The following is a 56452-nucleotide window of genomic DNA, read 5'->3' as shown; positions in this document are numbered from 1 at the left end:
GGCGCAAAATCTGGAAACTGACCCCCATGGATCTCAAGTCTTACAGCCGCTGGTATGACTATTCACGCGCGCGTGACGACATGTTCAAGGCCACCGACACCGATCATGCCCCATGGCTGGTGGCCAACTCCAACGACAAGCGGCGGGCGCGCCTTAACATCATCAGCGATTTGCTCAGTCGTATCCCGTACAAGGAAGTAGCGCGCGAGGAGGTGATATTGCCCAAACGGCAGAAGCCAGCCGGCTATCGCGACCCGGGTTATCCGCATCGGCGGGTTCCCGAAAAATTCTGACGGGCACATGTAAGCGAATCTGCGCTGTCTACCTATAGGGCACAGTTCTATGAGCGATTCGGACGCTTCGCCACCCGTCCCGGAACCGGGCCGGATTGCACGCCGCAATACCGGCGACGAAACCGGCTGGGACCGCTGGCTGCCTGGGCTTCGCACGTTGCGCGGGTACCAGATTGCCTGGTTGCGTCACGACATCATGGCCGGGCTGGTGCTCACCACGATGTTGGTGCCCGTCGGCATCGCCTACGCCGTGGCATCGGGCGTCCCCGGCATCTATGGCCTCTACGCGACCATCGTTCCGCTAATCGCTTACGCATTGTTCGGGCCTAGCCGGATTCTGGTGCTGGGCCCGGATTCCTCGCTGGCCGCCGTTATCCTGGCGGTCGTCCTGCCCCTGTCGGGCGGTGACCCGCAGCGCGCCATCGCCCTTGCGAGCATGATGGCGATCGTTTCAGGCGCCGTGTGCATCCTGGCGGGCATCATGCGTTTGGGTTTTATTACGGAGTTGCTGTCCAAACCGATCCGCTACGGGTACATGAACGGCATCGCGTTGACCGTATTGATTAGCCAATTGCCCAAGTTTTTCGGTTTTTCGATTGAGTCCCACGGCCCGCTGAGAAACATTTGGGCCATCGTCACCGGGGTGATGGAAGGAAAGACCAACTGGGCCGCGTTCACGATCGGCGCAGCCACCTTGGTTGTGATCCTGCTGCTCAAGCGCTTCAAGCGCGTGCCGGGCATCTTGATCGCCGTGGCAGGTGCGACCGTTGCCGTAGGTGTGCTGGACCTTGCCGCGCGTGCGGGGGTGTCGGTCCTCGGTGTTCTTCCACAAGGTTTACCTGCGTTCGCCATCCCCTGGATCACCCGCGCCGATATGGTCCCCGTGCTCATCGGCGGTTTCGCCGTCGCCCTGGTGTCATTCGCCGACACCAGCGTGCTCTCGCGTGTCTATGCGGCACGGACCCGTACCTATGTCGATCCTAACCAGGAGATGGCGGGGCTTGGTCTTGCCAATCTGGCGGCGGGATTTTTCCAGGGCTTTCCGATCAGCAGCAGTTCTTCACGTACCCCCGTGGCTGAAGCCGCAGGTTCCAAAACCCAGTTGACCGGGGTTGTCGGCGCGTTGGCAGTGGCCTTATTGCTGATGGTTGCGCCGAACCTGTTGCAGAGCTTGCCCAGCAGCGCACTGGCAGCGGTCGTGATCGCGGCGGCCATCGGCCTGATTGAAGTCACCGACCTGCGACGCATTTATCGCATCCAGCGCTGGGAGTTCTGGCTGTCGATCGTCTGTACCGTAGGCGTAGCTGTGTTCGGTGCGATCGAGGGCATCGGGCTGGCCATCGTGATCGCCGTCATCGAATTTCTGTGGGATGGCTGGCGGCCTTATTCCGCGGTGCTGGGGCAAGCCAAGGGGGTCAAGGGCTACCACGACATCCAGCGTTATCCCGACGCCAGCCTTATCCCCGGCCTGGTGCTGTTTCGCTGGGATGCGCCGTTGTTTTTCGCCAACGCCGAACTGTTCAATGCGCGAGTGCTCGACGCAGTGGCAACATCGCCAACGCCCGTGCGCTGGTTGATCGTTGCGGCCGAACCCGTCACCAGTGTGGACGTGACCTCTGCCGACGTGTTGGCTGAACTGGACGACACCTTGCACGCAGCGGGCATCAAGTTGTGCGTGGCCGAGATGAAAGACCCGGTCAAGGACAAACTGAAGCGATTCGGGCTGTTTGCACGGCTTGGCGAATCGGCGTTCTTTCCAACCATCGACGATGCCGTCGAGAGCTACCTCGTGATCCATCCGGTGGAGAGTGCGGGTCGGCAGGACGCGGCGCGCTGAGTGGTATTGGTGTCACTCAGCGACGGTCCTTTTCAACGTTATCCAGATCGACTGGATCGCCCGGTTTGACGCCGAGTTTGTCGCGAATATCCTCGAACATCGCGTCGTATTCCTTGTGCCCGCGCATGATGAGACTGGCACTGGTGGGCACGCCATGCCTGGCCGCAGCCTTGGCCACGTGGCTGGCAAAATTGAAGGCCGTGTCGCGGTGCATATCGAATTCTTCAGTAAAGCTTTTACCTGATACCGCTCCGTCCATCTTGAAGTGCATCAGCATGCCTTCCTTCGGGTCGCGGCGGACTTCATAGAAGACATCAATGTTGTATTCCGGGACTCCGGGCGTGCCAGGAGCATTAGTACGGTTCAGGTGACCGGGCTTGAACATGATCGGCTCCTTTTCGGATGGATGGCTAGCTTCTTGGCATCGGCTGGAGTCCAAATGACTTGGATTTCAGTCCGTGGAAATCACGTTAATGGAGCGTGTTCCATAGCGTGCTGCTATCAATTTGCAGCAGCGCAAAATCTCCCCTTAAAGCTTAGGTGATCGCTTGGCGTTTTCTACCTCCAAGGTGCACGAAAGGCGTATCCGTACCAGAATGCACGTACCCATTCCGATTCTGGAGAACCAAGATGATCAGCAAAAACACGATTTGTCTGTGGTACGACGGCACCGCGCTCGACGCTGCGACGTTCTACGCCGAAACCTTCCCGGACAGCGCTGTGGGAGCTGTCCTTCGCGCGCCCGGCGACTACCCGGCAGGCAAGCAGGGCGATGTCCTGACGGTCGAGTTCACGGTGATGGGCATCCCTTGTCTCGGACTGAACGGGGGCTCGGGGGTCAAGCACAACGAGGCTTTTTCGTTCCAGGTTGCGACCGACGACCAAGCCGAAACGGACCGCTTGTGGAGCGCGATTGTGGGAAATGGTGGCCACGAAAATGTATGCGGCTGGTGCCAGGACAAGTGGGGAGTGTCATGGCAGATCACACCACGCGTTCTGAGCGCCGCGATCACCCATCCTGATCAAGCAGCGGCCAAGCGCGCCTTCGACGCCATGATGGAGATGGGAAAGATCGACATCGCTGCGATTGAAGCGGCTGTTAAGGGTTAGCCAACGCTGCTGGCGGGCTACTGCGCTTTCCAGTGACCTCCACCCGACTCGCAATCAATTTTCGCCTGACTCAAATGCTCAGCGCCGTAGTAATACGTAGTGACCTGAGCATTGTTCGGAATACTCAGCGCTGTGCTGATCTTGTCCTTGTTTGATCAAAGATCAGCGCTGATAGGGTTTCGAAAACGCGATGAGGCACGGGGTTCCATTGGTTTTTCAGCTGTGGGAGGGGGCGCAAAAAGCGCAGGCCCGATGGTATGCTCGCCGCGCCACGCGCTGGCAATCCAGGGAACACTCTTTAAGGAAGGGGATGGCGGATGATCGATTTCAACAACAAAGGCTTTTTCAAACTCAAGCAAAACAACGAATACGCGGAGCGAGTCACCGCACTGCTGCTGGACGGCGAGCAGGTCATTGATGCCTATAAATCCATGCGCGACGGCGTGGTGTTTACCAATAAACGAATCATCGCGGTGAACGTGCAAGGCATCACCGGCAGCAAAAAAGACTTCACTTCGTTGCCTTACAAAAACATCGTCGCTTACTCCGTGGAAACCTCGGGCACCTTCGACCTGGATTCTGAGCTGGAAATCTACTTCTCGGCGCTGGGCAGAGTGAAGTTTGAATTTACCGGGAGGACGTCGATGGTCGAGATTTCCAAACTCATCTCACAGCATCTGTTGGGTTGAACCCGGATTTTCACGGTCATTGCGGCGAGCTCCAATGCGACCGCCGATTACCCAAGGGAGAACGACATGAGCCAGACACTGGAACGCGCCATTGCCATCGCCGCCGCTGCGCACGAAGGCCAGGTCGACAAGGGCGGAAGCCCTTACATCCTGCATCCGTTGAAAGTCATGTTGCGGGTCACGACGCTGGAAGAACGCATCGTCGCGGTGCTGCATGACGTGGTCGAAGACTGCGGCATCAGCCTTGATGACCTGCGCAAGGAAGGCTTCAGCGAAGCCGTTCTGACCGCCATCGAGTCGGTCACTAAAGTGGCGGGTGAGTCCTATGAAGCCTTCGTCGAACGCGCAGCACAGAACCCGATAGGCCGGGTGGTGAAACTGGCGGATCTGGAAGAGAACAGCGACTTGTCGCGGATCGCGCAGCCGTCGTGGGAAGACCTGGAGCGCGTTGAAAAATACCGGCGGGCGATTGGCGTGTTGCGCTCCTGACGAGCCGAACAAATAGACAATTGTGCCCCGGACTGTGTAGCAGCTGGCGAAGCCTGCGTTCGGCTGCGGAGCAGTCGTAAAACCTGTGCACACGGTTTTCCTGAATCATCGCGTTGCCTGACATCACGACTGCTCCGCAGCCGAACGCAGGCTTCGCCAGCTGCTACACAGGACGAGTTGCATTACTGCGCAATGAATTCGCGAATCGCTCGAATGGTCTGCGTTGGCGCTTCCTCCATCAACCAATGCCCCGCCCCTGGAATGACCACCTGCGTCACCGAGTCCGCTGCATTGCGCATCACGATCGCTTCATTCTCCGCAAAGGATTTTTCCCCACCGACGGCCAGCACCGGCATTGTCAGCCGCGTCGCCATCGACGCTTCGTTGTCCACCGCGTCCTGACGAATGCTGCGGAACTGGGCGAAGGCTGCGTGCATGGCGCCGGGGCGGGCATAGAGTTTGGCGTAATGCTGGCGGGTGGCTTCATCCACCTTGGTGGGGTCGCCCGCGAACTCGTTCCAGAACCGGTCCAGGTAGATGCGCTCACGACCGGCGACCAGGCGTTCGGCATCCGCTCCGCCGAAGTCGAAGTGCCACAGCATCGGTGAGCGGACAATGTCGTTCCAGGGCGGAATGCCCGGCACGGGCGCATCCATCACCACCAGGCGATCGGTCAGTTGCGGATAGCGCGTGGCATAGGCGAAGGCGACCATGGTGCCGATGTCGTGGCCAATGACCACCGAGTGTTCGATACCCAATGCGGCCAACAGCGCACGGATGTCACCCGCCTGGGTCTTCTTGTCGTAGCCGCTGTCCGGGATCGACGACAAGCCCATGCCGCGCAGGTCCGGCACGACGACGGTGTGATCCTTGGCCAGATCGGCGGCCAGTGGCGCCCACATGTCGCCGGTGTCGCCGAAACCATGCAGCAGCACCACGGCGGGCCCCTTGCCGCCGACGCGCACATGGAGCGTGACGCCTTCGACCGGGATGTCCTGAACACGAAAGGCAGCAGGAAATGGCGTCACCCCGGCCTGTGCCGGGACGCTGAGCGCAAGCAGGATAAAAGCGCTTAACAGGATGCGGATCATAACGGTGCCCCCTCGGTGCACGGGGAAGGAACCCCGAAGCCATCTGGATGAGCGTAGACCGTCTGATCGTCTCTGGATGGCCCTCTCCCATACGAGAGAGGGCGGCTGCCAGTCTTATTGGTGATGAATTTCCCGATCCTTGGTTTCCGGCAGGAAGAACGTGCCCAGAATGGCCGTCATCACAGCGATGACAATCGGGTACCACAGCCCGTAGTAGATATCACCCGTGGCCGCGACCATGGCAAACGCCACCGTGGGCAGAAAGCCGCCGAACCAGCCGTTGCCTATGTGGTAGGGCAGCGACATCGAGGTGTAGCGAATGCGCGCCGGGAACAGTTCCACCAGCCAGGCGGCGATCGGGCCGTAGACCATGGTCACGTAGATCACCAGGATGGTCAGGAGCAGCACCATCATCGGGTAGTTGGTCTTGGCCGGGTCGGCCTTCTCGGGGTAGCCGGCGTCCTTGAGCGCGGTGCCGAGGGTGGCGGCGAAGGCGTCGTTCTTGGGCTTGAAGTCGGCGGCCGGCATGCCGGTGCCTTCGAAGCTCGGGATCACCTTGTCGCCGATGCGCACTTGCGCAACGGTACCCGGCTCGGCCTTCACGTTTTTATAGGGGATGGCCCGCTTTGCCAACACGGTCTTGGCGAGGTCGCAGGAGCTGGTGAATTTGGCCTTGCCCACCGGGTCGAACTGGAACGAGCACTGGTCGGGATCGGCGACCACCGTGACCGGGTTCTTCTCCTGCGCGATAAATACGTCGGGGTTACCGTATTGGGTCAAGGCATGGAAGATCGGGAAGTAGGTCACTGCCGCCAGGATGCAGCCGGCCATGATGATCCCCTTGCGGCCGATACGGTCGGACAGACTGCCGAATATGACGAAGAACGGCGTGCCGATCAGCAGAGAGCCGGCAATCAGCAAGTTGGCGGTCTGCGCTTCGATCTTCAGCGTCTGCAGCAGGAAGAACAGCGCATAGAACTGCCCGGTGTACCAGACGACGGCCTGGCCGGCAGTGCCGCCGAGCAAAGCCATGATCACGATCTTGAGGTTTTCCCAGCGGGCGAAGGATTCGGTCAGCGGTGCCTTGGAGGACTTGCCTTCAGCCTTCATTTTCAGGAACACCGGCGACTCGCTGAGTTGCAGGCGGATGTACACCGAGACGATCAGCAGCAGGATCGACAGCAGGAACGGAATCCGCCAGCCCCAGGCCTCAAACGCTTCGGTACCGAGGACCGTGCGGCAGGCGAGGATCACCAGCAGCGAGAGGAACAGCCCAAGGGTTGCAGTGGTTTGAATCCACGAAGTGAAGTAGCCGCGTTTGCCTTTTGGCGCATGTTCCGCCACGTAGGTCGCCGCGCCGCCGTACTCACCGCCCAAGGCCAGGCCTTGCAGCAGGCGCAAGGTGATCAGGATGATCGGCGCCGCCACGCCGATGGTCGCGTAGCCGGGCAAAAAGCCCACGACGGCGGTGGATATACCCATGATCACGATGGTGATGAGAAAGGTGTGTTTGCGCCCGATCATGTCCCCCAGGCGGCCGAACACGATGGCGCCGAAGGGGCGTACCGCGAAGCCTGCGGCGAACGCGAGCAGCGCGAAGATGAAGGACGTTGTCTCATTGACGCCGGCGAAGAAGTGCTTGGCAATGATCGCGGCGAGAGACCCATAAAGGTAGAAGTCGTACCACTCGAACACGGTGCCCAGAGACGAGGCAAAAATAACCTTGCGCTCCTCCTTGGTGATCCCGTGGTGGGGCGCGCTGCCCGTGGAAGTGTTGTCGATTGCGGCCATGAGTCTTCTCCGTCGTTCTTGTTGTAGGCCGGAGTACCTCGTTACCTTTTTTGCCGCACCCAGGCCCTGGGGCTGATGTCGTCGGATTACGGATTGCGCGAAGCATGCACACAAGCTGACCGCCTCGCATCGCTGCAAGGTTTCCTGAAGCATAATCGGCTTCGCGCAGATATCCACTCGCCATCACGCTCAACCCCGGGCTGAAACGCCGCTGGAGGTGTGAAGACTCACGTCTTGATCACGTACCCATAGGCTCGAATGCGACCACCGTCCTGTTTCAAATACACGCCCTGGAGTTCCGGCGTGAAGCCGGGCAGTGAGTTGATACCTTCCTCCAGCGCCAGGAAGTATTTGAGTACCGCACCGCCCCATATTTCCCCGGGCACCACGCAGAGCACGCCGGGTGGATAGGGAAGCGCACCTTCGGCAGCGATGCGACCGTCCGCTTCCGCCAACGCCACCAGTTCGATGTTGCCACGGATGAATTCGAACTGTGCTGCCTGCGGATTCATCGCCTTTTTCGGGAAGTGTTCCTTGCGGAACATTGCCTTCTGCAATTGCTGGACATTGTGGGTGCGATAGAGGTCGTGCATCTCCTGGCAGAGTTGGCGAATGGTGTAGTTGCGATAGCGTTCCTGATGTTTTGCATAGATGGCCGGCAACACCCGGCTCATCGGCGCGTCATCACTGATGAAGCGTTCAAAGCGCGCGATCTGTGCGGCGAGATGAGTCATTTTCGCCCAGTCTTCGGCCGGGGTGAGCAGGAACAGAATCGAGTTCAGGTCGCACTTTTCCGGAACGATGCCATTCTCGCGCAAGAAGTTGGCGAGGATGCCGGCATGGATACCGAAGTCGGTGTAACTGCCATCGATCGGGTCGATGCCGGGCGTTGTGAACAGCAACTTGCAGGGGTCGATGAAGTATTGCTTGTCGGCGTATCCGCCAAAGGCATGCCAGCGATCCTTCGGATGGAATTCGAAAAACCGGATGTCGTTGGCGATGTCTTCGGTCGGATGGTCCTGCCAGGGGCGACCGTCAATGGTGTCGGGCACGAAGGGGCGAATCATGGTGCACGCTTCCAGAATCAACTTGCGTGCGTCGATGCCGAACTTCACACAGTCTTCCCAGAGGCGCAGGCCACTGCGCCCGGAATGGATGCGCGCGTTCACATCCAGTGAGGCGAACAGCGGGTAAAACGGGCTGGTAGAGGCTTGGGACATGAAAGCGTTGTTCAGCTGCGCATGGTTGCAATAACGGGCCTGGCCCTTGATATGGCGATCTTTCTTGTGGACCTGCGACGCCTGGGAAAACCCCGCCTGCTGTTTGTGCACCGATTGAGTGACAAAGATCCCGGGATCGTTTTCATGCAGATCCAGCAGCAGCGGCGAGCAATCCTTCATCATCGGGATGAACTGTTCGTAGCCCACCCACGCCGAGTCAAACAGGATGTAGTCGCACAGTTTGCCGATGCGATCGACGACTTGTCTGGCGTTGTAGATGGTGCCGTCATAGGTGCCCAACTGAATGATTGCCAGGCGAAACGGCCGTGGCAGTTGGGCCTTGTCCGGCGCCACTTCGCCGATGAGTTCGCGCAGGTAATCTTCTTCGAAACAATGGGCATCAATCCCGCCGATGAACCCGTATGGGTTGCGCGCGGTTTCCAGGTAAACCGGGGTAGCACCCGCCTGGATCAATGCACCCTGGTGATTGGATTTATGGTTGTTGCGGTCGAACAACACCAGATCGCCAGGCGTGAGCAACGCGTTGGTGACCACCTTGTTGGAAGCCGAAGTGCCATTGAGCACGAAGTAGGTCTTGTCGGCGTTGAACACCTGCGCCGCGTGTTTTTGCGCCAGAAGTGCCGGGCCTTCGTGGATCAGCAGATCGCCGAGCTTGACGTCGGCGTTGCACATGTCGGCGCGAAACAGGGTCTCGCCGAAGAAGTCGAAGAACTGACGGCCAGCCGGGTGTTTGCGGAAAAACTGGCCGCCTTGGTGGCCAGGGCAGGCGAACGTCGCGTTGGCCGATTCGGTGTAGTGCTTGAGCGCATCGAAGAACGGCGGCAGGAGACTTTCTTCATAGGCTTTTGCCGCGGTCTCCAATTGGTTGCCATGGTATTCGGCGTTGTTGCGCGAGGGGTCAAAAATGCCATTTACCTGAAGCAGAACATCTTGCAGGTGCTTGTAGACTTCCCGGGCGCGGTTGCCGGAACCGGGAGAGGTGACGAGGAAAATGGGGATATCGAAACCGGTACGCTGCAGGACGTCCAAAGCGCCCCCCATCACATCCTCCACAGAGAACACCGCAACCGCGACGTCGGTGTAGTCGGTTTGATTGAGCGGAATCACTTCTCGGGCGGTCTGGAAACAATTGAGCGCGGAATCACTGGCGGCGATTTTCAGGGTTTTCATGCGAGGAATCTCCTAGCGGACAGTCACTTGTCGGCTTTTTCAAGAGATCAATTTAGCGAAGGAGCCTTCAAGGTTCTGTGATCCAAATCATGTAGACATTGGTTATAGACCATGTTGGCAAGGGTTACGGCTTTTCTACCGGTTTTTCCCAAGGAATGCCGACAGGCGTTCGACCACTTCTGTTTCGGCTACCCCTTCGTTGGCGCCTTCATGAAAGACCGCGCAACTCGCCGCGTTTTCGCCATCAACGCAGCGATAGACCGCCACTACGCTGCCCGGACCGGCGCCGGTGTGCCCGCATAACGTCAGATCGCCCATGACCAAACCCTGCATCAGGCCGAGACCGTAGCCCGGGGACGTCCATGGGCGACCGGGAATCGGGCCGCCGAGGACGCGTGCCGTTTGCATCGCTTGCAGCAGCGGGTGTGGCAGAAGGTGCCCGGCCAGCAGGCCGTCCAGACAAAGCGTGGCTTCCTCTAGCGGGCCAACCAGTAAACCGTGATAGACCCAGCCGGGGTCGTAGGATGGCGCGCTCCCCATGTTCACGCCGTCCAGATCGGCTCGCGTTTTGGCGAGGCGTACGCGGGTTAAACCGAGGGGGGCGAACACATGCTCCGTGAGCGCTGCTTCAAGCGTGCGCCCCGTCACGCGTTCAATCAGTCGCACGACAAACAAATAGCCGACGTTTGAATAGCGCCAACCGTCTCCCGGTGCGTAGCGCAACCGGCTGGCATCAAGGCGTTGCAGCATGTCATCGGCCGACCAGGGCGTCTCATGACGGGCCACGGCGTTGTGGTAGTCGGCGAGCTCGCCATAATCCGCCAGCCCGGCCTCATGCCGCAGCAGCTGGCGCAGCGTAAAGGGGCCTTCAGCAACGGTGTCGTCCAGGTTGATCAACCCGTCACGCACCAATGACAGTGCGGCAGCCGCGAGCACGGTTTTGGTAAAGCTCCACCAGGGCACCGTTGTATCCGGCCTTTCAGGCGTGACGAGCGCGCCGTTCGATACAAGGGAACACAGCATGAGTTGACTCTGGAGGGAGGAGGGAGCGAATGGCCCTCGGTTTCTGCTGATCAGGCGTGACCCAACGCAATCGCGAACGAGACCACGATCATGCAAGCAAAGGCAAAATTTAGATTCATGAAGTTTCCATCCAAAACATGTGTGATGGCGCCATCTTGAATAGGTCACAAAGAAATAAAAAATTCGGCTTCATGATTTGAATCATCGAAAGAATTGATGTCTGGGTGGTTTGTGTTTATCCCGCGATGTGGCTAGTCTCGCACAAACACGCAATTACACGCAAAAGCGGGCAAAAACATGCACGATTCACACTCCGCTGCCGAACTCCCTCATCTGCGCCGGCAAAAAATCCTGTTGATTCTCGAACGTGACGGCAAGGTCATGGCGGGCGAGCTGAGCCAGCATTTCGCGGTGTCCGAAGACACCATCCGCCGTGATCTGGCGGAGCTGGCCACCGCCGGGCTGGTGCAGCGGGTGCACGGCGGGGCATTGCCGCGGCCCAAGGATACCGGCAAGGACTATTTCACCCGCGTCAACGAAACCGATGAGGTGAAAACACGCCTGGCGCAACTCGCTGCACGCCAGGTACACAACGGCCAGATTGTGATTTTCGATTCGGGGAGCACGACGCTGCAGATCGCCCGTTCTCTACCTTCGGACATTGCCATTACGGCCGTCACTGCCTCGCCGATGATCGCGATCACCCTGGCCGAATACAAAGGCATCACGGTGATTCTGGCTGGCGGACAACTCAACCCCGCGACCATGTCGGCCAGCGGCCATGAAACCCTGCGGCTGATCGAGGGCATCAAGGCTGATCTGCTGTTCACCGGGGTTTGCGCGATTCACCCGGAAGTCGGCATCAGCTCCCTGCATTTCGACGAGGTGCCGGTCAAACAGGCGATGCTCGCCAGCGCCTCCCATGTCGTTGCCGTCACCACCGCCGACAAACTGGGGGCGGTGGAACCGTTCGTGGTCGCGCCGTGTCAGCGCATTCATACCCTGATCACCGAGCGTCATGTGGCGTCGGGCAATGTCGAGGACTATCAAAAACTCGGGATCGAGGTGGTGCAGGTGGAGGCGTGAAGTGCGTTGGGTTTATTCCCTTCAGCGAACTGTTCTGAAACACGTAACGCAGGCTTCGCCAGCTGCTACAGGTGTGTGTTGAAGCCCATCAACTGAGCACAAAGTCCACCGGTTCCAGCTGCGGTGGCAGTTGCGTCACGCCCAGTGCTGCCAGCACATCCCGTTCGACGCTGCGCACCAGTGCATCGGTGGGCAGGTCGTTTTCATCGCGACCGAACGGGTCTTCCAACTCGTCGCCAATCGCATCCAGGCCGAAAAAGGTATAGCTGACAATGGCGGTGAAAATCGGTGTCAGCCAGCCCAATGGCTCGGCCATCGCGAAGGGCAGCAAAATGCAGAACAGGTAGATGGTCCTGTGCAGCAGCAAGGTGTAGGGGAAGGGCAGTGGCGTGTGTTTGATCCGTTCACAGACCGCTTGCACCTGGGTCAGGCGGGTCAAATGGTTGGCCATGAGCGTATAGCGCCATTCATTGATCGCGCCTGACTCGGCGAGCGCCGAACACTGTTGACCGACCTGCAGCAGAATCCCCCCGCTGATATCCGCCGCGTTGTCCTTGGGCATCGGGTTCAACCATTCACCACTGGCCGCCAGTTCGTTTTCCTTGCGCAGTTTTGCATTGAGCGCATGGGCGAAACCGCAGAGGTTGCTGAGGATATTGTGTCGCTCGTTCGCGTCCTGGATGACCTGGGTTTCGCGCACCATCGAGCGAATGTCCACCAGCATGTCGCCCCAGGCTTTGCGCGCTTCGTACCAGCGGTCGTAGCAGGCGTTGTTGCGAAAGCTCATGAAGATCGACAACGATAAACCCAGCAAGGTGAAGGGCGTTGCACTGACCTTGGAAAAATAGCTCGGGTGCAGTGTTTCGATGAGCACGATGGCCGAAGCGAGCAGCGTTACTAAAAGGCTGCGCCAGGCAATTCGTTTGGCGATCGAGCCCTTGAGTGACGTCAGGACGCCGATCAGATTGGGTTTGGGTCTAACGATCATGGTGTTCAGCCGCCCGTCATGTTCATGAAGCGAACCACCTGGACATCGTCGTTCACTTCGAAAGTGTGCCGATAGGGTTTGAGTTTCATCGCCTCGATGATGGCTTTTTCCAGGCGCTCGGGATGGCCGGGGTGGCTGCGCAACACGGCCTTGAGGTCGACGGCGTGCTCATTGCCCAGACACAGCAGCAGACGACCTTCCGCCGTCAACCGAACCCGATTGCAGGTGCCGCAAAAGTTGTGGCTGTGGGGGGAAATGAACCCCAGACGAATGTGCGGTGCCTCGGCCAGGCGCCAGTAGCGCGAAGGGCCTTGGGTCGACTCGGCGGACTCGATCAGAGTGTAGCGCTCGGCGATCCGTTCACGTACCTGGTGGCTTGCGTAAAACGACTCCGCGCGGCTGTGTTCACTGATGGTGCCCAGGGGCATTTCTTCGATGAAAGAAATGTCGAGATTTCGCTCGATGGCAAAACTCACGAGGTCGTTGATCTCGTGGTCGTTACGGCCCTTCATCACCACGCAGTTGAGTTTGGTGTGACGAAATCCCGCGGCGTTGGCCGCGTCGATGCCTTTGATGACCTGCGCCAGATCACCGGTGCGCGTCAGTTCACGAAAGCGTTGCGGGTCCAGGCTGTCGAGGCTGATGTTGAGCCGTTTGACCCCGGCCTCGAACAACGGCGCCGCGAGCTTGCCCAGTTGCGAACCATTGGTGGTCATGCACAGTTCGCGCAGGCCGGGCAGGGCGGCAATCTTTTCGCACAGCTGCACCACCCCCGGACGGATCAGCGGTTCGCCACCCGTGAGGCGGATCTTGCGAGTGCCCAACGCCACGAAGCTTTCGGCCAGTTGGTAGATCTCTTCCAGGGTCAGCACCCGTTGGCGGGGCAGAAACTGCATGTCTTCGGCCATGCAATACACGCAACGGAAGTCGCAGCGGTCGGTGACAGACATCCGCAGATAGTCCACGCGCCTGGAGAACCCATCGATCAAGACTCGCTCTGACATGACATTCTCGCCGTGAGTTAAAATTGCGCTATTAACGGACTTGTTGAGCGCAGACTAAGAGCAACACCAGAGGGCGTCCAATCACTATTAATGACCGGCTGATCGACAGGGTCGATGAAGAATTTATTCAGGCGATGAAAGTTATTTTTTTAATTATTAACTAGCTGATTTATAACGATAAAAACACGTTATGGATGTCCTCGATAATGTGCTCTTAAATAGCGATTAGACAATATTTAAACCCCGTTCATATTCTTTCTCCGTCAATCGAACAAAGACCTGAATCAGGGAAGCGAGCGGTCGGATGCGCCTGTTCAGCGGCCGGGATGAGTAGCCACTGACGATCGCTGCAAAAAGAAACCCGGAGCCCCATGACAGGGCTCCGGGTTTTTTGTATGGGTCGTCCCGAACTCACTGCGCCCCGAACATCGCCGTCCAGTAAATCCCCGGATCACTCTTCGGATCAACCGCATAGGCCGCGCCCAACTCCCGGTACTGTGGGTTCATCAGGTTCGCGCAGTGACCGGCGCTGGACACCCAGCCATCGACTACCTTGCGCACAGTGTCTTGGCCGGCAGCGATGTTCTCGCCGACCTGTCCGCCGCTGTAACCGGCCAATTCAGCCCGGTCACCCGGCATGCGGCCATCGCGGTCCTTATGATCGAAGTAATTGTTGTTGGCCATCGACCGGGCGTGCTCCTCGGCCGCCGTTGCCAGTGCGGCGTTCCAGGTCAGTGGCGTGGCGGCGGCAAAGGATTGCGTGCCGCACTGGCGCGCCTGGCTGCGTACGATATTGAGCTCGGCCAGCAGTTTTTGGCCTTCCGCCTGCCAGTCGCCCAGGCGAGCGCTCAACAGTGGACGCGCCAGCACGATGCGCCACTCGCGGTCCTGGTGGCTGACGCCGACATCGACGAATTGCGGGTCCAGCACGATCTGGCAAAAACTCTCCTGAATCGCTTTCATCGCCGACGGCGCATCGCGCGGCCCGGACAGGCTGATCGCCTGTACATTCTTCATCGGATAACCCGCGCTGGCCATTGCCTGCTGCAGATTGCCGACACTGTTGGCGTTCATCGCCAGCCGTGGGTCGCCGGCCAGCGGTGGCAGTTCCTGCGATACCTGACCCGCACAACGCTGCACCTGGCTGCGGTACAGGTTGATCGAATCAATCAGTTGTTTCTCGTCGGCCGCCAACGCATTCATGGCGAACAACATCCCCAGTGACACCGTGGCAAGACGCATAGCAGATGATTTGAAGCGCATGGAAATCCCCTTGAGCTGACTGCGCCCATCATGCGCGATTTCACCCCCGCGAGCGCAATGACTTTTCATGCCCGAAGACAGTTTTTTTGTCCGTCTGTTGGAATGAATTTTGGCAACTACAATCAAGCAAAGTCGCCAGTGCGGCGTGCTTCCGGTTCCGTCAGAAAGGTCGATCATGCGAGTTATCTGGATAGCCACCTGCTTGGCAATAACCCTTCTCGCCGGCTACGCCATGGCGTCTGAGCAAGAGCAAAAAAAGGAAGTGGCCGAGGACAAGGCCGAGGTCCTTGAGCAGAAAGCCGCGGAGAAGGGCGCCGATGTCCCGGTGCCCAAGTCCGAAACCATCACGACATCCGAGGCTCAGGCAGTCGACCCCGCCGGGCAGTCGCCCATGGACGATGCAATCACCTGTCTGGCCCGCTCCATCTATTGGGAATCCAAAGGCAAATCACCCGCAGACATGGAAGCCGTCGCCAGCGTCGTCATGAATCGCCTGGGCCATGAGGGCTTTCCGGACACGGTATGCGCCGTGGTCAAGCAGGGTTCTGAAACCAAAAATTGTCAGTTTTCGTGGTGGTGTGATGGACGCTCGGATCAGGTCCAGGAAGAAAGCCAATACGCGATTGCCAAGGAAATCGCGCGCAAGGCGCTCAACAAGCAACTGAACGACCGAACCCACGGTGCGATGTATTTCCACAACCGGAAGGTGAAACCCGCTTGGGCCAGGAAATACATCAAGACCACAGAGACTTCGATGTTTCTTTTTTATAAGCCGCATGAAGGGGCGGCGAAGTAGGGGCGTTCGCATGAGCGAGGTCTACCAGAAATGCAGCCAGATCTGGTGCAGTGACGATGCCAGGTTTCAACAGCGAGGTGCGCAAGTCACTGCAAAAGGCATTTACCGCATTGGCCGACCACTACGGTGTGCCCACTGAGCGACAACACTTCGTTGAAGGACCGCCCGGCAAAGCGCTGGCCGCCTTTGCCGCGCATCACCGGGCCGATGTGATCGTCATGGGAAATGCGCATCGCAAGGGACTGGGCAAATGGGTGGGCAGTACGACGGAGCATGTTCTGAATCGAGTGCCCTGTAACATTTTCGCCGTTACGGGGGCTGCGGATCAGTGAATGTATTGGCTGTTAAAAGACTCGTATCGCCATCGGTCGCGCTAACGCGTTATCCAGATGGTGCGCAAGCTTCGGTTCATTCCGGCGTTGTGGCCAGCAGGAGGGATCGGCGTGGTAGACGATTCCTCCTCCCGGAATCCATGACGATGATCAGGCTTGCGCCGCGCTCATCGCGCCAGTGGCCATGGATTTTTTGCGCACCGCTTGATAGAGCAGGCTGGACACCATGAAGCCCACAACGGCCAGTAGGCTCATCAGGGTGAAGACATAGTTGTAACCCTGTTGACCGGGGAAGTGGTCGAGGATCGCGCCGTAGATGACGTAGGCAAACATGCCGGGTGCATAGCCGATCAGGCAACCGATGCCAAAGGCCGAGCCGGTGATGTGCTGGGGAATGCCGACTTCACCCATGGGGGCCCAGAACACGCCGCGCATGGAGAATACGATCAGGGCGAAGGACAGCGTGGCGGCCATGCCCGCATAGATGAAGCCCGGGCTTTTCGGAATCAGCATGATCACGCCCATCAGCGGTAACAGCGCCAGGAATGCCCACTTCAGGTAGCGGCTGGTGCTCTTGAACTGCTTGTCGGCAATGAAACCGCCAGCAGGCCCGCCGAGGATCTTCAGGAAGTACTGGTTGATGATGCCGTAGGCGCCCACCAACGCCACAGGCAACCCGTACATTTCCTTGAGGTAGGGAATGAAGTAGGTCAGGCCGCAGTAAACGATGTAGACCATGAACACGTTGAGGCTGACCAGCCAGATGCCCGGTACCTTGATCGCTTCCATCAGGTTCACCAGGCCATTCTTCGGCTTGGCCACCGACTGCGCGTTGCCGCCCTTGAGCAGGAACCAGGTCAGGGTGCCGGCCAGAATGTCGATGACCGAGTAGAACAGGATCGCCGACTTCAGGCCGGTTTCGCCCGAACCCATGGCGACGAACACACCCAGAGCTGAAAAGGCTACCAGTGTATCAACCACGCCACGCCCGCCTTCGAGCAGGCCGAACAACCGGCCTTGCTCCTGATCGTCACCCAGGTTGCGGATGGCTTTGAGTAGCGATGGCCAGAACAGGCAGTCGGCACAGACGGCCAACAGACTGAACACGATCAGCAAATTGCTGAAGGGCGGAAAGGTCGCCAGGTACAGTCCCAGGCTACCGGTCCCGATCAGACCGAGGGGGATCAGTTTGCGCGTGTCGTAGCGATCGGCGAGCAGGCCGCCAATCACAAACAGTGCGGTCGCGATGATCGCGTTGGCACTCAGCAGCATACCGATTTCAGTGTGGCTCAAGCCCATGAATTCCTGCATGGGTATATAGAAGGCGTCCTTGAGGTTCGCCAGCTTGTAGATGGTGCCGCCACCGAGGATGAGGATCAGGAATCTGAGCCATTTGGCCTTGTTTTGAATTGTCATTATTGTTCTCCGGGCGTAATCGGGTCGTCAGGATCAGGCGTTGGAAGGGCTGGCCAGGGTCAGTTCGGCCAAGGTGCGCAATTCGGCCAGCAGGCTACGGACATAGGCGACCTGGTTGTTCGCCCAGCGGTGTTCATCGGCCAGCATTCGCTCAAGCGAGTAGCCGTTCGGGAGCGGCGTTTCGCTCATCTCCCGGTAAGCGATGAAGGGATCGGCCGCCTCAAGGCTCTGGCGGAAGGCCGGGGCCACGTAGTGGTTTTCCTGCTCGAGAATGAAGGCGATCACCTGTGGGGTTGTTTCGCCCAGCATCAACAGTTCGAACAGCATGCGGGGGCTGGGAAGATCGTCCTCGTCGCTGCCCTGCAATACGCCGTAATGGCCGAAGCCGTTTTGTTCGGGGACGATGCGCACACCCTTGAGGTGAGTCTGGCGGATGTGCGGCGCCAGGTTTCGCAGGGCCTGCAGGGGCTGTTCGCAGGCATTGATCATGTTGCCGAAGTCGAACAGGGCATGCAGGCGAGGGTGGTTGAGGCGGTTGAGCAGTTGCGCGATTTCGCCGCTCTTGAGCTCTTCATGCTGCTCGAAGTCAAAGTACAGATCGTGTGCGTCGGCCTGTTGCGCGAGGTAGTGCAGGTCGGTCTCGATCACGTCCATGACCCGCGACAGCGTGCCCTCGTAACGTGAGTAGACACGGATGTTGCGCACCCCCAGGGCCTTGGCGATGGCAATCACCTGGTCGACATCCTTTTTCAGCGTGCTGCTGATTTCCAGGTGCACATCCAGCCCCAGCGCTTTGGCCTTGGCGGCAAACGCCTGGAGCTGCGCGGGTGACATTTGGCTCAGGCTGTTTTCCTCGCCGTCGAGCAAGTGCAGGCTCAGGCCTTGCAGCTCGTGGCGGTAGGCGAAGTCCAGCATGTCGGCAGGGGTGACACGACCGTGGGTAAGGTTGGTCAGTAGCGGGTAGGCGTGGGCAAACAGGCGCAATTGCCCGAGACGTTCAAGTAACCGCCGGGCCAGTGCGTCCGTCAGCACGGGAACTGGCCCGTGTTCGACCACCTTATGGCTCAGCAAGGCGTTGAATCGTTCCTGGATCTTGTTGTTCATTAGAGTCGTTCCTGGTTCAGACACCGGGTCTACCGGCGCGCCCTTTATCGCGCCAGTCAGGAACTCTCGATAGATCCATTATCAGTTAATTGATAGGACCACTTGCCTCGCATCAAGTGTTCGGCGGCAGATAACCCAATGTGCGCAAGGCCCGGGCCAGCGCCTCGACACGCTCCCGGGCCTGGTTTTCAGGCGTGCCGGCAAAGCCGATCAACAGGGCCGGCGGCAGGGCATGCTTGATGCGGTAGTCGCTCAAGGCGTAAGTGTGGATGTTGTGCTGGGCCAGTTGTTGGGCGATGTCAGTGTCACTGAGTTCGGGGGGCAGCCAAGCGATCAGGTGCATGCCGGCATCCGTCGGAGTGATCCTGAAGAAGCTGCCAATTTGCTGTTCGAGTTGTTCGATCAATGCCTGCTGGCGCGCCTTGTACAGCGCACGCATGCGGCGGATGTGCCCCAGGAAGTGGCCTTCGCTCATGAAGTCCGCCGTTGTCGCCTGAAGCAGTGTGGGCGGACTGCGATCCATGACCGCGCGCAAGGTGCAAAAGGGTTCGACCAGGGCCTGCGGCAGAATCACGTAACCCAGTCTGAGTGACGGAAAGAGCACTTTGCTGAACGTGCCGACGTAGATCACCCGGGCCATCTGGTCCATGGCATACAGCGCCGGGAGGAGGCGGCCACTGTAGCGAAACTCACTGTCGCAATCGTCCTCGATGATCCAGCTCTGATGCTGCGCAGCCCAGTCGATGAGTGCCTGGCGCCGCGCATAACTCAGGGTGACACCCAAAGGATGCTGGCGCGAAGGCGTACAAAACACCAGGCGCGCATCAGGGCACTCGGTCAGGCCTTGCTGGACATCGATCCCCTGTTCATCGATACGCAACGCAACCACCTGAGCGCCCTGGGCCTGCAACGCAATGCGCGCGGCGATGTGCCCCGGGTCCTCCATCCAGACGCTGTCCTGCGGATTGAGCAACAGCATGCCCAGCAGGTTGAACGCTTGCTGCGCGCCGGAAACGATCACCACTTGCCCGGCATTGCAGTCGATGCCACGCGCATCGAAGACGTATTCGGCAATCGCTGTGCGCAACGCCTGCAAGCCTTGCAACTCGCCATAACCCAGAATGGCCTTGGTCGGCTTGAGCAGGTGACGGTTCATCAGGCGCCGCCAAATCGCCTGCGGGAATGCGTCATAGGTGCTGTGGCTGGGCAGGAAGGAGGTCGGGGTCGCGGGGTCCCAGTCGGCATAGGACACCCCGCGAAAATGATCGCTGCGCAGCGACAGCATCGACTGGCTCAGGTCAGACAGGCGCGGTGGCTGGCGCTGTTGCTCGTCCTTGATACCCCGGCTTTCCCACTCAGTGCCGACATACGTACCGGCGCCAGTGCGCGAGGCCAGGAAACCTTCGGCAATCAGCTGATCGAACGCATTGAGAATGGTAATCCGCGACAACCCCAACTCGTTGCTCAAGGTCCGGGTCGACGGCAGGCGCACGCCCCCCTGGATTCTGCCGTTGAGTATCTGTTTGCGAATCTGCAGATACAGTTGGCGGTACAGGGGAATGGCACTGGTACGGTCCAGCTCGATGGCCGACAGCAGCAAACCTGCGGGGGATTTCATGACATGCTCGACTGGATGAAATGGGATTTGACCTGCAAACCGTCAGGCGACGGCGAGGTAAGGGTAACGAGCGATACCCGATAAGTCATCTGTCTGGCGTTGATGTTCGGCGCAATCCGGTCGCTGGATCTCACTGAACAGGCCGATGATCACGGCACTGTCCAGTTCGATGAGAAAGCCAGTGTTGTAATGCCTGGCCTGTAGAGGCGGGTACTCCAAAAGCCGCTCCAGGCCGACGCTTTTACAGGGATTGGAGGCTGGTTTTGATGGTCGTGACCACACGGTTACGGCCTTCGTGTTTAGCGTGATACAGGCGTTGATCGGCTGTGCGCAGAATGGCCTCGATGGTGTCACCGTCGCGGCCGGATTGCGATACGCCGATGCTCACGGTGACCACGGTTAACCGCTGCAGGCCATGAAAAGAATTATTGGCAACGGTGCTTCGCAACCGCTCGGCGATTACGTGCGCGCCCTCAAGTGAAGTCTGAGGCAGCAGAATCATGAATTCTTCCCCGCCCACTCGGGCTACGCCGTCATACGGCCGGATCGAATCGAGGCATTTCTCCACGAAGTCCTTCAGGATGTCGTCGCCCACCTGATGCCCGAAGCGATCATTGATGGACTTGAAATTATCCAGATCGAGTGCCAACACCGAGAACGGCTCACCACCGCGCTTGGTCCGGCCCATTTCGACTTCGACGCGTTCCATGAACCGACGCCGATTATCAGCGCCAGTCAGTGGATCGGTCGACGCCAGGTGCCCGAGTTCTTGATTGGTGCGCTGGAGTTCCAGCAGGGCGCTCTCGGTATACGCCATCGCTTCGGCAAGACGCACCATCAGCTCTTCCTGGCTGTAGATCTTCGAGAACGAGCGCGTGGTGAGGAACGCTTGCACGACCCCATAGCTCAGCATGAAGAAACCACCGGCGAAGATCGCATGAGCGAGCCACCACATGTGGTTCCACGGACGTGCAAGGATGAAGGCAAGCGATGACAGCGCAAACGCGGTGACCGAGACGACAAAAATCATCATCAGCGGCGAACGGATACGGCGCAGCAGGAGTATTGCCACGGTCAATGTGGAAAGAATGAGGGCGCCACCTTCCATCGAGAGGCGTACCGCGAGATTGCCGGCGATCGGTGAATTCGCGACATACGCCACTGCCACGTCAACCAGCAGGAACAGTCCTATCCAGGTCAACCACGGGTGGGCCTTCATTCGTTGGTCCGCGGCATCGGGTGGGCGGTGGTACGACAGCATTCCGACTAACAGCAAACTCGACATGACCAGTCGAGAGGCCGGTCCATACAGCAGGAAGAGCCAGATATTGTGGTGCGCTTGCCCGGTGAACGCACCATGCAACGCGTAGATGACTACAAAACCGAGAAAACCCAGCGTCATCCATCGCAGCAGCGGATCTCCCGATGACTGATAGCAGCGCCACGTGACGTAAGTAACAAACAGGCCCGCCAAGGTGGCCGCCGTGATCGCAATGATATGGAACAGGTGGTTTTCGAAAATAAGGGTGGGGTCTTGGAAGACGTACAAGTAGCCAATCAGATAGGCCGGAACAAACGCAAATCCTGCGAGCAGCAAATAAGCGTAAACCTTGACCATGAGGCGCACGGCTTCAGGTGGCTCGCCGCTGGCGATGAGATTGCTCATGGTTCCCTCCAAGTTGAAATCTATTTAGCCAACACCGGTCCGGTGTCGGCTCCAAAGCCATCTGCATGCCAACGGTCCCTCGCATCATTACGCAGATAGGGGATGGACCGACCTATGGCATTTCAATATTAGACTTCTTCCCGATTTCTGCTGCACAAGCAGCTAAAAATGTTCACGCAAACGCCAGGGCGCGCTAATTGATCTGCACAATGACCGGACCTTCCGTGACGACTGGCGGATCTGCATGGATGTGCGAGGCGTTCTTCTGAATCCAGTCGCGAGCGACTTTCATGCTCTCATCGGTGCCGGCCTTGTCCGTGCAAACAGTCACCGACATACCGCCATCAGCGAGAGGCAGCAGTGTGTAGCTTGCCAGGCCTGTCACTTTCCGGAGGGCCGCTTCGACGTCGGCCTTTTTCTGCTCTAAAACATCGAAAAGCTGCTTTGCACCAGGACCTGAGTAGGTTCGTATGACCGCATACATAGTCCGTCTCCTGTGTGATTTACCGTCTTGATAACCATCCGGATCCGCTGATGGCCGCTGATGTGTTCAGCTTAGTCAAACGCCGGTGACAAGCGAAAAGCAACGACCACCGGCAGCCGCCATTCCTGATGTGGACGTAGATCCCAGCAGGGCGACTGAACCCATCAGAAACCGGGGCGATCCCGATCACTTAAATCCGACCCCTTCCTGCAATGTCGCTTTCACGTCACTACGCATTCGTGGTTAACCCTTGGGGGGAATAACGTGTCGCTCAACCGCGCTCCATACTCTGGCGAACCCCGGCGGGTTGGGCCCTTACTTAACGGTGCAAGGAACAGAGATGAAGATTGAATTGGTGCAACTGGCTGGCCGTGACGGCGATGTGGTTCACAACCTCGGGCGTACCATGGAGGCCATCGCTACCTGCGCGGCTGACACGGATTTGTTGATCTTCCCGGAAACCCACCTGACGGGATTTGTCGATGCCGATCAATTGGCGAGTGTTGCCGAGCCCTTGAATGGCCCCACCTTGCAGGCCGTCGAGCAGTTGGTGCGCAAGCGTAATGTCTCAGTCGTCGTCGGCATTGCGGAGAATGATGGCGGCATCTTTTACAACACCTCGGTGCTGGTAACGCCCGAAGGTATCGCCTTGCGCTACCGCAAGACCCACTTGTGGCCATCGGAGCGGGGTCTTTTCCAGCCGGGTGATCGCTATGTCACGGCACTGTGGAAGGGCGTGCGGGTAGGCCTCCTGATTTGCTACGACATTGAACTCCCGGAAAGCGCCCGCGCCCTCGGGCAGCTCGGCGCCGAGCTGATACTGGTCACTAACGGCAACATGGATCCCTACGGCCCGGTCCATCGCACGGCAATCATGGCTCGCGCCCAGGAAAATCAGGCGTTTGCGGTCATGGTGAATCGGGTGGGAAAAGGGGAGGACGGCCTGGTGTTCGCGGGGGGCAGCGCAGTGGTCAATCCGTTCGGGCAAATAGTGTTTGAGGCCGGTCGCGAGGAGTGTCGGCAGGTGGTCACGCTTGACCTTGACCAGCTCAAGGCGTCCCGGCGGGATTACGACTACCTCAACGACCGTCGCCTGCACCTGACAGGTGAACAACTTGAGCATACCGACGGTCGTCGCGAGCTGCTGATTCCTTGAGTTGTTTGAATTCTTCTCCCCAGTCATACGTCGTTGATCTTGCCGATGTCGGCCCTGCCCGGACGGGCAGGCGATCTACTACACCATCGCCGCCATCTTCATCGCGCAGGCCACGAACACACCGCTGACCCTGACGGATCAGTTGATCGTCCTGGCCGTGCTGATGTTTACCTCCAAGGGATCTGCCGGTGTCACCGGCTCGGGATTCATCATTCTGGCCGCGACGTTATCGTCCCTGGGCACCATTCCGGTGGCAGGCATGGTGCTGCTGTTGGGCGTCGACCGGTTCATGTCGGAAGCGCGTGCGATCACCAACACCATCGGCAATGGCGTCGGAACAATGGCCATTGCCAAATGGGTCGGGGCGCTGGACACCGTGAAAATGCACAAGGCGCTGAATGGTGAGGTCGAAGGGGAGAAACCCGTGACGGCTCAGACAGAGGTTATCGCTGCTCATTCAGCGCCTGGTTAACGGAGCGTGCTCAAAGTTTGTAGCCGATCTGCCGCAACAGGTTCTTGCGCCACAGGATGTCTTCCTCGCCTTCAATGTCACAGGCACAGAAGCCATCCACCACACCCAGAATCGCTCGCCCTTGGTCCGTCTCGGCGAGAATCACTTCAGTCGGATTGGCCGTTGCACAAAAAATGCGGCACACCTCCGGGACCATTTTGACGGCGTTCAACACGTTTACGGGATAGAAGCCATCGTCGAGGAAAATGATGAAGCTATGGCCTGCGCCGATGGCTTGGGCATTGCTGCGGGCCAGTTCGATCATGGCGGTATCGGTGCCGGACCAGCGCACCAGGCATTTACCGGAAGCTTCGCAAAACGCCACGCCAAAGCGGATGCCTGGCACGGCATTGACCAACGCTTCGTGGATGTCCTCGACGGACTTGATGAAGTGGGTCTGACCGAAAATGAAGTTTGTTGCTTCCGGCTTGTCGATTTTCAACGTGATGAGTTGCATCTCAAACGCCTCCATTCACGATGTCGTTATTCTTCAGCCTAGCGTGAGAACGAGCCGGGCGTTGAGCATCGATGCGTTTGATACTTGAACATACAAAGCACCCCGCTGCTGACACAGTGCAGATACATCAGTGCGCTTTCATGGGCCAGTCCCACACGCATAGAGAGAATTGCCATGTACCGCAAACTGCAGCATGTCGCGAAGTTCCTCAGCCAGAGCGCGCGTTTAATGGTTGGCGTACCCGATTACGATAACTACGTGGCGCAAATGGCGCTCAATCATCCCGGTGAGCCGGTCATGAGCTATTCGGCGTTTTTTCGTGAGCGTCAGGAGGCCCGTTTCGGCCGTGGGAAATGCAATACGCGTTGCTGCTAGAACTTCGCATAGTTCAACGCATCGACAATGGCCGAGCCACCAATACCGGTCAGCGACAGCAGCAATGCCCTGATCAGCGGGTCTTCTGAGTAGCGTGAGAAAGAGCCGGTATTGAACGTCGCGACCCGCTCGCGGATCATCTTGAACTTGGCGTAGCAAGGCGTCGTTTCGGGTGTTTGCAGCAGATAGGCGTCGAGTCGTTGCAGTGCAATGGTGCGGGCCTTTTCCGCTGCGCGTCGCAGCGACAGCGCGGAGACCAGCAGCACCAACGCTGTCAGCAGGTAGGAAATGATCAGGCTCGGCGGTGTCGGCCAGTTATCGAACAGGCTGCTGCGCGACGCCAACAGGATCAACAAGACCACGGTCGGCGCATAGATCAGACGGTTAACGGCCGAGGTGCGCTTGGCGATCAGCTGCAAATCCACCCACTCGTCGATGCACGGGTGCCGGAGCATGCCAAAGGTTTTCTTGTGCTCCATCTGCAAGGTGCCAGGCCAGATCGCATGATGTTCGCTGAGATGGCGGATAAATCGCGTCAGCAGCAAGTTGGCATCCACCACCCAGAACACCAGCACCTGGAACGTCAGGCTGGGGATCAGCCAACTCAGCATCCACCACATCGATGCGCCGCGAACGGGCATGCCCTCCATGGGCCAGATGACAAACAGCACGCTGGTGACCACGACGTAAACCCACGTGGCGAGCATGGCCCGCAGCATTCGGGCGCCGAAGGAGCCGCAGACGCAGTGCTCACCCCAGAAGCGTGCAATGACGATCATCTTGCGTCCGTCCGTGCAAGCGGCCTGTGCCGGTGCGCAGGACTTTGACCATTCGTCGCTGGCAGTCAGTAGCGGGAAGAAAATCTTCAGCAGGCAGTGCCCCAGTTCGTTGCACCAGCGACGCAATCTCCAGCCTTTGCCCCGGCGGATCAAGCGTCGAACCTGTCCCCACAAGGTCATCTCGTATTTGCGCATGTGCAGGCGCAAATGGTACGCGGCTTCGATCTCGGTCCGGTTGATGCGCAGGTTGCGCCAGCCCCAGGCCAGCGCCGAGAGCGAGATCAGCACGGCCAGCAGCCGCAGTGCCACGGAGGGCCAGGCACTGATGCCTTCAAACAGGAACATCGGCTCACCCAGTCCGTTGTCCGTCAATGTGCTGCGCATCTGGTACGCCAGCATCAGCGCGAGGATGAACATGACGAGAGGGACCACGATGTACCACGCCCGGGAGTCGTATAACCCCGTGTCCATGCTGGCTGTCGAGTCCTTGGCCATCGCCAGTTGCCGCGCGGAGCGCCGGGTCAGGTTCGACGAGATGATACCGAGCAATATCAGCACGAAGGTGAACCAGAGAAACTCCGCATGCCAGAACCGCGTGGCGATGAATGCGCAGGCCGCTGCCACCATAAACAGCGTCATCGGCACGCCGCGCACCCAGGACAGCCGAGTGTCATGGTCATCTTTCGGGCCCTCGATGCGCCACCAGACGATGAACCCGGCGAGTATCAGCAGGGTGATTGTCAGTGGCCCGGCCCAGAAGAAAGATTGGGCTTGCTTGAAGCGGTCGCGGATGGATTTTGAGGGTTCAGGGTAGGGCGGTGGCGAGGGGTCTTGAAGGCAGCGCAGCGCCATCAAATCGTGTGGACGTACGCCTCGTTCCGACTGCGATTGGGTCGGTGCCTCGCAGCTAGCCGGGCGTGACGCGGTCAGCCGACTCGCCAGCGGAATGAAGCCGCTGATGCCCACTTCATAGATGCCCGGAGATAGCAGCTCCGATTTGGAATAGTCGAACTTCGCGCGCTTGGCGTCGAAGGATTGCGGCGCCAGTGCCGCCAGCACCGAGATGAACACCGCACTTTGCAGGCTGTCGCGAAACGGCGGCACGTCCTGTTGCAGGGCGCGGGTCAGCGTGAGTCCGTAGGGGGCGGCGAGTATCAGGTTGCGCGTGGTTTGCGCCTGGCCCCGTTGCAACATGCGGGCATCGAGGTCGGTGGAAAAGTACAGTTTGTACGGCATCCGGCTCTTCAGCGCTTGCAGCACCAGGAGCTTGTCGTAGGCATCGACGCCCAGTACGCCAATCGCGCCGATGCCGCTTTCGCCATTGCGTCGATAAGCCGCGTCCTCGTTGGCGATATGGTCGGCGAGGCGCCGCAGGTAGTCGAGCTGGGAGTTGCCGTCGGATTTCTCCAACGGACTGAGATCAAGTTGGGTGGGGTCTTTGTTTTTACCGGGATCGGTACTGGGGCTTTTTTCGTTGCTCGCGGATTCTTCCGGGAGACGTCCGTCAAGGCCGCGCAGATAGCTGAAGCGCAAAATCCACTGATCGACCACATCCCTGTGGTTTTTTTCGTCGCTGCCCAGGCGGGCATCCTTGGCCACCTGTGTCTTGAAGCTTTCGATCAGCGCGCGGCTGTAGAAACTGTCCCACTCGGAAATCAACGCGATGCGATGACCGCTACGGCGAAGGTCACGAGTACACGGTGAGCCGATCCGTTGCAGCTTGTCTTCGCTGCAACTCACGCCCGTGGCCGGGTCCACGCGGCGTAATTTCAGCTCTTCAAGCATCAGTTGCGTCATGGTGCCGTCGTCGCTGACGGTGCGCAGCAACTTCATGGATTGTCTGCTCGCCAGCGGCGGCGACCGCTTCTGGTACCCGCGATCCAGCGTCTCGTTATCGGCCGTGGCCAGGGGTGAGTAGATTTCGACCTTCGGCGTGGCCTGGCCGATGTCCTGATCCTGGAACATGTCGCGCAGGACGGTTGAGGTAGAAGGGCCGATGACCTTCAGGACCGCCGTGTCGGGTGGCTCGGAACAGGGTTTTGGAGCGCACGCCACAGCGGTTTTATTTTTCAGGGTCTCGCGTAACGTTTCGAGCGATTGCAGTGGCGTTGAGCCAAGTGCGTCCTGCTTGAACCAGAACACGATCGTTCGGTCAGGCGGTGGTGGTGACCCTTCAAGGGCTGTCGGTGGATCGAAAGGATTGGAGACGAACACTTCATAGGGCGCGTCGACGAAACCGGTTTTCTGCGGAGTATCCAGCGACAGGTTGGCGGCGAGTCTCAAGCAGTGGATGTACTGTTCCTGATCCGGCACCCGGTGGGAATTCTTGAACCCTGCCAGCAGCGCATAACGAATGCGCCGGCGCCGTTCGACTTCGTCGGCGTAAGGCCCGCCTTCGACCAGCGCCACCATGATGTCGGGCGCCGGTTTGTCTCCGGACAGGGGAGAAAGATCCGGGCTGCACACATGCTCGGCATCCGGGTTCTTGCTGTCCGTGAGCTTCTTGCGATAACGCTCGACCGCGTCAAAAGGGTCTTGCCATAACCGGGCTTCGATGGGCAGTTGTGCCTGGAACTGTGCACCGATCGGCCGCGGTTCAAGGAACGGTTCGCGGTTGAGCGCGAACATCGATATCACCAGACTCAGGATGACCGCACTGCCCGGCAGCCAGAAGGCCAGGTTAGTGCCAGAACCCTTGCTGCCCATGGCCTGTGCCTCTTGTTCTCGGCCAACTGATTACAGTTATTTATAGACCCATTAAGAGGGTTCAGTGCAAAGTCAGTGGCGGTAAAATCCGTCATGCCACCTTTAAGGTCAAAAGAAGCCGCCACCATGCACACCATCGGACTCATCGTTTACCCCGGGTTTCAGGTGTTGGGCCTGGCGATGTGCGCCACGTTCGAGTTGGCCAACATGGCCACCGACGAACCGGCGTACAACATTGCCTTGCTGTCCGAGCGCGGCGGTACGGTGCAGACCTCCGCCGGGTTTGGTGTGGAAACCTCGGCGTTCGACCAGCGCTCGTTCGACACGCTGCTGGTGCTGGGCGACAACCTGATCCGTCCGGTATCACCGGGCATGGTGGCGTTTTTGCGCAACGCCAGCCGGACCACTCGGCGGCTGGGCTCGATCTGCACCGGCGCGATTGCACTGGCCGAGGCCGGTTTGCTGGACGGTCGACGGGCGACCACTCACTGGTGCCATGCACCGGCACTGCAGAAGGCGTACCCGAAGGTGAAGGTCGAGGAAGACCGGATCTTCATCAACGACGGCAACATCTGGACGGCTGCGGGCATGAGCGCCTGCGTCGATCTGGCGCTGGCGTTGGTGGAAAAGGATCTGGGTGCGGAAGTCGCGCGGCGGGTGGCCCGGCAATTGGTGGTGTACCACCGGCGCGCGGGAGGGCAGTCGCAGTTTTCGGTGATGCTCGAACTGGAGCCCAAGACCGATCGCATCCAGGCCGCGCTGGCCTATGCCAAGCAGAACCTGAAGTCCGCGCTGTCGGTCGAGGAACTGGCCGGCGCCGCCAACCTCAGCCCTCGGCAGTTCAGTCGCGTGTTCCATGCCGAAACCGGGCAATCACCGGCCAAGGCCATCGAAAACCTGCGCGTGGAAGCGGCGCGTCTGATGATGGAAACCGGTCGACACCCCATCGACGTGGTGGCGACCGATACCGGTTTTGGCGATCGGGAGCGAATGCGTCGGGCGTTTATCCGTGCATTTGGCCAGCCGCCGCAAGTGATTCAGCGCGCGAATCGCGGGTGATGTTCGGGATGTCCTAAAAGGTGGTGTATTCGACATTTCGGTCTAAATATTATTGGCGTAATTTTGATCTCGTTGAAGTCCACTCCCTCAATGAGATCACCGCCATGACCCTCGTAAAAGCCGCTGCCGTACAAATCAGTCCCGTTCTTTACAGCCGTGAAGGCACCGTCGACAAAGTGGTGCAGAAGATTCTCGAACTCGGTGAGCAGGGCGTGCAGTTCGCCGTGTTCCCGGAAACCATCGTGCCTTACTACCCGTACTTCTCCTTCGTTCAAACGCCTTTCGAAATGGCGGCTGAACACCTCAAACTGCTGGATCAGGCCGTCACGGTCCCTTCGGCTGCCACCGAGGCCATCGGCGCCGCCGCCAGACAGGCCGGCATGGTGGTCTCCATCGGCGTCAATGAACGTGACGGCGGTACGCTGTACAACACGCAGTTGTTGTTCGATGCCGACGGCACCCTGATCCAACATCGGCGCAAGATTTCCCCGACTTATCACGAACGCATGATCTGGGGCATGGGCGACGGCTCCGGCCTGCGCGCCACCGACAGCGCAGTAGGGCGCATCGGCCAACTGGCGTGCTGGGAACATTACAACCCGTTGGCCCGTTATGCCCTGATGGCCGACGGCGAACAGATCCATGCGGCGATGTACCCAGGATCGTTTGCGGGGCCGTTGTTTGCTTCACAAATGGAGGTCAGCATCCGCCAGCATGCCTTGGAGGCCGCGTGCTTCGTGGTCAACTCCACCGCGTGGCTGAACCCTGAACAACAGGCGCAAATCATGGCCGACACCGGTTGCCCCATCGGCCCGATTTCCGGTGGTTGCTTCACTGCGATCATCAGCCCGGACGGTTCGGTGTTGGGCTCGCTGACCGAAGGCGAAGGCGAGGTGATCGTCGACCTCGACATGGGTCTGATCGACAAACGCAAACGCATGATGGATTCGCGCGGTCACTACAGCCGTCCGGAACTGCTGAGCCTGCTGATCGACCGCACACCGACGAGCCATGTGCATGAACGCAGTGCGCATCCGAAATTGGCGGTGACCGAGGTGGTGGAAGAAATTACTCGTTAAACGGCAGGTACAAAAAAGGGGACTTTTAAAGTCCCCTTTTGCTCGTCCGGTCTTACAGTTCCTGACCCAAAAAGATCAACGTATTGCCATGGGCCTCAGCCGCTGCGCGTTGGTTGTAGCTGTCGCGGTGCGAGCAGTTGAAGCCATGTTCCGCTTCCGGATACACGACAATTTCGACGTAATCGCTGTTCTCGAAACGCTCGGCGATTTTCTCCACGGCTTCCAGTGGGATGTGGCTGTCCTGTTCACCGAAGTGCATCAGCAGCGGCACTTCGATTTCATCGGCCCGGTCGAGTTGGTTCTGGATTCCGCCGCCGTAATAGGCGATGGCCACGTCCACCAGCCCATTCGCGGCGGTGAGGTACGAGAGCAAACCACCGAAGCAGTAACCAAGCGAGGCGATCCCGCCGTCCAGGCCCGGCTGGGCTTTCAGGGCGTCGATGGCCAGTTCGATGTCGGTCTGTGCCTTGCCGACGTCGGTGGCGTTCATCAACTCGACGGCGCGTTTCCAGCCGGCCTCGTCGTAGGTCAGTTCAATGCGCTGGCCGCTGCGCCAGAACAGGTCCGGTGCAATCACCAGGTAACCGTCGGCAGCGTATTGTTCGGCAACCGCGCGGATGTGTTCATTCACGCCGAAGATTTCCTGGATCAACACGATCCCCGGGCCTTTGCGGGTGTGCGGAATCGCCAGGTAAGCGCCGAATTTACCTTCGGCGCTGTCGATCTCGATCCATTGGGTGGTCACGCTCATGGTGGCTCCTGTCTACACAAGTGAGGGGGGGTGAAGCTTATTTCGGCTGCGTGGCCTTGAAGCTTGGCAGAGACTGCATACGTTTCCACCATCCGTCGAAACCGTCCACCGAAAATACCAGCGGTGCATCCGGGGTCATGGCGATGTAGGCGCAGCCCGGCGCCAGGTAAAAGTCGCCGATGCTGGGTTCAAGACCTGCGATATAGGGATCGGTGCCTTTTATTTTCATCAGCTCGCGCAGCACCCGCTTCGAATTTTCGATGCCTTTGCGGCGCGAATCTTCATTCTGCCCGCCAATAAAGTCAGGAAAAAGATGGTAGCCGAACACTTGCACAAGGTTGGCGTAGCCATAGGCATCGTAAATGCTTTGGGCCATGTGGGTGCGAGCGCGGTCGTGGGCGTTATCAGGGGTGATGGACGGGCCTGGCAGGACTTCGTCCAGGTAGGCGACGATCGCGCCGGTTTCGATCACCCGGAACCCGTCATGATCGATAACCGGCACCTTGCCGAAGGGGTGACGCACCAAATGTTCTGGCAGCTGCGGCTCGCCTTTGATCACGTTGACCTGCACCTGGTCGAAGTCCGCGTCTTTTTCCACCAGCAGCATCTTCACGGTGCGCACATAACTACTGCCGTCAAAACCATAGAGGGTGAGACTCATGACGATTGCTCCACTATTGAACCGAGGGACTTTATCGAGTCCCTGGCGCTTTAGCGGTGATCGCGACGCCAGAAGACTCGAGCCAGCAGCGCATCGAGGCTGAGCTTGCCGGCACCCGAGAGCAACAGCGGCATAAAGGCCGCGAGGTAGATCAGCGGCAGTTTGAAATTGCCATGACCCTTGTTGCTGATGGCGTAACCCTGGGCAAGCTCACTCAATGTAGACCAATCGGCCGGCCAGTGAACGGCGGCGGTCGCGACGACCGTGACCACGATCAAAATGATTGCCGAGATCCGCGTTCCCAGGCCGACCAGTATGGCCAGGGCGCAGATCAGTTCGGCCCACATCGACAGTTCCCAGTTCAACGTGGTCGGCACGTGGTTGAAGGGGAACGGGAAGCTGTCCTGAATATCGGCGAACCAGTTTTCGCCATTGAATTTTTCCAGGCCTGATTCGAAGAATTCCCAGGCGAGGAACAGCCGCAGGGTCAGCGGCGCGATCCAGCTACCGGCACGGTCGAGGTTCAGGTGCAGGCCTTTCACGGCCGATGAGAGTGAGGTGGTCATGGGCTTGATCTCCATTCAGTCAGGGAGGAGGGGCACCGCGGTGCCCCACACAGTGGGTTACTCGCCGGCGCCGCACTTGCCTTCGCCACATTTACCTTCCGCCGGTTTTGATGCCGTGTCGGCCTGGACCTGGCTGTAGCCGTGGGCCAGTTGTTTCATGCTGAACGCCTCGGACTCGGAGGCCGAAGCCACGTTGGACAGGGCCAGGCCGCCAGCGATGATCAGGCCGAGGGTCAAGGAAGAAGTCGAGAGCTTGAACATGGTGATACTCCGTAGCATTGAGTGAGTTGAGCGCTTTGATCGGCGTGGCCAATCGACAGGCACAGTTCATCAAGCAGGTGTATCTGCGATGTGTCTTTGGTGTGGGGATTTAGAGGCGGGGTGTGTCGGGAGGGGCGCTGTACACAATGTGATACGTAACCCTGAAACTCCTCAGCCAACCCAATCCTGTAGCAGCTGTCGAGCCCCAGCGAGGCTGCGTTCGGCTGCGGAGCAGTCGTGAAATCGATCGACTCGGTAATCCAGGTAAATCACGTGCACAGGGATTACGACTGCTGCGCAGCCGAACGCAGCCTCGCCAGGGCTCGACAGCTGCTACAGATAGTGTGATCCGCTACCGGCCGCTGACGTCTAGCGTCTGTGTCCCCGCAATCCCATGGGGCGTGACTTCGGAACCCGGCATGCAAGCGCTGTTGAACGAGATCCTTGACGCAGTACGTCCTCTGATCGGCCAGGGCAAGGTGGCTGATTACATTCCCGCCCTCGGTACGGTGCCGGCCGATCAGTTGGGCATCGCGGTGTATGGCAATGACGGCGAGCTGTATTGCGCTGGCGATGCCCATACGCTGTTCTCGGTGCAGAGTATTTCCAAGGTGTTCAGCCTGGTGCAGGCCATCGAACATTCCGGCGAAGACATTTGGAAGCGCCTGGGTCACGAGCCTTCCGGCCAGCCGTTCAATTCGCTGGTGCAACTGGAGTTCGAGCGCGGACGCCCGCGCAATCCCTTCATCAATGCCGGTGCGCTGGTGATCTGCGACATCAACCAGTCACGCTTTGCCGCGCCGGCGCTGTCGATGCGCGACTTTGTCCGTCGGCTGTCCGGTAACCCGCAAGTCATGGTGGACGGCAAGGTCGCCGAGTCCGAATACCAGCATCGCGCGCGCAATGCTGCGATGGCTTATCTGATGCAGTCTTTTGGCAATTTCCATAACGACGTCGAAGCGGTGCTGCGCAGTTACTTCAGCCATTGCGCGCTGCGCATGAGCTGCGTGGATCTGGCGCGGGCGTTCTGTTTTCTGGCCAATGACGGTTTCTGCAAGCACAGCGGCGAACAGATCCTCACCGCCCGCCAGACCCAGCAGGTCAACTCGATCATGGCCACCAGCGGCCTCTACGATGAAGCCGGCAACTTTGCCTATCGCGTCGGTTTGCCCGGCAAAAGCGGTGTAGGCGGGGGGATTGTCGCGGTGGTGCCGGGACAATTCACGGTGTGCGTCTGGTCACCGGAGTTGAACACCGCTGGCAACTCCCTCGCGGGCATGGCCGCGCTGGAGTTGCTGAGTCAGCGGATTGGCTGGTCGGTGTTCTAGACACGTGGGTCAGATCGGTAACGCTTCGACCCGGCTGCGCAGACACGCCAGCGTTTCATCGTCCAGCACCGTGGTGATATTCAGGTGCTCTTTTGCCTGAAAGAGATTCATCGCATCCCGGGTCTGTTTGCCGACGATGCCGTCGACAGGGCCGGGATGCCAGCCCAGGTACGTCAAGTAGGTTTGCGCCATACGGATTCTCAGGTCCGGCGTCCCTCCATAGGAAAACTTCTGATACGCCGCGCTGAGTCGCACGTCGTAGTTGTTGATCGCGTAGTTGGGACCGTTGTAGCGGCGTGCAAAGTTTGCCCAGTCCTTGGCCCGCAATGCCGCCACCGAACCGCCTCCGATCAACTCGCCAATGGTGCAGAGCAATTGGTCGTTCTCCGAGGCGACCATGCGCTTGACCATCGCCTCGACATCCGCCGAGTTCGTTTGCGCGAAATTGAACCCCATCGTTTGGCCCAGTCCCCACGAGGTACTTTGCAGGGCCGCGTTCCTGTCCAGGCGCATGGCCAGATTCAACCGGTCGTATTGATGCGCCCCCGAAGCGCCATAGTTGCCGGGGGTTTTGCTGCTGATATCGGGATGTTGTGCGTCAAACTCGTGGTGGGTCAGCCGACTGAATACGTGACGCTCGTAAAGGATTTTCGGACGGCGATCGGAGAAGTATCCGTTGCCGGAAGTTTCTACTGCCAGAACAGCCCATAGTTGCGCGGCACTGACTTTGGCAAGATCCAGCGCCTGCGCCAGACCTTCCTCGTCAAGGGCCGCTCCATGGCTTTTGAATTCATCGCTCATGACGGCCTCCTTGGATAACAGGAAACACTGGTGTATCTCTTTTAGCGTAGGAGCGCCGGGTGCAGGGCCGCCGGGTTTTCGATCATCGGTCAGGCGTGCGGTTAATGACGCTCCAGGGATTTTCCTATACATTTTCCGGCCGCCCACTGCATGGTGAAACCGCTTCATGTCTCTTGCGCTCGAACGTCTAGTCGCTGGCACGCCTATCCCTTTCGCCGGGAATCGTGTCTCTGTGGTCAGCCCCGAATTGGCCGCGCGCTTTCAGCCCGGGGACCATTTGCTGGTGGAGCAGGTCAGCGGCGAGTTGTTGCTGATTCCAGTGGCTGACCAGCAAGCGGCAGCCATTGCAATCGAACGTGCCGAAGCGGCGTTCAGCGCAATGTCTGCAGTCTCGGATCAAGCCATTAGCGAGTTCTTTGATCGCTTCGCCCAGCGTCTGGAAGACCCTGCCTGCTGGGCGTTGATCGAAGCCGCCAACCTGGCCGACATCGAGCGGGCCAAGGCCCGTGGGCGTTCCACCACACGGCTTCTGGCGGATGAACGCATGCGCCGTGACATGATCGCCGGCCTCAGGGCCTGGCGTGACGCGTCGGCCACGCGCGGCAAAGTGGTCAGTTGCATCGAGCATGACGGCTGGAAAGTCGAGCAAGTGGTCTCACCGCTGGGCATCGTCGCGTTTGTCTTCGAAGGCCGACCGAACGTGTTCGCCGACGCCGCCGGTGTGTTGCGCACGGGTAACACGGCGGTGCTGCGCATTGGCAGCGATGCGTTGGGCACGGCGCAAGCCATCGTCACCCACGCGCTGAATCCGGCACTGAGCGACGCCGGGTTGCCGGCCGGCGCGGTGTCGCTGGTGGAAAGCGTCAATCACGCCGCCGGTTGGGCGATGTTTGCTGACCGGCGTCTGTCGCTGGCGGTGGCCCGTGGTTCGGGTCGTGCCGTCAGTCAATTGGGCAGCATCGCCCAACAGGCCGGCACCGCCGTCAGCCTGCACGGCACCGGGGGGGGCTGGCTGATCGCCGACAAGGACGCCGATGCCCAGCGCTTTGCCGCTGTCGTGCGCAATTCGCTGGATCGCAAAGTCTGCAACACGATGAACGTCTGTCTGATCCACCGTGACCGCGTCGCCGAACTGCTGCCGCTGTTCCTCGATGCGCTGCAACAGGCCGGCACCGCCCGCGGGCAGGGCTGCAAATTGCACATCGTCGAAGGCAGCGAGCCGTACTTGCCAACCGATTGGCAGACCGCCAGCGTTGAGGTGTACCGCGCCGAAGGCTATCAGACCGAAGCGTTGGCCGAACCGCTGCCCGAGGATCAGTTGGGCCGCGAGTGGGAATGGGAGGAAACCCCGGAAGTCAGCCTGAAGATCGTCGATGACCTGGACAGCGCCATTGCGTTGTTCAATCGCTATAGCCCGCAGTTCACCGTGTCGTTGATCAGTGAAGATGCCGCGGCTCAGGAACGCTTCTACAACGCGGTCAACGCACCTTTTGTCGGCAACGGGATTACCCGCTGGGTCGATGGACAGTACGCGCTGAACAAGCCGGAACTGGGGCTTTCGAACTGGGAGAGCGGTCGCCTGTTTGCTCGTAGCGCGATTCTGTCGGGCGATGGGGTGTTCACGATCCGCAGTCGCATGACCCAGACGGATCTGTCGGTCAAACGCTGATCCAGCACCACGACCCCGGTCAACGGCCGCACTATACTTAATGTGCGTCCGTATGGGCGTGGCGAGCACTCCAAAACGAATCAGATGTCGATAACGCTCGCCTGAGAGTCAAGGCTGCACAGCCAATGGACGGGCAGTGCATCTGATGACGGAGAGAGGGTCACACCATGAAACTTCATTCCTTTCAACAATACTCTCATGACCTGGAAAGGGGCGTTCACGACACGTGGATTACCGCGAGGGTGAAGTCAGCCCTGGCAATGGCCGAACCCAGCCTCGGCCTGCAAATCCATGTGAAAACCCTCGGGGGCACGGTGGCATTGAGCGGTCGCGTCAACACCCATAAACAGTGTGAACAGGCTGTTGCTCTGGCCCGTTCGGTTCAGGGGGTCGTCGAAGTCGATGCCAGAGACTTGCTGACTCACGTGTTCACGCCAGGCAGTTATCCAGAACCACCCAACGCGGAAGAGAGTCCTGAGAATCGGGACGATAAATAACCTTGCCGATTGTGTTAGTGCGGCGCTCCCGCGAGCCGGGAGCGCCACATCGATCGTCTCTGCCAGTGGATACCCACTTCAGGCGGCTGCTTCTATAGATCGGGCTTGAAGGGCGCAGGTGTCCGGATACTCGGCGAGCGCCACAAAACGGTGGCTGTTGGCATCCAGCGCGTCAACCGAACCGGTCTCGATGTCGTAAACCCAACCATGCAAATTCAGCAGGCCTTTCTCCTGAGCCAGGCGCACGCTCGGATGCGTCTGGATATTGGCCAGTTGCGCGATGACATTCTCCCGAACCATTGAACTCACCTTCGCCGCTTCATTAGCGTGAGGGCGGGATTCGTTGATGACTTTCGCTGACTCGGCGTGTTGCAACCAGCCGCTGACGGCGGGCAGGTGGTCCATGCAGGTGCACTTGGCGACAGCGGTCATGGCGCCGCAGTCCGAGTGCCCGCAGATCACAATATCGGTGACGCCGAGTACTGCAACCGCATATTCAACCGTGGCCGACACACCGCCGGGGTGAGGGCTGTAGGAGGGCACGATGTTGCCGGCATTGCGGATCACAAACAGTTCACCGGGTTCTTGTTGGGTCAGCAGTTCCGGCACGACACGGCTGTCGGAACAGGTGATGAACAACGTGCCCGGATGCTGGGTGGTGGCCAGGTGTTTGAACAGGTCGGTCCGTTGCGGAAACGCTTCTTTCTGGAACTTCAAAAAACCTTCGATGAGCGCTTTCATGGCGACTTCCTCATGTGTGAGTCGAATGATCATTTTGTAGCAGCTGCCGAGCCTGCGAGGCTGCGTCCGAGGACGAAGTCCTCGCAGGGCCAGGCGACTGCTGCGCAGCCGAACGCAGCCTCGCAAGCTCGACAGCTGCTACGGATATAGCGGTTTAAAGGTGATGCGGGCCGGCATCCGCTTAGAAAGGACGCAGCGGCAGGAACTTGCCGTCGAGGGTAATCACTGCGCGGGAGCCGCCTTCCGGGTCTTCGACTTTCTTCATGTCGAGCTTGAAGTTGATCGCACTGATGATGCCGTCGCCGAATTGCTCATGAACCAGGGCTTTCAAGGTCGTGCCGTAAATCTGGATCATTTCGTAGAAGCGGTAGATGGTCGGGTCGGTTGGGACACCCGAGAGGCTGCCGCGCAACGGGATGATCTGCAGGCGGGCGACAGAGTCCGCGTCCAGGTCGAGTTTTTCGCCAATCACTTTGGCGGCGCTTTCCGGCAGCGGGTGCTGACCGAGCAGGGCGGCAGTGACGTAGGCCAGACCGAGGCCGGTGCCGTCGGTCAGGTCCTGCCAGGACAGGTTTTTGCGCGCTTTTGCATCGAGGATCGACGTGGTCAGGGCCAGGCTTGGGTCGTTGTAAGCGTGGGACTGTTGCATGGTGTTTCTCCTGTCGGGAGTGATGTTGCTTGGGTGTGGAGCAATCTTCTGCTGATCGATCCATAGCGTCCAAGACCGATATACAATGCAGCGCATAAGCACAGCCTATAGAAGGTGATTCCCCATGCTGCTCCGACATTTGCGCTATTTGCTGGCGGTCGCCGATCACGGCGGTTTCACCCGCGCCGCCGAGGCGCTTCATGTTTCACAGCCGACCCTGTCCCAACAGATCCGGCAACTGGAAGAAACCCTGGGTGTCAGCCTGTTCGACCGAACCTCGCGCACGGTCAAACCCACCGATGCGGGCGAGGCCTACATCGAATGTGCTCGTCGGGTGCTGGTGGAACTGGAGGCGGGTAAACGTGCCCTGCATGACGTGAAGGACTTGTCCCGCGGCACCTTGCGACTGGCCATGACCCCAACGTTCATGGCGTACCTGGTGGGACCGCTGGTGCGTGATTACGTGGCGCGGTATCCGAACATCCATCTGCAAATTTTCGAGCTGTCGATGGATGACATCGAGGCCGGGCTGGTGGATGACTCACTGGACATCGCCATCGCCTTTACCCAGGTCAGAAATGCCGACATCGAGTCGATCCCGGCGTTTACCGAGACGTTGGGCGTCATGGTGGGGCGCGATCACCCGTTATACGAAAGCCAGGTCGCGTTGTCCGCGCAGGAGGTTGCGCAGCTGGAGTTTGCGCTGCTGGCCCCGGACTTCGTTACCCGCACCCGCATTGATGAGTACTTTGCCCAAGAGCAGATCACGCCGAAGGTGGTGATCGAGGTCAACTCGGTAAGCACCTTGCTGGAAGTCATTCGGCACACGGCCATCGCCACCATCCTTCCGGAGCCCATTGCCACCGAGGACCGCGCGTTGCGCAAAATCCCGTTGTCGGGGGAGTCGCCCAAACGAGGGGCCGCGCTGCTCCGACGTAAAAACAACTATCACAGCGCAGCGTCGGTGGCTTTTATGGAGCTGGTGTTGGGTGCGGCTGCAGGCGAGTCGACGGCATCAGTCTTCTATTAATTGGCACACACCATTAGGCGCCTTGCCCGTGGAGGACACCGTGACTGTGTCGTCATCGCTGAGGAGGATTGAGATGACCACGCCCGAACCCTTGGCTTCGAATCGACGGTCATCAATGGCTTTGGTCTCGGCTTCTTTGCTGTTGATCAATACCGGCCCGTCCTGATCCGCGTGGACGATGATTTTGCCGGGGCAGTCCGCATCGAACAACGGGACGCCGATGATGCTGTTTGCATGGGCAGCACTGGCCATTACGAGCAACAGCAAGCCTGTCAGTTGTATGTTCATCACAAACCTCCATTGATCCAGTGCACACGGTTAACAATAGCGTTGTTTGGTGCATGCGAGACAAACAAAAAGGCCCCGCTCGATGTGACGAGCGGGGCCTTTTTATGGATGGGGTGTGGAGGTATCAGTAGAACCGGTCAATCACCCGAACTTCGTTGTGGTTCTGCATCGAAGCCCACGCCTGTTTCAGCGTTTGCAGAACATTACCGATGAAGTCCTTGTCTGCCGCGGCTTTCTTGCCGACATAGCCTTGGCCGCGACGGTACATCTTCAGTCGGGCGAGCAGGTTCTGGTTGTTCTTGTCGAACTCCGCTTCATGGGCGTGAGGCGACAGGCAGTCGATATGCACTTGGCCCGACTTGCTGATCCACAGAATATGGCTGTCATGGCTGTCTTTTTGCGCAGCGAAGATACGAGCCAGTTCATCGATAGTAGGTTGATTGTTCAGATTCATAGTAAGCCCCTTGACCATTTGGTGATCTTTCAAAGTTGATTCGCTAATACAAGTAGCCCATCGGTTAGTTGATCCCTGGCACCGAAACCAGGACGTCAGCGGTCGGCCGCCAAATTGACGGGGTCCCGCGTCTGTTGCATGTAGTCGTGTTGAATAACTGCTACGCAATAGCGTCACAACGAGGAGAAGCAGCGAAAACCTTCAGGCCACTGCCGACGTTTTCAGGGTCGACCACAAGCTTCATGAGGATTGATCGCCAGCGCTTCTCGTCCTTGTACTGGACGTTCAGGCCAGGTCAGCTTCTTCAATCTGCCTTGTGGGCAGCGTGTATCCGGGAAAAACAGCTCGGCGGTCAGACGAGCTTGCTCAAACATGTTGCCTGTTCTCCCGATCGGGGAGACGTCTGCATCATGCAAGGGCAAATCGGAGGCGTCAACGGTTTTGTAGTGATTATTTTTGGTCACTACATATTGTCGGACAAAGTCGTTTGGAATTAAAAAGCGGAAGGGGAAAGCGCCAGTCAGGGCGATGGCAACGACGTTTGGAATCGGTAAACGGTGCAGGGATAACCGTCTACCGGCAGCTGATGCAGGGTGAACTCGCCATGGGTGAGGTCAGCCAAGACCCTGGCCCAGAACCGCCGCGCAGGCTGATTCGCGTCGAGGTGGAAAATTTGCCATTGACCGGGGAACCGGCTCAAGAGGGTGGAAACGACAAACGTCGCGACGCCTTGGCCACGAAAGCGTCGACTGACAAAAAAGTAACCGATGTTGTACTCGGCGCCGTGAACATGGGTTTCATCATCCACCGTCACGAAGCCGGCCAATTCACCGTCGACCTTGATCAGAAACGGCCTGGTTGCGGGTTTTCGCCAGTAACCCGGTTTGGGCTGAGCATTGAAGAAGCCATGCTCACCGAGCTTCAGCGGCAGCCACTCGCTGAAGTCATACATATAGAACTGCATCAGGTTTTCAATCGTTTCCAGTTCGTCGCGCTGGGCGGCGTGCAGTTCTATCAAGGGCATGCTCGTAGGCTCCTGAGGCGCACTCAGTGGGGGGCGAAATCGTATTTTCCGCCTTTTTTCAGTGCGGCTTGATAGGCCGGGCGAGCCTGAAAGCGTTCAATCCAGGCCGCTATATGAGGATAGTTGCCGAGCTTGCCTTGGGCTCTGGCGATCTCACCGATAAAACTCATCTGGATGTCGGCGGCGCTGAACTGATCGCCCAGCAGGTAATCGGACTGGCTCAGAGCCGTGTCGAGGTAATCCAGGTAGTTGGCCACCTCCGAATTAATCCGCGGATGCAACGGCGCGCCGGCTTCACCAAGACGCCCCACGTACAGGTTCAACATCAGCGGCAACATCGCCGAGCCTTCGGCGAAATGCAGCCACTGCACGTATTCGTCATAGGCAGGGGTGGACGGATCGGGTTGCAGGCGACCCTCTCCATGGCGGCGAATAAGGTAGTCGATGATCGCCGAGGACTCGATCAGCTTCTGCGCGCCGTCTTCGATGACCGGTGATTTACCCAGGGCATTGATCGCTTTCAATTCAGGCGGTGCCAGGTTGGTCTTCGGGTCGCGCTGATAGCATTTCAGCTCGTAAGGGATGGCCAGTTCTTCCAGCAACCAGAGAATCCGCTGGGAACGGGAGTTGTTCAGGTGATGCACGATAATCATGGTCGATGCCTTATCAGAAAATGGGGCTGTTGCCGGGCTTGAAGAACACTAGACCCTTTTGGCTTGCTCGAAGTGCCCTCAAGCCTTGCTCGCCGGTTTTGCCGCGCGTTTGGTGCCGGTCGAGGGCTTGCGTTTGGCAGGTTTGCGTTTGTTTTTCCACGGTGTGGCACCGCGCCCGGCGGGGCTTGCCGGTCCGCTGATGGTCAGGCTCAGGCCGGCGCAACGGGCGACCTGTTTGCTCATCCACGCGGCTTGCTTGGTGACGAATTCTTCGAGGCTCATCTCGCCGCTCTGCACCATGTCCAGCGCCTGCTCCCAAATCGCCGTGGTCCCGGGGTCGGCGATGGCACGCGGCACGGCATCGATCAGGCTGAACGCCGCCGGGGTGGCGGCCAGGGCCTTGCCGTTCTTGATCAGGTAACCACGGTCAAGCAGGCCCTGGATGATCGAGGCGCGGGTCGCTTCAGTGCCGATGCCGGTGGTGTCCTTGAGTTTCTGCTTGAGCAGCGGATCTTCCACCAGTTTGGCGACGTTCTTCATCGCCTTGATCAGATCGCCTTCGGTGAACGGTTTGGGCGGTTGCGTCCAGAGGTCCTTGAGCTTCACGTCGGCCACCGCGCAGTCACGTCCTTCGGCCAATGCCGGCAGCGTTTGCGGCGCCGGTGCTTCGCGGCCCTTGGCCGGGGCAAGGGCCTCGGGCAGGGCGCGCTTCCAGCCGGGTTCGACGATCTGCTTGCCGACGGCACGCAAGGCTTCACCGGCGCAGTCGAAATCAGCCTGGGTCCGGTCGTATTCATGGTTGGGCAGAAACTGCGCCAGGTAACGCGCGCGGATCAGGGTGTAGACCGCTCGCTGCTTGCCCACCAGTCGCTCGAGGTTTTTCGCCGCGGCCGTGGGGATGATGCCGTGGTGCGCGCTGACCTTGGCGTCGTTCCAGGCCCGTGAGCGGCGCTGAGGCTCCAGGAAATCGTTCAAGGCGTTCAGTGCCGGATCAGCCTGCCTCAGCGCGGCCAGAATGCCCGGCGCTTCGCTGTGCTGACTCACGGGCAGATATCCGCAGTCGCTGCGGGGATAGGTGATGACCTTGTGGGTTTCGTACAGGGCCTGGGCAATATCGAGGGTTTCCTGAGCGCCGAGCCCGAGCTTCTTCGAGCAGACTTCCTGCAAGGTGCCCAGATCGAAGGGCAGGGGTGCGACTTCGCGCATTCGCTCGGTGCGCAGTTTGATCACCCTTGCACTCGCCGCACTGCCAATGGCTGCCGCTGCCTTTTGCGCCAACGCCTGATTCAGGCAGCGATCCTGATCGTCGCAAACCTCGGAGGCTGCACGCCACTGGGCGGTGAACGTGGTGCCGTCGTGCAGCAGTTGCACATCGATGGCCCAATAGGCGACCGGCACGAAATCGGCGATGCTGCGGTCGCGATCCACCACCAGGCGCAGGGTTGGCGTTTGCACCCGACCGACCGGCAATACGCCCTGATAACCCGACTGACGCCCCAGCAGCGTGAACAGCCGACTCATGTTCATCCCGATCAACCAGTCCGCCCGCGAGCGACCGAGTGCCGAATGGTAAAGGCTGAAGGTCTCGGCCCCCGACTTCAGGGCTGCCAGCGCCTTGCGGATCGACGCATCGTCCAGCGCCGACAGCCATAGCCGCTGGATCGGCCCGCGATAACGGCAATGCTCCACCAGTTCCCGGGCGATCATCTCGCCTTCACGGTCGGCGTCGGTGGCGATCACCAGTTCCGTGGCCTCGCCGAGCAGCCGCTTGACCGCTTTGTACTGGCTGGCCGTACGCGGTTTGACGGTCATCTTCCACTTCTCTGGAATGATCGGCAGGTCCGCCAGCACCCATCGCTTGTAGCGCGCGTCATAGGCGTCGGGCGGCGCGGTTTCCAGCAGATGGCCGATGCACCAGGTCACCGTGACGTCCGTTCCCAGCCAGCAGCCGTCGCCACGACGCCGGGCGCCGAGGACGGCCGCAATGTCTTTGGCCTGGGAAGGTTTTTCACAGAGGTACAGCCGCATAACCACCATCGCTCATCAACTGTCGAGAGGTGCACAGAATGGCGGCTGATGAGCGATGGGGCAATCTTTATCTGTATGGATGTACAGTCGATGCGTTGCGATTCATTGCACAGGCTCCTCAGTAGTTCAGGTTAATCACCGGCTGGTCCAGCTTCCCGTCGGGCTCTCGCCTGAGAATGGTCAGCAACGCTGCGGTAATCACGTTCACATCATTATCGAAGCCTCCGTGGGAGGTGTCTTTTTTGGTGCCCCCGCCATAGTTCATTTTCGGATCGTTGAAGATATGCAGGGTTTGCGCGAACGCTTCGGGAAGCCCGCGACCCGTTGCGGCAAACCCGGCCGGAATGGTTTTCCCAAAGTAAAACTGGTTCCACTGCTCGGTCATGTTCTTGGCGGCAATGTTCCACTCCGCCAGATCGGGATTGCTGAAGTCCTGGAAGTCCTTGTCCAGACTTTTGGCCATGCCCAGCAGCGGCATGCGTTGCAGTTCTTCATAGGCCCGGGAAACGAGGTACAGCAGTGACTTGTGGTACACGCCGATGACGTTGTCATCCTGTTCGCGGCTGTCGGACATGATGTAGATATGGAAATCCTTGCGCTTGAGGCCTCCACCTTCGATGACTTTGCGGTAGGTCTGGTTGGCGAAATCGAGGGTGCAGGCCGGGGCCATCAGCGTTGACGTTTCGATGGCCAAGCTTCTGGCTGACAGCAGTTGAGCCAAGTGGCCATTGATCAAGGACCCGGCGGAATGACCGATCAGATGAAGCTCGACGTTTTTCTTGCCCATGTCGGCGATCAGTTTTTTCAGGTTCTCGGCCATTTCCACCAGCCCGCGCGGGGTAAAGCCTGCGACTGCGGCCGCTTCGGCGTTCTGCTTCATCTGGCTCCACTGGTCTCCGCCGAGTTTTTTGGTCGCCAGTTCCACCGTGCGATCAAAACCTTCCAGGGCCTTGTCCTTGAGCGTCTTCAACACATCGCTGATGCCACCCGCCCCGGGAAACAGACCTGGGAGGGCGTCCTGGACGATGTCGGCAAACGTCTCCAGCGCCCCGGTGCGCCAGGTGACAAACAGGGGATAGACGCCGTTTTCAAGAAAGTAGGGCGCCATCGCACAGATTCGGTTGATGGAATCCTGCTCGGAGTTGAGCCCGCCGTGGGCAATGATGGCGATGCGCAGCACGGCGGGTTTGCTGGCCGCCGGGAGCTTGTCGTACCAGGCACGAGGCGCCTCGTAGACGATTCGCTTGACGCCTGCGCGGACGTTTTCCACGTCGGTGAGACGGGGGCCAATGCTGCCGTTGTTTTCCATCACGATGGTCAGGCCATACGCCTGATCCATGGTCAACAGGGGAAGCCCCTTGCGACCGGTATCGCGGGCACCGGCGGTGAACAGCGAGAAACCTTCACGCTTGGCGTTGGAGCTCGACAGGGCGCTGCGAAACGCTGATTGAACATCGGCCCGGGAACGTGAAGGCCGCGCGTTGTGCGATAACCCGCCGTGTTCGATCGGCACACCGAGGGCCACGGTCCAGGCGTCGGTGCCATTGGCCAGCCAGTCCTCGAACGTCAGGATGGCGAAGCCCGAAAATCCCCAGTCGGTGGACCAGGAATTCTGCACGATGAACCCCTGACTGGTGTACCCGATCAAGGCAAAGGCGTGACCGCCCTGAGGGGTTGCCGGCCACTTGATGACGGGTAGCTCAGACATGCTCTGGAACACCGTCGGCGAACGTCTTTTGCCTTTGGGCTGCATCAGTGCCCAGCCCTGATGCACATTGGCGGAAACGTAAAGTGCACCCGCTTCGTACAGCGCCGCCATCATGGCAGTGATGTCGTCTTTCTCGACGCGGTAGTAAACCCCCAGCGGCCGGGTCACGGCGTCCATGGCCCAATTCTCGGCGGGTGCTTCAAACGCCGGAACCGATCCGTCGGGCTTGACGGTATAGGGCCACAGTTCCTCCGCGCAGACTCCGTGCTTATGCCATCCTTTCAAGGCGCCGCGACAACTGGAACCGGTGTAGTCCTCGCCTGGCCATTCGTCATAGAGTTTGGCCAGATGATACAGCTGACGCGGGCTCGTCTTGATGGACGCCCGATCCCGCAGCCACAACAGATAGTTGACCACTGCCGCCAGCCCGAACCCGGTGCATGCACCTTCGTTGCCTTGGTACAGCGCCAGGCCTTTACCCAGGTACGCCGAGAGTTCGGTGGCGATGTCTTTGTCGGCGGGCCAGGAGGGCGGCAGCGACTGGACCCGTGGGGTGAAGATCCGATCGCGCAGGTCGAGGCGATCGGGACGGGCGTCGAGGGTGATGATTTTCTGATCGAGAGAAAACTTCGTGGCGGGCATGGGGAGACCCTCAAGTTTCTGAGACTCGAACCCCCACGCCACGACTGCCTGACTGCGCAGTAGGGGTGACAACGGTGCTATTGATCGTAGACGATGTTTCGCCGACTTCGAATATTCAATTCGGGGGAAGGAAAGGACCTCACGGTGCAGGGCTTGGCATTATCCAGGTCGTCGAGGAAGCTCATCGGAACGCCGCACCGTCCCGTTCGGCTGCGAAGCCGTCATAAGTGCAAAATCTGGGTTATACCTGAAAGTCGTGGTCTCAGGTTTTGGGGCTGCAGCGCAGCCCATCAGCCTCATGAGGAACGTATTTCATGAAAAGCACCGGTCCTAGTCCTGTCATCACCATCGCAGAGCAGCCGGGCTGCCTGCTTGTAAAGTTTCACGGTTTCCAGGTGGCCGCGTCCGCACGGGCGCTGGTGTTGCTCGAGGCCAACTATCCTCCGGTGTATTACGTACCGCGGGAGGACATCGACGAAAAGTACTTTGCCCGCACCGACCACACGAGTTATTGCCCCTACAAGGGCGATGCCAGCTATTTCAGCCTGCAAGTCCCGGGGCATGAGGGCGCTAACGCGGTGTGGAGCTATGAAGACCCCAAAGTGTCGGTAGAGCAGATTCGCGGTTACTTGGCGTTTTATCCCGATCAAGTGACCTTTGAGCTTCTCGAAGACGTCGAGTGATGGCCGCTTTCGTCAACGAAAACGCCGCGTATTGGCGCGGCGTTTTAAGGTCAGCTGTTCAGCTCATCGAACAGCATCCACCAGTGTGGATTCATCAATCTGACTGATCGAAGTCACCCCGGTCAGAGTCATGGCGACGCGCATTTCCTTGGCGAAGATATCCAGCATGTTTTCCACTCCTCGTTGACCATCGGCGGCCAGTGCATAGGCCATGGAACGCCCCAGCAATACGCCTTTTGCGCCCAGCGCCAACATCCGTACCACATCAAGCCCCGAGCGGATTCCCGAGTCGACCAGCACCGTCAGATCATTGCCGATGGCTTGCATGATGGGCGGCAATGCCTTGGTGGTGGAGAGCACGCCATCCAGCTGTCGCCCGCCGTGATTCGACACGACAATGCCGTCCGCGCCAAAACTGACCGCATCCCTGGCATCTTGAGGATCGAGAATGCCTTTGATGATCATCGGGCCTTTCCAGAACTCACGAATCCACTCCAGATCGCTCCAGCTGATCGAAGGGTCGAAGTTGTTGGCCAACCAGCCCATGTAGTCTTCGAGCGTGACGGCTTTGCCCAGGTACTTCGAGATATTGCCCAGGTCGTGTGGACGCCCCATGAGGCCAACGTTGAATGCCCAGTCGGGTTTGGTCATGGCCTGAAGCATTCGCCGCGATGATGCAAAAGGACCTGACATGCCCGAATGTGCGTCCCGGTATCGGGCGCCGGGTGTGGGCATGTCCACGGTAAACACCAGGTTTTTCACACCGGCGGCCTTCGCCCGCTCCAGTGCATTTTTCATGAAGCCTCTGTCCTTCAACACATACAGCTGAAACCAGATGGACTGTTGGCTTTGTGCCGAGACTTCCTCGATCGAGCACACCGAAACCGTTGAAAGGCACAGCGGGATGCCTTTGTTTTCCGCCGCTTTTACCGCCTGCACTTCACCACGACGGGCAAACATGCCTGTCAGGCCGACCGGCGCCAAGATGATCGGCATTGAAAGTGGTTGATCGAAGAGGGTGGTTTCAAGGCTCAGGGTTTCGACGTTTTTCAGAATGCGCTGACGCAGGCTGATGCCGGTCAGATCAGCGCTATTGGCCCTAAGGGTGTGCTCTGCATAAGCCCCGCCATCAATGTAATCAAACAAAAAACGCGGGAGTTTGCGACGTGCTGCCTCGCGATAGTCAGATGCGGATGAAATGATCATGGTGCCTCTGTCTGTGAGTGGCGGGGCTGCCGATTTCGTCGAGCTTACCCTGTGGCGAGGGAGCTTGCTCCCGCTGGGTGGCGAAGCCACCCAAATCCAGCCAACTCGATGGTTCTGACACGCCGAGGCGGCTGGATTAGGCCTGCTGCGCAGGCCAACGGGAGCAAGCGCCCTCGCCACATGGGATTGTAGTGAACTCAGTTGGTATCCAGATCCACGTTCTTGGTCTCACGCAAACAGATCATCCCGACAACCAGGCTCACCCCGGTAATCAGCACCGGGTACCAGAGCCCGTAGAAGATGTCCCCGGTGTACACCACCAAGGCAAACGACACCGTTGGCAGGAAACCGCCGAACCAGCCATTACCGATGTGGTACGGCAGGGACATCGAGGTGTAGCGGATGCGGGTCGGGAACAGTTCGACCATCAGCGCTGCCAGCGGGCCGTAGCACATGGCGGAAATAATGATCAGCGCCACCATCAGCGCCACGATCATCGGTTTGTTGACCTGTTGTGTATCGGCTTTTGACGGATACCCGGCCAGGGTCACGGCGCCACGCAGGGCCGCTTCATCGTAACCATCGAGCTTCACTTCACCGACGCTCACCTGCACGGCGCTGCCGGCCGGGGCCGCTTCGCTGTTGTAGGGCAGGCCCTGTTTCACCAGGAAGGTTTTGACCTTGTCGCACGGGCTATCAAATTTCGCCTTGCCCACCGGGTCGAACTGGAAGGTGCAGGTGGCCGGGTCCGCCAGCACGGTGATCGGTGCCTGACGGCTGGCCTGGTCGATGGCCGGGTTGGCGTAGTGGGCGATGGACTTGAAGATCGGGAAGTACAGTGCAGTCGCCAGCAGCAGGCCGATCATCAGCACCGGTTTGCGCCCGACTTTATCCGACAGCCAGCCGAAGAAAATAAAGAACGGTGCGCCGATGATCACGCTGACAATCAGCAAGCTGTTGGCCAGCGCCGGGTCCATTTTCAAGAACTGGGTGAGGAAGAACAGCACGTAGAATTGCGCAGCGTAGAAGGTCACGGCTTGCCCGGCATTGATGCTGAACAGGGCGATCAGCACGACTTTCAGGTTTTCCCATTTGCCGAAGGAATCGCGCAGCGGCGACTTGCAGAGCTTGCCTTCCTCTTTCATTTTCACGAACGCCGGCGACTCGTGCAGGCTCATGCGAATCCAGGTCGAGATCCCCAGCAGAATGATCGAAAACAGGAACGGAATCCGCCAGCCCCAGACTTCGAACTGGTCACCGGTGAAGTAGCGGCAACCGAGCACCACCAGCAGCGACAGCAGTAAACCGAGGGTCGCGGTGGACTGAATCCAGCTGGTGTGGAAACCGCGTTTTCCCATCGGCGCGTGTTCTGCCACGTAAGTGGCAGCGCCGCCGTATTCACCACCCAGAGCCAGGCCCTGAAGCATGCGCAGCACCACGAGGATGATCGGCGCGGCAATGCCGATGCTCGAGTAGGTCGGCAGCAACCCGACGCAGAAGGTCGCCAGGCCCATGAGGATGATGGTTGCAAGGAACGTGTATTTACGCCCGATCATGTCCCCCAACCGGCCGAACACCAAGGCGCCGAATGGCCTCACGATGAAGCCGGCAGCGAAGGCCATTAGCGCAAAGATAAACGCCGTGGTGTCGTTGACCCCGGCGAAGAACTGTTTGCTGATCACCGCCGCGAGGGCGCCATAGAGGAAAAAGTCGTACCACTCGAAGACCGTCCCGAGTGACGAGGCGAAGATGACTTTCTGGGTTTCCCGGCTGGTGCCCGCGCTGCGCACGGCTTCCAGAGGCTGAACATGTTCTGACATATCGGTATCCCTCACAGTGATTGTTTTTTTTGTTCCACTGGTGTTGCGTGTTCCTTGCAGCGGGTAATTTTCAACGTCCGTAAATTCAGTGCGATCCCCTGTAGGAGTGAGCCTGCTCGCGATAGCGGTGTGTCAGTCAACACTGATGTTGGATGTCACACCGTCATCGCGAGCAAGCTCGCTCCCACAGGGGGAGTGTCAACATTAGCGGTAAGCATCAGTTGTGCTGCCTTTTCGGCAATCATCAGCGTAGGCGAACAAGTGTTGCCCGAGGTGATGCGCGGCATGATCGAGGCGTCGGCGATGCGCAGGCCGGGGATGCCGTGGACTTTGAGTTGCGCATCGACCACGGCATCCGCGTCGTTACCCATGCGGCAGGTGCCGACCGGATGGAAGATGGTGGTGCCGATGCGGGCGGCGGCTTCGTGCAATTGTTCTTCGCTCTGCAAGCTGTCGCCGGGCAAGTACTCGACCGGTTTGAATGCTTGCAGCGCCGGTGCGGCGACGATGCGGCGGGTCAGGCGAATGGCATCCGCTGCCACCCGCAAGTCCTCCGGATGGCTCAAGTAATTGGGCTGAATCAGTGGTGCTTCCTGCGGATCGGTGGAGCGGATCTCGATGCGACCACGGCTTTGCGGGCGCAGATCGCACACCGACGCGGTGAAGGCGGGGAAGGCATGCAACGGTTCGCCGAAACGCTCCAGCGACAGCGGCTGAACGTGGTATTCGAGATTCGCCGACGTCTGCTCCGGCCCCGAACGGGCGAAGGCTCCAAGTTGGCTCGGCGCCATGGACAACGGACCGCTGCGGTCATACAGGTAACGCAGGCCCATGCCCATCTTGCCCCACAGGCTGCCGGCGATCTGGTTAAGGGTGCGGGCGTTTTCCAGTTTGTAGATCAGGCGCAGTTGCAGGTGATCCTGCAGATTGCCACCCACGCCGGGCAGTTCATGGGCAACGCCGATCCCCAGTTTTTGCAGCAGCTGGCGAGGGCCGATCCCGGAACGTTGCAGGATGCTTGGTGAGCCGACGGAACCGGCGCACAGCACGATTTCCTTGCGCGCCTTGAAGGTTTTCGCCTGACCCTGCCAACGCGCGCTGACCGCTGACGCGCGGCCGTTTTCCAGCAGCACTCGATCCACTTCGACGTCGGTCAGCACGGTGAGATTGGGGCGGTTGCGGATCGGTTTGAGAAACGCCTTGGCCGCGTTCCAGCGAATACCGGATTTCTGGTTGACCTGGAAGTAGCCGCAGCCTTCGTTGTCGCCCTGGTTGAAGTCATCGATGCTGGCGATGCCGCTTTGCTCGGCGGCGCTGCGGAAGGCATCGAGAATCGGCCATGACAGTCGCTGACGTTCGATCCGCCATTCCCCGGCGGCACCGTGAAACTCCGAGTCGCCGGCAAAATGGTTTTCGCTCTTTTTGAACAACGGCAGCACATCGTTCCAGCTCCAGCCGGGATTGCCCTGAGCCGCCCAGCCGTCGTAGTCGCCGGCCTGGCCGCGCATGTAGATCATGCCGTTAATCGAGGAACAGCCGCCGAGCACCTTGCCACGCGGGTAACTCAGGGCGCGACCTTGCAGGCCGGGTTGCGCTTCGGTCTTGAAGCACCAGTCGGTGCGCGGGTTGCCGATGCAGAACAGGTAACCCACGGGGATGTGAATCCACGCATAGTTATCGCGGCCGCCGGCTTCGAGCAGCAAGACGCGATTCTGCGGGTCGGCCGACAATCGATTGGCCAGTAAACAACCGGCCGGGCCGGCACCGACCACGATGTAGTCGTATTCATCCAGGGAAGTCTGCATCCGTGACCTCATCTTGTTGTTCTTGTTGTCGGTCATCCTAGTTGTTAGCTTTCGTCAAAAGAATGTTAGTTTTTGCGCAGCCGCTGTGCGTTTTTAAACAGCCCCACCTCAAGGACGGTTCATGTTCGACTGGAATGACCTGCGGTTTTTTCTCGAATTGCAGCGCAGCGGGCGTTTGCTCACCGCTGCCCGCCGTTTGAACACCACCCACGCCACTGTAGCCCGGCACATCGAGGCCATCGAAAAGAGCCTCGGCACCGCGTTGTTTGTTCAGCATGCCCAGGGTTATGAGCTGACCCCGGCGGGCGAAGCGTTGCTCAAACATGCCGAAGCGATGGAAAACGTCGCGCTGCTGGCGCAGGAAGAAATCACTCAGTCCACGGCGCCGCTGGGCAAGATCCGCGTCGGCGTGACCGAAGGCTTGGGCATCATGTTCCTCGCCAGCCGCATGAACGGCTTGTTCGAACGTTATCCGGGGCTGGAAGTGGAACTGGTGGCGGTGCCGCGGTTCGTCAGCATCCTCAATCGCGAGGCCGAAATCAGCATCCACCTCGAACGCCCGGCCGCCGACATGCTGGTCACGCGCAAACTGACTGACTATCGATTGGCGCTGTATGCAAGCCAAGAGTATCTGGATCGTTCGCCACCGCTGCGCAGCCGCGAAGACCTCGCTCGCCACGCCTGGATCGGCTATGTCGATGACTTGCTGTTCAGCCAGGAACTGATGTTCCTCAACAGCTTTTGCCGCAATCCGCAGGTGGTGTTTCACAGCACCAGCGTCATCGCCCAGCAACAGGCTGCGCGCTCAGGCCTGGGGATTGCCGTGCTGCCGTGCTACATGGCCAGCGCCGATCCCGGCCTGGTGCCGTTGTTGCCGGATGAAAGCATCCAGCGCAGCTACTGGATCAGTACTCGACGTGAGCTGCACAAGTCGGTGCGGTTGCGGGTGTTGTGGGATTACGTGGTGGGGCTGTGTGAGGCGGAGCAGGGGCTGTTGATGGGATAACGTTTGTCGTCCAGTCTATTGGATGACGACAAGGAGCGTTATCCGACACTCCGTCGCGATAAAGGGAGCTTGCAGCATGAGCGAAGATACAAAAGTGAAAGGCCCAGCGTCGTACTTCCCGTCAATCGAGAAAAAGTACGGACAGCCCATCAGCCACTGGCTGGATCTGCTCGGAACAGTGAGCGGTAAGAAACATATGGAAATGGTGGCGTGGCTGAAGACTGAGCATGGTATGGGGCATGGTCATGCGAATGCTTTGGTTGCGCACCATTTAGCGAGTGCAAAAAAGTGATCGGCCAGCCGTTCAAAAAGGGATGAGGGTGATGTGCACCAGCGTCATCGCCCAGGATTTATTGTTGGGGCAAGAATCAACGACGCGGAAATCGATGTAGCAGCTGCCGAGCCTGCGAGGCTGCGTTCGGCTGCGAAGCAGTCGTAAACCCTGAATACCCGGTTTATTTGATAGACCTCTGCGCCTGATTTTACGACTGCTTCGCAGCCGAACGCAGCCTCGCAGGCTCGGCAGCTGCTACAGGTTGCGAGAGAATTTCGAATGCGGTGCTGGCCAGGCGCTCTCCATTCACCAGCACGTGCACGGCGTGTTTGCCCACGTAGTGTTTGCGGGTAGTGAGTTCCTTGATCTGCTGGCTGCGAGCAATGGTCTCGGTCATCTTGCCGGGAAGCGTCAGCGCCTTGAGCTTGAACACCTTCGCCGATGTGCTGCCGTTGGCTTTTACGTAATCGATCGCGTAGTCGATCACCAGTCGCTGACTGTCCTGGACCGTGGATTTCACGGCGAAGGACAGGGTGATTTTTTCACCCAGGCGAATCACCGCCGGTTCCACCTTCACATCGATGATCTCGACCTCAGGCTTGCCGCTTGCGCCAATGATCGCCAATGCGCGTTGGTTGCCCTGTTTGATCAGGCTGCGCAGGGCGTGTTTGGCGATCCATGCGGTGTGTTTGTTGTCCAGCGACCAGCCTTCAATCAGGTCCAGCACCCATTCAGGATGATCCTTGGTGATGTCGTTGAGGTGGTTGGCCACGGACTTGCGCACGTAAAGGCTGTCGTCGGCCTTGAGGTTGTCGAGGATCGCGGCCGCCAATGTCGGGTCAGCCTGAATCTGTTCCAGTCGAAACGACCACGGCAGGCGTGGTCGGCTGCCTTCGCTGGCCAGGCGGCGGACGTGCTCGTTTTCGTCCAGTGACCAATCGTGCATGACCGCCAGGGAGCGTTCGATGTCGCTGCGCAGGAAATGGCGGATCGCGAACTCCGAGGAGCCGAAGGTGGTGAAGTACTTGAGGGCGTTCATGGATTGTTCGAAGGCATGTGCGCCGTACGTCGCGACGTAATGCGGTAATGAAATGCTGACGAAGCCGCTGTTCAAGCGCGGAGCGAGGGCGCGCAGCACCTCAAGCGTCTCTTCATAACTCAACGGCAGCACCGCGTGCAGGCACTCGCTGACCCGGGCCATGCGCTGCATGATCGATAACTCGGCAAGCCCGTCGTTGGCCAGTTTCAGGAAGGCCTTGGCATTGAATTCGGGGTAGACCGCGGTCATCTCGGTGGCGATGTGTTGGAGGCGGTCGGCGTTGAAGATTTCCTTCAGGGCGGGGGCGGGTTGGTGGGTGGTGGTCATGGGATGGGTTTGCTCGAATGATTGTGTGTCAGTTAGATCCATCCCCTCACCCCAGCCCTCCCGAAACGTCGGACCGCCCCACAGGGGAGAGGGGGAAAGGGAGCCGATCTCCATTGCTTTCAAATCCTGAGTTCGACTCGATATCTCAGGTCGCAGTATTTCAACCAAACTCCTCGGTCAGTCCCCTCGCCCCGTGGGGAGAGGGTTAGGGTGAGGGGCTGGATCTCAAACCTTACCCGATTCCTGCTCCCCCAACTGATCCGACTCAAACAACCTCGCCAGTTCCGCCCGGGCTTCCTGTGCCGTCTGCAATACCTTCGCCGCATCGTCATAAATCGCATGCTGGGCCTCCAGCACCTGCTCGTCGTGATGCTTGAAACGCTTGATCCGCGCATCGGCCTGCGCCTGGGTCAAACCCAGACCGACCAGGGTGCGCCGGCTCATTTCCAGACTCGAATAATAGGTTTCCCGAATGGCCTCGGCGCCAAGGTCCACAAGCCGATGCACATGCTGACGGTTACGCGCCCGGGCGATGATTTTGATGTGCGGGTAGAGTTTGTGCACCAGTTCGGCGGTCTTGATGTTGGTGTCCGGGTCGTCGGTGGCGATGACAAAGTATTCCGCCTGCTCGACCTTGGCCGCACTGAGGATTTCCGGGCGCATCGGATCGCCGTAGAACACCGGCACACCGCCGAAGCTGCGCGACAGTTCGATGGTTTCCACCGAGGTGTCGAGGGCGACGAACTTGATGTTTTGCGCGCGCAAAATCCGCGCAACGATCTGCCCCATACGGCCCATGCCGGCGATCACCACGCGCGGCGTGTCGGTATGGATCTCGCGGAATTTCTCGGGTACCACCACCGGCTGGACCTTGGGGCTGACCAGTCGTGCGCACACCAGCAACAGCAGTGGCGTCACCGCCATGGACAAGGTGATGGTCAGCACCAGCAAGTCGTACAGGCGCGGCTCGAACAATCCCTGGTCGCGGCCAATCTTGAACACCACAAACGCAAATTCACCACCGGCCGCGAGCACGATGCCGAGGCGAATCGCACTGACCTTGCCCAAGCCACCGGCCAGCCGACCGACAACAAACAGCAGCGGCAATTTGATTGCGATCAGCAACAAGGTCAGGCCCAGCACCGTGATCGGCGCGCTCAGTAGCAGACTCAGATTGGCGCCCATGCCGACACTGATGAAAAACAGCCCCAGCAGCAATCCCTTGAACGGTTCGATTTGCGCTTCCAGTTCGTGACGGTATTCGGAGTCCGCCAGCAGCAACCCGGCGAGGAACGCCCCCAGCGCCATGGACACGCCGGCCAGGTCCATCAGCCACGCCGTGCCGATCACCACCAGCAATGCAGTGGCGGTCGAGACTTCCGGCAAACCGGTCTTGGCCACCACCCGGAACACTGGGCGCAGCAGATACCGCCCACCGATCACCACCACCGCGATGCTGCCCAGTACGCGCAAGCCGTGATTGAGACCTTCGCCAGCGCTGCTGGTGTGATCGCCGCCCGCCAGCAACGGCACCATGGCGATCAACGGGATGGCGGCGATGTCCTGGAACAACAGAATCGCGAACGCCAACCGCCCGTGGGGGCTGGTCAGTTCCTTGCGCTCGGCCAGGCTTTGCAAACCGAACGCGGTGGAGGATAGCGCCAGGCCCAAGCCCAACACGATCGCGCTGTTCAACGGTTGGCCGAACACGAACAACGCCAGCACACCAATCACCGAGCCCGTCAGCAGCACTTGCGCCAAGCCGACGCCGAACACCGATCTGCGCATCACCCATAAACGTCGCGGCGACAGTTCAAGACCAATGATGAACAGCAGCAACACCACCCCGAGTTCGGAAATGTGGGCGACGCTTTGCGGATTGCCGATCAAGCCCAGCACCGACGGGCCGATGATCACGCCGGCAAACA

The 56452-nt window shown here is 59.3% G+C and carries 53 protein-coding genes and 2 pseudogenes (2 of these 55 running past the window's edge); 20 read left to right on the top strand and 35 right to left on the bottom strand.

Going from position 1 to position 56452, the window contains the following annotated elements; all coding sequences use genetic code 11:
• Positions 1-293, top strand: partial view of a polyphosphate kinase 2 gene (gene ppk2 / locus QF010_RS21600; RefSeq protein ID WP_033054407.1) — the end only. It extends 529 nt beyond the left edge of the window; only the last 293 of its 822 coding nucleotides appear in the window; its start codon lies off the left edge, out of view; it ends in the stop codon at positions 291-293.
• Between the two features lie 49 nt (positions 294-342).
• Entirely contained in the window at positions 343-2130 is a 1788-nt protein-coding gene (locus QF010_RS21595) for a SulP family inorganic anion transporter (RefSeq protein WP_429533915.1), read from the top strand.
• 16 nt (positions 2131-2146) lie between these two features.
• Here the strand turns inward: QF010_RS21595 and QF010_RS21590 are convergent, their stop codons facing one another.
• A complete protein-coding gene (locus QF010_RS21590) occupies positions 2147-2515 on the bottom strand; it encodes a DUF5064 family protein (protein WP_033054409.1) in 369 nt (122 codons plus the stop codon).
• A gap of 245 nt (positions 2516-2760) precedes the next feature.
• On the opposite strand from QF010_RS21590, the gene QF010_RS21585 reads away from it, so the two are divergent.
• The 3 genes from QF010_RS21585 to QF010_RS21575 all read left to right on the top strand — a co-directional run bounded on the left by QF010_RS21585 (position 2761) and on the right by QF010_RS21575 (position 4418).
• Positions 2761-3240 carry a VOC family protein gene (locus QF010_RS21585; protein ID WP_429533914.1) on the top strand — a complete coding sequence of 160 codons (480 nt, stop codon included), beginning with the start codon at positions 2761-2763 and terminating at the stop codon, positions 3238-3240.
• 317 nt (positions 3241-3557) lie between these two features.
• Entirely contained in the window at positions 3558-3929 is a 372-nt protein-coding gene (locus QF010_RS21580; protein WP_046049313.1) for a PH domain-containing protein, read from the top strand.
• Between the two features lie 66 nt (positions 3930-3995).
• Positions 3996-4418, top strand: a complete 423-nt coding sequence (locus tag QF010_RS21575) for an HD domain-containing protein (protein ID WP_033054411.1) — start codon at positions 3996-3998, stop codon at positions 4416-4418.
• Between the two features lie 182 nt (positions 4419-4600).
• On the opposite strand, the gene QF010_RS21570 is transcribed toward QF010_RS21575, so the two are convergent.
• The 4 genes from QF010_RS21570 to QF010_RS21555 form a co-directional block, all read right to left on the bottom strand.
• Positions 4601-5509: an alpha/beta fold hydrolase gene (locus QF010_RS21570; RefSeq protein WP_429533913.1), complete on the bottom strand. Its 909-nt coding sequence runs from the start codon at positions 5507-5509 to the stop codon at positions 4601-4603.
• Between the two features lie 114 nt (positions 5510-5623).
• The gene (locus QF010_RS21565; protein WP_033054413.1) at positions 5624-7300 is read right to left on the bottom strand and encodes an MFS transporter; all 1677 of its coding nucleotides are present in this window, start codon (positions 7298-7300) and stop codon (positions 5624-5626) included.
• 227 nt (positions 7301-7527) lie between these two features.
• Positions 7528-9711: an ornithine decarboxylase SpeF gene (speF, locus tag QF010_RS21560; RefSeq protein WP_429533912.1), complete on the bottom strand. Its 2184-nt coding sequence runs from the start codon at positions 9709-9711 to the stop codon at positions 7528-7530.
• A gap of 135 nt (positions 9712-9846) precedes the next feature.
• The gene (locus tag QF010_RS21555) at positions 9847-10734 is read right to left on the bottom strand and encodes a serine hydrolase domain-containing protein (protein WP_429533911.1); all 888 of its coding nucleotides are present in this window, start codon (positions 10732-10734) and stop codon (positions 9847-9849) included.
• 297 nt (positions 10735-11031) lie between these two features.
• Between QF010_RS21555 and QF010_RS21550 the strand changes: the two genes are divergently transcribed.
• Complete coding sequence (locus tag QF010_RS21550) at positions 11032-11820, top strand: DeoR/GlpR family DNA-binding transcription regulator (RefSeq protein ID WP_033054416.1); 789 nt, start codon at positions 11032-11034, stop codon at positions 11818-11820.
• Positions 11821-11908: 88 nt separating this feature from the next.
• Here the strand turns inward: QF010_RS21550 and QF010_RS21545 are convergent, their stop codons facing one another.
• The 3 genes from QF010_RS21545 to QF010_RS21535 form a co-directional block, all read right to left on the bottom strand.
• Positions 11909-12808, bottom strand: a complete 900-nt coding sequence (locus QF010_RS21545; protein ID WP_429533910.1) for a bestrophin family protein — start codon at positions 12806-12808, stop codon at positions 11909-11911.
• Between the two features lie 5 nt (positions 12809-12813).
• The gene (gene moaA / locus QF010_RS21540; protein ID WP_429533909.1) at positions 12814-13812 is read right to left on the bottom strand and encodes a GTP 3',8-cyclase MoaA; all 999 of its coding nucleotides are present in this window, start codon (positions 13810-13812) and stop codon (positions 12814-12816) included.
• Between the two features lie 411 nt (positions 13813-14223).
• The gene (locus tag QF010_RS21535; RefSeq protein ID WP_429510222.1) at positions 14224-15075 is read right to left on the bottom strand and encodes a CAP domain-containing protein; all 852 of its coding nucleotides are present in this window, start codon (positions 15073-15075) and stop codon (positions 14224-14226) included.
• 175 nt (positions 15076-15250) lie between these two features.
• Between QF010_RS21535 and QF010_RS21530 the strand changes: the two genes are divergently transcribed.
• Positions 15251-15871 carry a cell wall hydrolase gene (locus tag QF010_RS21530; protein ID WP_429533908.1) on the top strand — a complete coding sequence of 207 codons (621 nt, stop codon included), beginning with the start codon at positions 15251-15253 and terminating at the stop codon, positions 15869-15871.
• 35 nt (positions 15872-15906) lie between these two features.
• Positions 15907-16203, top strand: a pseudogene (locus QF010_RS21525) (universal stress protein); the annotation flags it as partial.
• A 150-nt stretch (positions 16204-16353) separates the two neighbouring features.
• Here QF010_RS21525 and QF010_RS21520 read toward each other — a convergent pair.
• From QF010_RS21520 to QF010_RS21495, 6 genes are all read right to left on the bottom strand, one after another.
• Positions 16354-17619, bottom strand: coding sequence for an MFS transporter (locus tag QF010_RS21520; protein ID WP_429533907.1), 1266 nt, complete (start codon positions 17617-17619; stop codon positions 16354-16356).
• A gap of 33 nt (positions 17620-17652) precedes the next feature.
• On the bottom strand, positions 17653-18723 hold the full coding sequence (locus tag QF010_RS21515; RefSeq protein WP_429533906.1) for a sugar phosphate isomerase/epimerase family protein: 1071 nt from the start codon (positions 18721-18723) through the stop codon (positions 17653-17655).
• 112 nt (positions 18724-18835) lie between these two features.
• Complete coding sequence (gene pdxR, locus QF010_RS21510) at positions 18836-20341, bottom strand: MocR-like pyridoxine biosynthesis transcription factor PdxR (RefSeq protein ID WP_429533905.1); 1506 nt, start codon at positions 20339-20341, stop codon at positions 18836-18838.
• 42 nt (positions 20342-20383) lie between these two features.
• Positions 20384-20560, bottom strand: a complete 177-nt coding sequence (locus QF010_RS21505) for a hypothetical protein (protein WP_156363896.1) — start codon at positions 20558-20560, stop codon at positions 20384-20386.
• Between the two features lie 22 nt (positions 20561-20582).
• Positions 20583-22007 carry a GGDEF domain-containing protein gene (locus QF010_RS21500; protein ID WP_429533904.1) on the bottom strand — a complete coding sequence of 475 codons (1425 nt, stop codon included), beginning with the start codon at positions 22005-22007 and terminating at the stop codon, positions 20583-20585.
• Between the two features lie 193 nt (positions 22008-22200).
• Entirely contained in the window at positions 22201-22491 is a 291-nt protein-coding gene (locus QF010_RS21495) for a hypothetical protein (protein WP_033054426.1), read from the bottom strand.
• Between the two features lie 340 nt (positions 22492-22831).
• On the opposite strand from QF010_RS21495, the gene QF010_RS21490 reads away from it, so the two are divergent.
• Together QF010_RS21490 and QF010_RS21485 are read left to right on the top strand one after the other, a co-directional pair.
• Positions 22832-23647, top strand: coding sequence for a carbon-nitrogen hydrolase family protein (locus QF010_RS21490; protein ID WP_429533903.1), 816 nt, complete (start codon positions 22832-22834; stop codon positions 23645-23647).
• A 58-nt stretch (positions 23648-23705) separates the two neighbouring features.
• Positions 23706-24119: pseudogene (locus tag QF010_RS21485) on the top strand (cation:dicarboxylate symporter family transporter); the annotation flags it as partial.
• Positions 24120-24129: 10 nt separating this feature from the next.
• On the opposite strand, the gene QF010_RS21480 reads toward QF010_RS21485, so the two are convergent.
• Complete coding sequence (locus tag QF010_RS21480; protein ID WP_429533902.1) at positions 24130-24615, bottom strand: adenosine-specific kinase; 486 nt, start codon at positions 24613-24615, stop codon at positions 24130-24132.
• Positions 24616-24789: 174 nt separating this feature from the next.
• Between QF010_RS21480 and QF010_RS21475 the strand changes: the two genes are divergently transcribed.
• Complete coding sequence (locus tag QF010_RS21475; protein ID WP_033054429.1) at positions 24790-24990, top strand: YbdD/YjiX family protein; 201 nt, start codon at positions 24790-24792, stop codon at positions 24988-24990.
• Here QF010_RS21475 and QF010_RS21470 read toward each other — a convergent pair.
• Complete coding sequence (locus tag QF010_RS21470; protein ID WP_429533901.1) at positions 24987-28475, bottom strand: hypothetical protein; 3489 nt, start codon at positions 28473-28475, stop codon at positions 24987-24989. The two genes, QF010_RS21475 and QF010_RS21470, sit on opposite strands and share 4 nt — an antisense overlap.
• A 126-nt stretch (positions 28476-28601) precedes the next feature.
• On the opposite strand from QF010_RS21470, the gene QF010_RS21465 reads away from it, so the two are divergent.
• Positions 28602-29534 (top strand): GlxA family transcriptional regulator, encoded by a 933-nt coding sequence (locus QF010_RS21465; protein WP_429533900.1) that lies wholly within the window; start codon positions 28602-28604, stop codon positions 29532-29534.
• A 104-nt stretch (positions 29535-29638) separates the two neighbouring features.
• Complete coding sequence (locus tag QF010_RS21460; RefSeq protein WP_429533899.1) at positions 29639-30613, top strand: nitrilase-related carbon-nitrogen hydrolase; 975 nt, start codon at positions 29639-29641, stop codon at positions 30611-30613.
• A gap of 52 nt (positions 30614-30665) precedes the next feature.
• On the opposite strand, the gene QF010_RS21455 is transcribed toward QF010_RS21460, so the two are convergent.
• Genes QF010_RS21455 through QF010_RS21440 form a run of 4 tightly spaced genes read right to left on the bottom strand, consistent with a single transcriptional unit; the run spans position 30666 to position 32852 of the window.
• The gene (locus QF010_RS21455; RefSeq protein WP_033054434.1) at positions 30666-31364 is read right to left on the bottom strand and encodes a dienelactone hydrolase family protein; all 699 of its coding nucleotides are present in this window, start codon (positions 31362-31364) and stop codon (positions 30666-30668) included.
• Positions 31365-31401: 37 nt separating this feature from the next.
• Positions 31402-32025, bottom strand: coding sequence for a glutathione S-transferase family protein (locus QF010_RS21450; RefSeq protein ID WP_429533898.1), 624 nt, complete (start codon positions 32023-32025; stop codon positions 31402-31404).
• 50 nt (positions 32026-32075) lie between these two features.
• Positions 32076-32591 carry an HvfX family Cu-binding RiPP maturation protein gene (locus QF010_RS21445; protein WP_429533897.1) on the bottom strand — a complete coding sequence of 172 codons (516 nt, stop codon included), beginning with the start codon at positions 32589-32591 and terminating at the stop codon, positions 32076-32078.
• 57 nt (positions 32592-32648) lie between these two features.
• Complete coding sequence (locus tag QF010_RS21440; RefSeq protein ID WP_033054440.1) at positions 32649-32852, bottom strand: HvfA family oxazolone/thioamide-modified RiPP metallophore; 204 nt, start codon at positions 32850-32852, stop codon at positions 32649-32651.
• 419 nt (positions 32853-33271) lie between these two features.
• Here QF010_RS21440 and glsB point away from each other — a divergent pair, with 419 nt between their 5' ends.
• Positions 33272-34180: a glutaminase B gene (glsB, locus tag QF010_RS21435; protein ID WP_033054442.1), complete on the top strand. Its 909-nt coding sequence runs from the start codon at positions 33272-33274 to the stop codon at positions 34178-34180.
• Positions 34181-34189: 9 nt separating this feature from the next.
• Here the strand turns inward: glsB and QF010_RS21430 are convergent, their stop codons facing one another.
• Positions 34190-34981, bottom strand: coding sequence for an N-acetylmuramidase domain-containing protein (locus tag QF010_RS21430; protein WP_429533896.1), 792 nt, complete (start codon positions 34979-34981; stop codon positions 34190-34192).
• Positions 34982-35147: 166 nt separating this feature from the next.
• Here QF010_RS21430 and QF010_RS21425 point away from each other — a divergent pair, with 166 nt between their 5' ends.
• Both QF010_RS21425 and QF010_RS21420 read left to right on the top strand, forming a co-directional pair.
• Positions 35148-36650 carry an aldehyde dehydrogenase family protein gene (locus tag QF010_RS21425; RefSeq protein ID WP_429533895.1) on the top strand — a complete coding sequence of 501 codons (1503 nt, stop codon included), beginning with the start codon at positions 35148-35150 and terminating at the stop codon, positions 36648-36650.
• Between the two features lie 167 nt (positions 36651-36817).
• Positions 36818-37147, top strand: a complete 330-nt coding sequence (locus tag QF010_RS21420; protein ID WP_033054448.1) for a BON domain-containing protein — start codon at positions 36818-36820, stop codon at positions 37145-37147.
• Positions 37148-37225: 78 nt separating this feature from the next.
• Here the strand turns inward: QF010_RS21420 and QF010_RS21415 are convergent, their stop codons facing one another.
• Positions 37226-37888 carry a carbonic anhydrase gene (locus QF010_RS21415; RefSeq protein WP_429533894.1) on the bottom strand — a complete coding sequence of 221 codons (663 nt, stop codon included), beginning with the start codon at positions 37886-37888 and terminating at the stop codon, positions 37226-37228.
• A gap of 181 nt (positions 37889-38069) precedes the next feature.
• Positions 38070-38537 (bottom strand): cyanase, encoded by a 468-nt coding sequence (gene cynS, locus QF010_RS21410; protein WP_008151471.1) that lies wholly within the window; start codon positions 38535-38537, stop codon positions 38070-38072.
• Positions 38538-38661: 124 nt separating this feature from the next.
• Here cynS and cynR point away from each other — a divergent pair, with 124 nt between their 5' ends.
• Positions 38662-39567: a transcriptional regulator CynR gene (gene cynR, locus QF010_RS21405; RefSeq protein WP_429533893.1), complete on the top strand. Its 906-nt coding sequence runs from the start codon at positions 38662-38664 to the stop codon at positions 39565-39567.
• Here cynR and QF010_RS21400 read toward each other — a convergent pair.
• The 7 genes from QF010_RS21400 to QF010_RS21370 form a co-directional block, all read right to left on the bottom strand.
• A complete protein-coding gene (locus QF010_RS21400; RefSeq protein WP_429510205.1) occupies positions 39553-39855 on the bottom strand; it encodes a hypothetical protein in 303 nt (100 codons plus the stop codon). The two genes, cynR and QF010_RS21400, sit on opposite strands and share 15 nt — an antisense overlap.
• Positions 39856-39979: 124 nt before the next feature.
• Entirely contained in the window at positions 39980-40309 is a 330-nt protein-coding gene (locus QF010_RS21395) for a hypothetical protein (RefSeq protein ID WP_429510204.1), read from the bottom strand.
• Between the two features lie 221 nt (positions 40310-40530).
• Positions 40531-40683, bottom strand: a complete 153-nt coding sequence (locus tag QF010_RS21390; RefSeq protein ID WP_007946257.1) for a hypothetical protein — start codon at positions 40681-40683, stop codon at positions 40531-40533.
• Between the two features lie 146 nt (positions 40684-40829).
• Positions 40830-41333: a GNAT family N-acetyltransferase gene (locus QF010_RS21385; protein WP_033054456.1), complete on the bottom strand. Its 504-nt coding sequence runs from the start codon at positions 41331-41333 to the stop codon at positions 40830-40832.
• A 23-nt stretch (positions 41334-41356) separates the two neighbouring features.
• Positions 41357-41986 carry a glutathione S-transferase family protein gene (locus tag QF010_RS21380; RefSeq protein WP_033054458.1) on the bottom strand — a complete coding sequence of 210 codons (630 nt, stop codon included), beginning with the start codon at positions 41984-41986 and terminating at the stop codon, positions 41357-41359.
• A 78-nt stretch (positions 41987-42064) separates the two neighbouring features.
• Positions 42065-44014: a DNA topoisomerase III gene (locus QF010_RS21375; protein ID WP_429533892.1), complete on the bottom strand. Its 1950-nt coding sequence runs from the start codon at positions 44012-44014 to the stop codon at positions 42065-42067.
• Between the two features lie 118 nt (positions 44015-44132).
• Positions 44133-46364, bottom strand: coding sequence for a C1 family peptidase (locus tag QF010_RS21370; protein ID WP_429533891.1), 2232 nt, complete (start codon positions 46362-46364; stop codon positions 44133-44135).
• A 314-nt stretch (positions 46365-46678) separates the two neighbouring features.
• On the opposite strand from QF010_RS21370, the gene QF010_RS21365 reads away from it, so the two are divergent.
• Positions 46679-47047, top strand: coding sequence for a DUF427 domain-containing protein (locus QF010_RS21365; protein WP_033054462.1), 369 nt, complete (start codon positions 46679-46681; stop codon positions 47045-47047).
• A 63-nt stretch (positions 47048-47110) separates the two neighbouring features.
• Here the strand turns inward: QF010_RS21365 and lldD are convergent, their stop codons facing one another.
• The 3 genes from lldD to QF010_RS21350 form a co-directional block, all read right to left on the bottom strand.
• Positions 47111-48253, bottom strand: a complete 1143-nt coding sequence (gene lldD, locus QF010_RS21360) for an FMN-dependent L-lactate dehydrogenase LldD (protein WP_429533890.1) — start codon at positions 48251-48253, stop codon at positions 47111-47113.
• 197 nt (positions 48254-48450) lie between these two features.
• Positions 48451-50073, bottom strand: coding sequence for an MFS transporter (locus QF010_RS21355; protein ID WP_033054465.1), 1623 nt, complete (start codon positions 50071-50073; stop codon positions 48451-48453).
• 155 nt (positions 50074-50228) lie between these two features.
• Positions 50229-51878 (bottom strand): GMC family oxidoreductase, encoded by a 1650-nt coding sequence (locus QF010_RS21350; protein WP_429533889.1) that lies wholly within the window; start codon positions 51876-51878, stop codon positions 50229-50231.
• Between the two features lie 121 nt (positions 51879-51999).
• Here QF010_RS21350 and QF010_RS21345 point away from each other — a divergent pair, with 121 nt between their 5' ends.
• Positions 52000-52884: a LysR family transcriptional regulator gene (locus QF010_RS21345; protein WP_033054467.1), complete on the top strand. Its 885-nt coding sequence runs from the start codon at positions 52000-52002 to the stop codon at positions 52882-52884.
• A 76-nt stretch (positions 52885-52960) separates the two neighbouring features.
• Positions 52961-53176 (top strand): DUF4287 domain-containing protein, encoded by a 216-nt coding sequence (locus QF010_RS21340; protein WP_033054469.1) that lies wholly within the window; start codon positions 52961-52963, stop codon positions 53174-53176.
• A gap of 190 nt (positions 53177-53366) precedes the next feature.
• On the opposite strand, the gene QF010_RS21335 is transcribed toward QF010_RS21340, so the two are convergent.
• Together QF010_RS21335 and QF010_RS21330 are read right to left on the bottom strand one after the other, a co-directional pair.
• Entirely contained in the window at positions 53367-54524 is a 1158-nt protein-coding gene (locus QF010_RS21335) for a DNA alkylation repair protein (RefSeq protein WP_429533888.1), read from the bottom strand.
• A 225-nt stretch (positions 54525-54749) separates the two neighbouring features.
• Positions 54750-56452, bottom strand: the 3' portion of a protein-coding gene (locus QF010_RS21330) for a monovalent cation:proton antiporter-2 (CPA2) family protein (RefSeq protein WP_429510195.1). The gene runs 109 nt beyond the window's last position; the window shows 1703 of its 1812 coding nt (coding positions 110-1812); the start codon falls outside the window, past its right edge; the stop codon is at positions 54750-54752.

It is taken from the genome of Pseudomonas silensiensis, from assembly GCF_050434865.1.
GTDB classification, from domain to species: Bacteria; Pseudomonadota; Gammaproteobacteria; order Pseudomonadales; family Pseudomonadaceae; genus Aquipseudomonas; species Aquipseudomonas fluorescens_W.
This window is presented reverse-complemented; position numbering and strand designations above follow the sequence as displayed.

Bases quoted from the DNA above. Each gene is read 5' to 3' on its own strand.
- QF010_RS21595 (WP_429533915.1), top strand. From the start codon at position 343: ATGAGCGATTCGGACGCTTCGCCACCCGTCCCGGAACCGGGCCGGATT.
- QF010_RS21590 (WP_033054409.1), bottom strand. From the start codon at position 2,515: ATGTTCAAGCCCGGTCACCTGAACCGTACTAATGCTCCTGGCACGCCC.
- QF010_RS21585 (WP_429533914.1), top strand. From the start codon at position 2,761: ATGATCAGCAAAAACACGATTTGTCTGTGGTACGACGGCACCGCGCTC.
- QF010_RS21580 (WP_046049313.1), top strand. From the start codon at position 3,558: ATGATCGATTTCAACAACAAAGGCTTTTTCAAACTCAAGCAAAACAAC.
- QF010_RS21575 (WP_033054411.1), top strand. From the start codon at position 3,996: ATGAGCCAGACACTGGAACGCGCCATTGCCATCGCCGCCGCTGCGCAC.
- QF010_RS21570 (WP_429533913.1), bottom strand. From the start codon at position 5,509: ATGATCCGCATCCTGTTAAGCGCTTTTATCCTGCTTGCGCTCAGCGTC.
- QF010_RS21565 (WP_033054413.1), bottom strand. From the start codon at position 7,300: ATGGCCGCAATCGACAACACTTCCACGGGCAGCGCGCCCCACCACGGG.
- speF (WP_429533912.1), bottom strand. From the start codon at position 9,711: ATGAAAACCCTGAAAATCGCCGCCAGTGATTCCGCGCTCAATTGTTTC.
- QF010_RS21555 (WP_429533911.1), bottom strand. From the start codon at position 10,734: ATGCTGTGTTCCCTTGTATCGAACGGCGCGCTCGTCACGCCTGAAAGG.
- QF010_RS21550 (WP_033054416.1), top strand. From the start codon at position 11,032: ATGCACGATTCACACTCCGCTGCCGAACTCCCTCATCTGCGCCGGCAA.
- QF010_RS21545 (WP_429533910.1), bottom strand. From the start codon at position 12,808: ATGATCGTTAGACCCAAACCCAATCTGATCGGCGTCCTGACGTCACTC.
- moaA (WP_429533909.1), bottom strand. From the start codon at position 13,812: ATGTCAGAGCGAGTCTTGATCGATGGGTTCTCCAGGCGCGTGGACTAT.
- QF010_RS21535 (WP_429510222.1), bottom strand. From the start codon at position 15,075: ATGCGCTTCAAATCATCTGCTATGCGTCTTGCCACGGTGTCACTGGGG.
- QF010_RS21530 (WP_429533908.1), top strand. From the start codon at position 15,251: ATGCGAGTTATCTGGATAGCCACCTGCTTGGCAATAACCCTTCTCGCC.
- QF010_RS21520 (WP_429533907.1), bottom strand. From the start codon at position 17,619: ATGACAATTCAAAACAAGGCCAAATGGCTCAGATTCCTGATCCTCATC.
- QF010_RS21515 (WP_429533906.1), bottom strand. From the start codon at position 18,723: ATGAACAACAAGATCCAGGAACGATTCAACGCCTTGCTGAGCCATAAG.
- pdxR (WP_429533905.1), bottom strand. From the start codon at position 20,341: ATGAAATCCCCCGCAGGTTTGCTGCTGTCGGCCATCGAGCTGGACCGT.
- QF010_RS21500 (WP_429533904.1), bottom strand. From the start codon at position 22,007: ATGAGCAATCTCATCGCCAGCGGCGAGCCACCTGAAGCCGTGCGCCTC.
- QF010_RS21495 (WP_033054426.1), bottom strand. From the start codon at position 22,491: ATGTATGCGGTCATACGAACCTACTCAGGTCCTGGTGCAAAGCAGCTT.
- QF010_RS21490 (WP_429533903.1), top strand. From the start codon at position 22,832: ATGAAGATTGAATTGGTGCAACTGGCTGGCCGTGACGGCGATGTGGTT.
- QF010_RS21480 (WP_429533902.1), bottom strand. From the start codon at position 24,615: ATGCAACTCATCACGTTGAAAATCGACAAGCCGGAAGCAACAAACTTC.
- QF010_RS21475 (WP_033054429.1), top strand. From the start codon at position 24,790: ATGTACCGCAAACTGCAGCATGTCGCGAAGTTCCTCAGCCAGAGCGCG.
- QF010_RS21470 (WP_429533901.1), bottom strand. From the start codon at position 28,475: ATGGGCAGCAAGGGTTCTGGCACTAACCTGGCCTTCTGGCTGCCGGGC.
- QF010_RS21465 (WP_429533900.1), top strand. From the start codon at position 28,602: ATGCACACCATCGGACTCATCGTTTACCCCGGGTTTCAGGTGTTGGGC.
- QF010_RS21460 (WP_429533899.1), top strand. From the start codon at position 29,639: ATGACCCTCGTAAAAGCCGCTGCCGTACAAATCAGTCCCGTTCTTTAC.
- QF010_RS21455 (WP_033054434.1), bottom strand. From the start codon at position 31,364: ATGAGCGTGACCACCCAATGGATCGAGATCGACAGCGCCGAAGGTAAA.
- QF010_RS21450 (WP_429533898.1), bottom strand. From the start codon at position 32,025: ATGAGTCTCACCCTCTATGGTTTTGACGGCAGTAGTTATGTGCGCACC.
- QF010_RS21445 (WP_429533897.1), bottom strand. From the start codon at position 32,591: ATGACCACCTCACTCTCATCGGCCGTGAAAGGCCTGCACCTGAACCTC.
- QF010_RS21440 (WP_033054440.1), bottom strand. From the start codon at position 32,852: ATGTTCAAGCTCTCGACTTCTTCCTTGACCCTCGGCCTGATCATCGCT.
- glsB (WP_033054442.1), top strand. From the start codon at position 33,272: ATGCAAGCGCTGTTGAACGAGATCCTTGACGCAGTACGTCCTCTGATC.
- QF010_RS21430 (WP_429533896.1), bottom strand. From the start codon at position 34,981: ATGAGCGATGAATTCAAAAGCCATGGAGCGGCCCTTGACGAGGAAGGT.
- QF010_RS21425 (WP_429533895.1), top strand. From the start codon at position 35,148: ATGTCTCTTGCGCTCGAACGTCTAGTCGCTGGCACGCCTATCCCTTTC.
- QF010_RS21420 (WP_033054448.1), top strand. From the start codon at position 36,818: ATGAAACTTCATTCCTTTCAACAATACTCTCATGACCTGGAAAGGGGC.
- QF010_RS21415 (WP_429533894.1), bottom strand. From the start codon at position 37,888: ATGAAAGCGCTCATCGAAGGTTTTTTGAAGTTCCAGAAAGAAGCGTTT.
- cynS (WP_008151471.1), bottom strand. From the start codon at position 38,537: ATGCAACAGTCCCACGCTTACAACGACCCAAGCCTGGCCCTGACCACG.
- cynR (WP_429533893.1), top strand. From the start codon at position 38,662: ATGCTGCTCCGACATTTGCGCTATTTGCTGGCGGTCGCCGATCACGGC.
- QF010_RS21400 (WP_429510205.1), bottom strand. From the start codon at position 39,855: ATGAACATACAACTGACAGGCTTGCTGTTGCTCGTAATGGCCAGTGCT.
- QF010_RS21395 (WP_429510204.1), bottom strand. From the start codon at position 40,309: ATGAATCTGAACAATCAACCTACTATCGATGAACTGGCTCGTATCTTC.
- QF010_RS21390 (WP_007946257.1), bottom strand. From the start codon at position 40,683: ATGTTTGAGCAAGCTCGTCTGACCGCCGAGCTGTTTTTCCCGGATACA.
- QF010_RS21385 (WP_033054456.1), bottom strand. From the start codon at position 41,333: ATGCCCTTGATAGAACTGCACGCCGCCCAGCGCGACGAACTGGAAACG.
- QF010_RS21380 (WP_033054458.1), bottom strand. From the start codon at position 41,986: ATGATTATCGTGCATCACCTGAACAACTCCCGTTCCCAGCGGATTCTC.
- QF010_RS21375 (WP_429533892.1), bottom strand. From the start codon at position 44,014: ATGCGGCTGTACCTCTGTGAAAAACCTTCCCAGGCCAAAGACATTGCG.
- QF010_RS21370 (WP_429533891.1), bottom strand. From the start codon at position 46,364: ATGCCCGCCACGAAGTTTTCTCTCGATCAGAAAATCATCACCCTCGAC.
- QF010_RS21365 (WP_033054462.1), top strand. From the start codon at position 46,679: ATGAAAAGCACCGGTCCTAGTCCTGTCATCACCATCGCAGAGCAGCCG.
- lldD (WP_429533890.1), bottom strand. From the start codon at position 48,253: ATGATCATTTCATCCGCATCTGACTATCGCGAGGCAGCACGTCGCAAA.
- QF010_RS21355 (WP_033054465.1), bottom strand. From the start codon at position 50,073: ATGTCAGAACATGTTCAGCCTCTGGAAGCCGTGCGCAGCGCGGGCACC.
- QF010_RS21350 (WP_429533889.1), bottom strand. From the start codon at position 51,878: ATGCAGACTTCCCTGGATGAATACGACTACATCGTGGTCGGTGCCGGC.
- QF010_RS21345 (WP_033054467.1), top strand. From the start codon at position 52,000: ATGTTCGACTGGAATGACCTGCGGTTTTTTCTCGAATTGCAGCGCAGC.
- QF010_RS21340 (WP_033054469.1), top strand. From the start codon at position 52,961: ATGAGCGAAGATACAAAAGTGAAAGGCCCAGCGTCGTACTTCCCGTCA.
- QF010_RS21335 (WP_429533888.1), bottom strand. From the start codon at position 54,524: ATGACCACCACCCACCAACCCGCCCCCGCCCTGAAGGAAATCTTCAAC.